Here is a 57,117-nt window from a genome sequence, read left to right as displayed (position 1 = left end):
CTGGTGGCCGGGTGGATCGCCGAGACCTTCGGCTTGCGCTGGCAGGCAATGCTCGGCGGCGTGGCATTCTTCAGCCACCAGATCGGCAGCTTCGCCGGTGCCTTTGGCGGCGGCCTGGTCTACGATGCGCTGGGCTCCTATACGCTGGCCTGGCAGGTTGGCGTGGCGCTGGGGCTGGCCGCGGGGCTGGCGCAGATCGCCTTCGCGGTCGCTGCCCGCCCGCGGCCGCCGCAGGTGGCGGCGACGTAGGGAGCAATATGCGCTGAGCGCGCCCGCGGCGATGCCGGGAACGGTTAGCATGACGCATGCGCAAGGGAGCGCTCTGGCGCATCCCCATCCAACGCAAGCAAGGAGGTAACATCATGGCTCTGACGCTGCACTACCATCCGCTGTCCTCGTTCTGTCACAAGGTGCTGATCGCGCTCTACGAGAACGGGGCGCCGTTCGCCACCCATCTCGTCGACCTGGGCGACGAGGATTCCCGCTCGGCATTCCTCGAGCTTTGGCCCATCGGCAAGATGCCGGTCCTGCGCGACGACGAGCGCGGCCAGACGATCCCCGAATCCACCATCATCATCGAGTACCTGGAGCAGCACTACCCGGGCGCGCATGCCCTCTTGCCTGGCACGCAGGACGAGCGCCGCGAAGTGCGCCTGCGCGACCGTATCTTCGACCTGTATGTGCATCTTCCGATGCAAAAGATCGTGGGCGACCGGCTGCGCACGGAAAGGGAACGCGACCCGCGCGGCGTCGCCGATGCGCAGGCCGCCCTGCTTGCCGCCTACGCCATGCTCGACCGCCACATGGCGGACAAGCGCTGGGCGGCGGGCGAGCGTTTCACCCTGGCCGACTGCGCTGCCGCGCCCGCGCTCTTCTATGCGGCCATTGCGGTGCCGATCCCGCAAACCCACACGCATCTCTCGGCCTACGCTGAGCGCTTGCTGAACCGCCCGTCGGTCGGGCGGGTCATTGCCGAAGCCCGGCCCTACTTTCACATGTTCCCGCTGCGCGAGGCGATCCCGGCGCGCTTTCTCCGCGACGAGCCCCCGCTCGCGTGAGCGGCGGCGCTTTGGCTATCCGGCAGGCCGCCCGCCAACGGCACTGCCGGCCACGTGCCGTCCACCCCACCAGGCCACGGGAAGCCGCGCTTTTGCTTTTCCTAAAGGCGGGATAAAGCCGGAATGGTCCTGCTGCTCCCCGCTTTGATCTCCCTCCCCGCTGCTTAAGATTCCCTCCGTCGGAACCAGCCGCGGATTGCGGCCCTGCCGACCCCTTTCAGCGCCCCCAAATCAGTCCTCGCCGCCCCACGCGCTTCCCCCGCGTGGGGTGTTTTTTTTGCGCGCGTGCCTGCCACCGTGGCAGGCACGCCAAGAGAACGGCGTCGCGAAAGGTCAGGATATCCGCCGCCGCTCAGCCCTGCGGCTGCCAGCACGCGGCTTCGGCCACAAGCGCATCGATCAACGCCGCCAGCGGCGCGCGCTTCAGCGCCGACTGCCGGACCAGCACCCCGATCTCGCGAAAGACCGGCTGCCCCGGCAAGGGGATCACCTCGACATTCGGCGTTGCCCCCAGCGGCACCAGTTCGGCGGGAATGATCGCGCAGCCCAGCCCCTCGCCAACCATCTGCAGGATGACCGCGGGCTCGTCCAGTTCCATGCTCTCATCCACCCACAGCCGGTGCCGCCGGAGATAGCGGTCCACCAGCTGGCCGCCCATGGAATGCCGGTTGTAGCGGATGAAGGGCAGTGCCGCCAACAGCGTCTTCAGCTCGCGCGGGGATCCGGAGGGCGCGATGCCGACAAAGCGCTCCCGCATCAGCGGCACCCATTTCAGCTCCTGGGGAATGCCAAGCCTGGGCTTGATCAGCACCGCCACGTCGAGTTCGCGGGCATCCACCTGGGTCAGCAACTGGGTGGACATGCCGGGAACGATATTGACGTGGGTCTTGGGAAAACCGGTGCGGAAACGCTTCATCGCCTTGGGCAGCAGGGTGGCCTGCACGGTCGAGACCGCGCCCAGATCCAGCGGCGCGGTATCGGAGGCGACGTGCGCGCGGCCCTTCATCGATGCATAGAGCTCGACGAAACGGACCGCCTCCGGCAGCAGCTTGCGGCCCTCTTCGCTCAGCGTGACCGATTTGCCCGCGCGATCGAACAAAGTGCATCCCAGGTCTTCCTCCAGCCGGCGTATCTGGGTGCTCACGGCGGACTGCGTCAGGGCAAGCCGCGCGCCGGCAGCGGAAAACGAAGCGGTCTCCGCTGCCACAAGGAAGGTACGGAAGTAGCGAATCAACTGTCGTCCATCGTCTATCGGTTCATCCAGCGGATCCTCTCATCGAATGGCTTATCGAAATATTCGATGCTTAGGGCAGAAATCATTCGTTTCATATTACGGCTTCTGCTGACTACAATCAATGCGCGCGCCACCAGGCGTCGATCTGCAATCCCGCCCCTCAAAAGAGCCGCCCCATGAACGCAACTCCGCTGTTTCACCTGGCATTCCCCGTTAACGACCTGAGCGAGGCCCGCCGCTTCTATGGCGAATTGCTGGGTTGCCCCGAAGGCCGCAGTTCCGAGGCCTGGATCGACTTCAACTTCTATGGCCATCAGGTGGTGGCCCACCTTGCGCCGGAAGAATGCGGCCATCGCGCGACCAGCGCCGTCGATGGCGACGAGGTGCCGGTGCGGCACTTCGGTGCCATCCTGCCGATGCAAGCGTGGGAAGCCCTGGCGGACAAGCTGCGCGCCGCCGGTACGAAATTCGTGATCGAGCCGCATGTGCGCTTCAAGGGACAGGTCGGCGAGCAGGCGACCATGTTCTTCCTCGACCCGTCGGGCAACGCCCTGGAATTCAAGGCATTTGGCGACCTCAGCCAGGTCTTCGCCAAGTAATCCCCCGCATGCACGAATACATGGAGATAGGCCCAGACATGACCGAATTCGTTATCCAGCCCGCCGCGCAAGCCAGTGTCGCCGTGGCTGGCAGCAGCGCCCGCTTTCCCATCCGCCGCGTGTTCTGCGTGGGCCGCAACTACGCCGCGCATGCCCGCGAGATGGGCAATGACCCGGACCGCGAAGCGCCGTTCTTCTTCACCAAGCCCGCGGATGCGGTCGTGGCCGCCGCAGCGACCGTGCCCTATCCGCCGCTGACGGAAAACCTCCACCACGAGATCGAACTGGTGGTGGCGATCGGCAAAGGTGGCGCCGACGTAACGCCGGCGCAGGCGCTGGACCTGGTCTGGGGCTACGGCGTGGGCGTGGACCTGACCCGGCGCGACCTGCAAGACACCGCCAAGAAGATGAGCCGGCCGTGGGACTGGTCCAAGAGCTTCGACGCCTCGGGCCCGTGCGGCCCGCTGCACCCGGTGACCAGCGTCGGGCATCCGGCCGAGGGCCGCATATGGCTCAAGGTCAACGGCGAGATCCGCCAGGAGGGCGACCTGAACGAGCTGATCTGGCCGGTGGCCGATGTCATTGCCTATATCTCGCAAAGCGTGACCCTCGCCCCCGGCGACCTGATCTTCACCGGCACGCCCGCCGGCGTCGGCGCGCTGCAACCCGGCGATGAAGTCACGGCAGGCGTCGAGGGCATCGGCGATATCGCCTTCCGGATCGGCAAGCGGTAACACGAACAGCGCGCAGCGCAGCCATCGCGGCGGCCTGATCGCCGCCCGGGCGTACCGGTCCCGTCCTGCCCCGATTCCGATCGGGGCAGGACGCCGGCCAGGGGACGTTTATCCTGGGATGCCCCGTCAATCGCACGGGCAATTGAAACGCGCCCTTCAAGAAGCGCTCCCGGCCGATACCGCCACTCGGCGATTCAGCAGCCGCTCAGGATCGGCCGGCGCTCGCCTCGTCCGTCTTGACGCAATGTATCCAAAGCCTATACCCTCCACGTTGTACGACAACATATAAGATACCCGTCCGCGGAAATCGGCGCCCCGCCGGGCAAGCCACGCACATTGCGCGTTTCGCAGCGTCGCGTAGAGTTGCCAGAAGGCGGGCCGATCCGGCCCCCCCGGCAGGCGCTCCCGGCGCCGCCGCCAGACGATGACCAGACAGGAGACAGTCGACATGCGCGAGAACCGGATTCGAAAAATGTGGGCAGCCGGGCAGGCCGTCGTCAACGGATGGCTGTCCATCCCCAGCGCATTCGCCGCCGAGACCATGGCTCACCAGGGCTGGGACTCCCTGACGGTGGACCTGCAGCACGGCGCGCTCGACTACCGGGACGCCCTCGCCCTGTTCACGGCCATCTCCACCACGGACACCGTGCCCGTGGCGCGGGTGCCCTGGAACGAGCCGGGCATCCTGATGAAGGTGCTCGATGCCGGCGCCTATGGCGTGATCTGCCCGATGATCAATACCCGCGAAGACGCGCAACGCTTTGTCGCCGCCACGCACTACCCGCCGCTGGGCTCGCGCAGCTTCGGGCCGATCCGCGGCTTGCTCTACGGCGGCGCCGACTATCCCGAGCGCGCCAATGACACGATCGTCACGTTCGCGATGATCGAGACCAGGCAGGGGCTCGACAACCTGGACGACATCCTCTCGGTGGAAGGGCTCGACGCGGTCTATATCGGCCCGTCGGACCTGTCGCTCTCGCTGGGTTGCCGGCCGACCTTCGACGACGTGGATCCCCCCGTTGCGGAGGCTATCGCCTATGTCGCAGCCCGCGCCAAGGCCCATGGCGTGGTCGCCGGCATCCACAACGGCGCGCCCGAAGCCGCGCTGCGGCGGATCGAGCAGGGTTTTCGCTTTGTCACGGTGGGCTCCGATGCCCGCCTGATGGCCGCGGGCGCCAAACAGGTGGTATCGCAGATGCGGGGCGGCCAGGTGCCGCCAGGGCGCGCGCCAGGCTACTGAGCCGGCCCGACGCGAATGAGGCGATCGGGAAGCCCATGTCCGCAAACAGGTTTGGCGGCGTTGGGGCGGTCTCGGCGATTGCGCATGAGAAAGCAGATTTTTCCCAAAGGCAGGCGAGTTCTTTAACGATATGCTTTTTGACTAGCCACCCTCACACCGAAACGGGCGGCCGACCACTCTTCAAGGAGCTTGCATTGCGTCCCATCGCCCGAGCCGGTCCCGAGTCTGCCAACCTCCGCGTCCGCGACACCCTGCCCGAATCCCTGCTCGTCCTCGGCCAGCTGAACGACCTCACGGCCGAACTCGCCGGCCTGGCCCACCCTGCCCGCGCCGATGCGCAACCTCGCATATCGGAGCTGATCCTGCAGATCGCGGCACTGGGTCATGACATCCACGAGCGCATCACCAACAGTTGCGCCGAACTGCAAAGCGTCAGCGCCGGGCTGGACAGCGTGCTGACGCTGGCGGAACAACAAAGCGAGAAGGCCGAGGAAGCTTACGGCCTGTACTGCCTGCTGCAGCTGCTGAAGCGGCAACTGGACGATGCCGTGGGCCCGGTGCAGCGAATGCTCTGAGCCTCCGGTCCTCAGGCCGTGGTGTTGACCAGCGCGCCGGACGTGCTGCCGCCCGAAGCCTGCAGCGCCTGCGCCAGCGCGGCGGTCGCGGTTTGCAGCGCCGCGGCCGTGCTGGCCACCTGGGCCTGCATGGCGGCCAGGGCGGAGGTTTTTGCATCGGCGCTCATATTGCTGGCTTGCAGCGACTGAAGCTGGCGCTGCTCTTCCGCCATTTGCTTCTGCAGCGTGGCAATCTGCTTCTGCAACGCCTTGACGGTGTCGGAAGCGGTACTGCTGCCACTGCTGCTCCCACTGCCGCCGCCAACGCCACCAGCCGCGCCGCCGCCCGTGGCCCCGCCGGTCGAGATCGGGGCTGAAGCCGTGCCGCCGGCCTGGGTGTCATTGGTCTCGGACTGCGACGCTTTACCGGTGGCGGCCGATCCGGAAAGCGTCACCTGCGGGGCGACTGCGCTGATGCTCGACATGTTCAGGTTATCCATTGAATGAGGGACAACCAGATCATCGGCCCGGTCCCGGAGAACTTTAGGGCATGCCTGAAAAACCGGTGCCGCGCGCTCAGCGATCGACGATCGTGCCCAGATTGACGCGCACGCGCTGGAGCAGGCCGATCAACTGCTCCCTCTCCTGCGCGCCAAGGCCGGCCAGGGCCTCCGCGGCAACCTCATCGCCGACCCGGCGTGCCTTGTCCAGCGCATTCTCCGCCTTGGGCGTCATCCGTACCACCCGTTCCCTGCGGTCTTCCGGGTTTGGCTGCCGCTCGATCCAGCCGCCCTCTTCCATCCGGTCGAGCAGGCGCCCCGCCGAGATCGGGGCGACCTCCAGCAGGTCCGCCAGACGGGCCTGGTTCACTTCGCCGTAGTGCGACAGATAGGCAAGCACGCGGCACTGCGCCCGCGTGAGATCGAGGGACGACTTCGCCAGGTCGTCGAAGCGCTTGCCGCAGAGCCGGCCAACGTCCGAGACCAGGAAGCCAAAGCGCTTTTCGAGTTTCGTTTCCATGCCGCGATTGTACAAAGATCCCCGCGCGGCCTGTCCGGCAGCGTGCATGGCATGGCTTGCCATGGCCAGGCAGCCCCGTATAATAAGCATGCTTATCATATACCAGGCTGTTTCATCCATGTCTTCCGTAGCGGTACCAGGGCGTGTAGCGACGTCGCTCAACCGGCCCATGATCACCATCTCGATCATGGCCGCGACCCTGATGCAGACGCTCGACAGTACGATTGCCAACGTGGCGCTACCGCACATGCAAGGCAGCCTGTCAGCCTCGCAGGACGAGATCACGTGGGTGCTGACCTCTTATATCGTCGCCGCAGCGATTGCCACGCCCCTGACCGGCTGGCTCTCGGACCGGCTCAGCGTCAAGCGCCTGCTGGCCATATCGATCGCGGGCTTTACCCTTGCCTCTGCGTTTTGCGGCCTCTCCGAGACACTGGTCCAGATCGTCGCCTCGCGTCTGCTTCAGGGTATTTTCGGCGCGTCGCTGGTGCCGCTGTCGCAATCGATCCTGCTCGATATCAATCCCCGCGATAAACAGGGGCAGGCGATGGCGGTATGGGGCATGGGGGTGATGGTTGGCCCGATCCTGGGGCCGACGCTGGGCGGGTGGCTGACCGACAGCTACAACTGGCGCTGGGTCTTCTTTATCAATGTGCCGATCGGGGCGCTTGCCTTGTTCGGCGTGCTGACCTTCCTGCCCAGCCGGGCGCCAAGGCATGAGGTAAAGTTCGATGCCTTCGGCTTTGTCACGCTCGGCCTGGCCATCGGGGCGTTCCAGGCCATGCTCGACCGGGGTGAACAGCTTGACTGGTTCGGCTCCCTGGAAATCCGCATCGAAGCCATCGTGGCGGCGCTCGCTTTCCTGTACTTCCTGGCGCACACGGCCACCGCCGGGCCAAGGTCGTTCTTCCGCTACGCGCTGCTGAAGGACCGGAACTTCGCCACCGGCGCCTGCTTTATCTTTGTGATCGGCGCGGTGATGTACGCGACCCGCGCACTGCTGCCGCCCATGCTGCAGAACCTGATGGGCTATCCCGTCGCCACTACCGGGCTGGTGACCGCGCCCAGCGGTGCGGGCACCATGCTGGCCATGCTGCTGGCCGGCCGGCTGCTGAAGCGGATCGACGCGCGTGTGCTGCTGCTCAGCGGCTTCCTGATCTCCGCCTTTGCGCTGTGGCAGATGATGCAGTACACCGTCGTGCTCTCGGTTTCCGATATCGTCTGGCCCGGGCTTATCCAGGGCTTTGGCCTGGGGCTGGTGTTCGTCCCGCTCAGCGCGCTGACGTTCTCCACGCTGGCGCCGGAGCTGCGCGCGGACGGCACCGCCACGTACAGCCTGATGCGCAATATCGGCAGCAGTATCGGCATTTCCGTTATCCAGACCTTGATGACGCGCAATACGCAGGTTGCGCACGCCGACCTGGCCGCCAATGTCAGCGTATTCAATCCGGCCATGCAGTCGCTGCTCGCCAGCGGCTCCCGCCTGCAACTGGCCCTGCTCAACCAGTCGATCAACCAGCAAGCCTCGATGATTGCCTACCTCAACGATTTCAAGGTCATGTTTGTCGCGACCCTGCTGGTCGTACCGCTGATCCTGCTGATCAAGCCCACGCGGCAGGTCAGCGACGACGCGGTCGCGCACGCGGCGATGGACTGATCCCGGGTCTGCCGCCTAGCTGGCGGCGCGGCCGGGGCGCTCCCGGCGGTCGAGGTACTCCGCAACGGTGCGCTGGAACACCGGGAGCTTGCCGGTGAAGAAGTGGTTCGCGCCCGGCACCACCACCACGGGCAGTTCCTGTGGCCGCGCCCAGTCGAACACGGCTTGCAGCGCCACATTGGCATCCTGCTCGCCATGCACCACGAGCGAACCAGCCGGCACCGCGGGCGTGTCATAGCTGCGCCCCCCGGGCACCGGCCCCGCCGGCATGCCGGCCAGGATCAGGCACGCGACCGGCTCGCCGTTCTCCTGCATGCGCTTCGCCACCCGTGTCTGCACATAAGCGCCAAACGAGAATCCCGCCAGCGCCACCGCCAGCGCCGGATGCATCTGCCTCAGGTGCCGGACAACGGCCAGCAGGTCATCGGTTTCCCCCTCGCCGGCATCGTGCCGGCCTTGCGTGCCGCCCACGCCCCGGAAATTCGGACGCACGGCGAGATAGCCGCGTGCCTGGAAGATCCTGGCAAGCGCCACCGGAATCTTGTGCACGGCGCTGCCCCCCAGCAGCGGGTGCGGGTGCGCGACGACGGCGATGCCCCTGAGGGGGCCCGCCGGGGTATCCGTCAGCGCTTCGATGCGGCCGGCGGGCCCATCGAACCAGGTCTGGCTGTCAGCGGAGGGGGACAAGGACATAAAGCGCAGGAATCAGGACGTACATGATGATCGGGCAACGGATCGGATTGTGGATGGAACACCTGTCAGCAACGCCGCGCCAGGCAGGCAGCGGTGGCGACTGCCGCATTGTAATGCCGCCGGCACGCCTGCGCGCGAGCCGGGCCGCCAGGCAACGTCACGCGAGGGCAAGTAGAATGCGTCTCGCCATCCAAGTTACAGGAGACAAATCCGATGCCGATCCCCTCTACCCTGACGTGCCTGTGCGGCCAGGTCCAATTGCGCATTGCCGGCGAGCCCGTGGCGAGAGCCAATTGCCATTGCCAGGCTTGCCGGGATTTCTATGGAACGCCGGTGTTCGCCGCCACGGCCTGGGAACCGGCGCACGTCGCAGTGGAACGCGGCGACGATCAACTGGCCACCTACCAGCATGCAACCCGCCAGCTCCAGCGCCATTTTTGCCGGCAGTGCGGCGAGACGCTGTTCGGCACCAATCGCCTGGGCATGTCCGTGGTTCCCAACAGCCTCTTCGCACGGGCATCCGATGGCGTACTGCCGGACGCCCTGCAGCCGGCCATGCATCTGTTCTACCGGCATCGCGTGGTGGACGTGGCCGACGCACTGCCCAAGTACCTCGACGGCTGGGACGGCCCCCTCCATAAGGCCGGCTTCTGAACGGCGGCCGGCGGCGGGGGCCGCCGGCGCATATCCGCTTCGCGTGCGCTCCAGCCCCCCCCCGATGTCATATCCGAAATCAGGTCGCGGTGTTGACACGCCACTGTGGGGCCAATATGATCGAGGCAATTTCAAACGCCCTCCCGGTCCGCCGGGAGGGCGTTTCTTTTTGGTTCTCCAATCCCAAAAAGGAACACGTTGAAATGAACCGGCATCTCCCCCCGATCCAGCACCCGGCCACAGGCCTGGGCTACGTGCAGCATGGCAGCGGGCCTGAATGCGTGCTTGTCATGCATGACTGGCTGGGCGACCACACCAGCTACGATTCCGTGCTGCCTTATCTCGACGGCAACGCATTCACCTACGTCTTTGTCGATCTGCGCGGGTACGGAAAATCCATGCAATTGACCGGCGCCTACACCATTCAGGAGGTCTCCGCGGACTGCCTCGAACTTGCAGACAGGCTCGGGTGGCAACGCTTTCATCTGATCGGCCATTCGATGACCGGCATGGCGGCGCAACGAATCGCTGCCGATGCGCCCTCCCGTATCAAGAGTGCGATCGCCGTCTGCCCGATCTCTGCCGCGGGCAATCCATTGAATGAAGAAGCGTTGGATTTCTTTGCCAGCACGGGTGAGAACGACGACGCATTCCGTCGGCTGGCCAAGTTTGTTACCGGTGGCCTTTCGGATCAATGGGCCGAAGCAAAACTGCGGCAAAACAGGAAAACGGTGGCTCCCGGATGCCGTCCCGGGTACCTCGACATGCTGACAAAGACCAACTTTGTGGAAGATGTTCGCGGGCTTGAAACACCGCTCCTGGTCCTCGCCGGTGAGAAGGATCCGGGGCTCGGCGAGGAAGCAATGAAGAGAACATTCCTTGCATGGCACCCGAATGCCAGATTGCTGGTGATCCCGAACTGTGGGCACTATCCGATGCAGGAGTGTCCGCCGTATTTCACCACGGTCATCGAGCGCTTCTTGCGCAGCAAGGCTGATTGAGCCGCGATGCAGCCGTGGGAAATCCCAGGGCTGCATCGTGCCCTGGATTGTGGCGCCGGCGTTGGCGAATAACTGCTCTGCTTCGTCCTGGACGTCCGGGTTGGGTCGGCACAGCCGTTGGCCATGCCCAACCCGGACGGCCGCTCCCCGGCCTTATCGGCCGCGCTCGGCCGATCTCCAACGCGCGCTCCCCTGCATTGTCATGGCGGCAACGCCCACGACAACGCACGCCAGGCCAGCCCATGCCGCGGCGCCAAGCGATTCGCCAAGGAACGCGATGCCGATCGCCACGCCGATCGGCACCCGCAGATAGGCCTGCGCCGTAGTGCCGACGGCCCCCAGCGCCTGCACCAGCCGGAAGTAAATGACAAAGGCCAGCGCGGTCGAAAGCACCGAGAGCGCCAGCAGCGCGGCAAGCGACGACATCGACGGATGCAGTGTCCAGGGCCGATCGACGGCGAGGCTCACGGGCACCAGCAATACCGCCCCGACGATCAGCGAGCCGGCCGCGGGCGCGGCCGGGGCCATGTCCCTGAACGAGCGGCCGTAGATGGCCGCGCCCGCATAGCAGATCGCAGCGGCGACGATGGCGAGCTGCGGCACCAGTTGATGCCCGAGGCCGCTCAGCGCGCTGGTGCCGACGATCAGGCAGATGCCGGCGAGCCCGGCGATCACGCCGAACAGCTTGCGCGCGCCGATGGGCTCGTGCCGGGTGAACAGCCACGTCCCCAGAACGGCCATGACCGGCGAGGCGGAGTTCAGGATCGTCGCCAGGCCGGCATCGACCGACTGCTCGGCCCAGGCGATCAGGGTGAACGGCACCACGCTGTTGAGCATGGCCTGCACCGCGAAGCGGCGCCAGACCGCCGCGCCGCGAGGCATCGGCATGCCCCTGGCAGCCATCCACGCCGCCAGCAGGGCGCCGGCGATCAGTGTTCTTGCCGCGATCAGCGTCACCGGTGGAATCGTGGCGACACCGAGGCGGATAAACGTGTAAGACGCGCCCCAAAGTGTGGACAGGGCAAGCAGCAACAGCAACTCCAGCGCAGGACGGCTTGCGTCTTTCGTGTCGTTGGCCGCGGTTGGCGGGGCGGGCATGGCGTTCTCTCCGTGGGGACTCGCCACCATTGTGAGCGAGCGGCACGGGGCAACGTTTCAACCTGAACCGAACAATGGAATACAGGGTCAGGATCGCGGGCCAACCCGCCCCATCTCATTTGGAAAATGCCTGCCCCTTGCCGGCTTACTTCGACCGGTTCGAATCGCCCCCCAGCGGATCCAGCGTAATCTGGACCTGCCGCAAGACGCCATCGCCATCGAAATAGCAATGAAACAGAGACGGCAGCATACCGTCCTGGCGGAAGCGATACGACCACACCTCACGCTTCATCAGGGCAAAGAACTGAACCGGTTCGCGCGGCTTGCCGAAGTGCTCTTCCACATCGCGCTTGGTCCAGCTATCGACCTTGGCCTGGTAGATTTCCGCATTGGTCAGCATTTGCCTGAAGCCCGACAGATTACCGCTGGCGTCGAAATCCGCCGCGTACACCTGGTAGCCCATCGGCTGCTTGGAATAGAGCCAGCGCGTGGCGCCGTCGGCCAGCTGATAGACGCCGGTTGGCTGGCCAAAGGTCGAACGCACGGTGCTTTGCGGGGCACCGATCAGTTTTTGCCCCTGCTCCACCGGCTGCAGGATGGCGCAAGCCGGCAGCATCGCCATGGCGGCGGCGCAAAGCAGCCAGCCGCCCACGTATTGCGAGATAGTTTTCATAGCCTTGGATACTTCACTGGTTTCTTGTCGTTACTGGTACCTGGCCACGGCCGTACGCCGCCCCGGCCCTAGAATATAGAGCATTGCCCGTTGCAGCGCCGGCCAGGCCACCGGATCACTCAGATCCAGCCGCCGGTACCGGCATCGACCAGCGTGGCAAGCGCGCCCTGGTAGTCGTAGCGTTCCACCTGTGCCTGCAAGCGTGCGAGATCGGCGGCAGTCATGGCGCGGCCAAGGCGTTCGCGGTGCCGGGCGAAGGTCTGGTTGGCCGCGCTGTCTCCCTCGTCCAGCTGGTGCCGCAGATTCTTCAGGACCTCGGCCAACGCCACATCGGCGCCGCCGGGACCGCCCGCAGGATCGGCGCCGGATGCGGCGGCGATATCCATCGGCAAGCGCAGCCGCAGCGCGTCAAGCAGTTGCGACAGGGCGGTACGCAAGGCGCCAAGCGCACAAGCGGCATCGGCGGGCCCGGATGCCGGGGCGAGCGACAGGCCGGCTTCCAGCGTAGCGGCGGCAGCGGATACCGCCATGGCGCCAAGATTGGCGGCCAGTCCCTTGAGGGAATGGGCGAGCAGATGGGCGCCCTCGCGGTCGCCCTGGGCCAGCCGCTCGCCGATCCGGTCCGGCATGTCGGCGTAGCCCACGACGAAGCGTTCGAGCAACTGGCGATAGATCTCCACGCGGCCGCTGACCCGGGCCAGGCCGCCGCTCACGTCCAGGTCCGGGCACATGGCCAGCGCTTCGATCCACTGCGGCCGGCCAGCCGGCTGCGGTACAGGCGCCCGCCCCCCGGGGATCGCCAGCCATTGGCGCAAGGTGGCGTAGAACGCCGGCGGACTGATCGGCTTGGCGATATGGTCGCTCATGCCCGCCGCCAGGCAGCGCTCGCGGTCTTCCGGCAGCACGTTGGCGGTCATGGCGATCACCGGCAGGTCCTTGAGCCGCTCGATGTCCCGGATGCGCGCGGTGGCTTCGAAGCCATCCATGACCGGCATCTGCACATCCATCAGGACCAGATCGTAGGATTGCGCCTGCAGCAGGGTCAGCGCAACCGCGCCATTCTCCGCCGTGTCCGGATGGATACCCGCCGCCTGCAGCAGATGGACCGCCACCTCGCGGTTGATATCGTTATCCTCCACCAGCAGCACCCGCGCCGGCGGCAACGGCGGCATGGCGTCCGGCAGCGCCGGGCGCAGCTCCGCCTCGTCCGGCGCGGCATTGTTGTCGGGGGCCAGGGTACGCACCGTGGCCTCCAGCAGGATGGAAGCGCTCACCGGCTTGATCAGCGTGGCATCGAAGCCGGATTGCTCGCCTTCGCGCAATACCTCCTCGCGGCCGTGGGCGGTGATCATCACCCGGCGCGGACGCGGGTGGCGCAACCGCATGGCATCGATATGGCGGGCGGTCTCGATGCCGTCCAGGCCGGGCATCCGCCAGTCGATGAAGACGGCCTGGTACGGATCGGCGGCATCGTCGGCCTGGGCGATCTTCGCCAGGGCGGCCCGCCCCGATGCCGCCGAATCCACGCGGAAACCGAAATTGGCCAGCATCGAGACGATGACCTGCCGCGCGTAATCGTGATCGTCCACGACCAGCAGGCGGCTGCCTGCGAGCTGCGCTGCAATCGGCGCGGCAACAGGCCGCTTCTTGCCTGGCAGCAGGTCGAGCTCGAACCAGAAGGTACTGCCCTCGCCCGCACTGCTTTCGACCCCCAGCGTGCCTCCCATCAACTCGACCAGGCGGCGGCAGATGGCCAGGCCAAGGCCGCTGCCACCGTAGCGGCGGGTGGTCGATGCATCGGCCTGCTCGAAACTCTGGAACAAGCGGGAGCGCGCTGCCGCGTCGATGCCGATGCCCGTGTCGCGTACCTCGAAACGCAGCCGTATGCGGGGCCGGGCGATGTCGTCGCCGCGGCGCTCGACACGGATGACGATCTCGCCGCGGTGGGTGAACTTCACCGCGTTATTGGCGAAGTTGATCAGGATCTGCCTGAGCCGGAGCGGATCGCCGCGCAGCGAGTCCGGCACGCCCGGAGCGACTTCGACGATCAACTCCAGCTGCTTGGCCGCCGCCCGCTCGGCCACCAGGTCGCTCACGGTCCGCAGCATCCTTTCCAGCGAGAAGTCGACGCGCTCGATGTCAAGCTTGCCGGCTTCGATCTTGGACAGGTCCAGGATGTCGTCGATAATCTCGAGAAGATGCTGCCCGGAGTGCTGGATCTTTTCCAGGTAGCCCCGCTGCTTGTCGTCCAGCCGCGTGCGCAAGGCCAGGTGCGCCATGCCGATCACGGCGTTCATCGGGGTACGGATCTCGTGGCTCATATTGGCCAGGAAGCTGGCCTTGGCCTGGGCGGCGCTCTCGGCGGCCTGCTTGGCCACCACCAGTTCGGCGTTGGCCCGGGCCAGCTCCCAGGTACGCTCGTCGACGCGTTTCTCCAGCGTCAGCGACAGCGCCTTGAGGCGGTGGCTGGCCTCGACCTGCTCCGTCATGTCGATGCCCACCGCGCCGACGGCAACCACGGCATCGGTGGACGGGTCGCGCACGGGGAAGCGCACCACGTGGAGATGGCGCTCGCCGTGGGCGGATTGCAAGGCATAGATGTGCTCCTCCGCCTTCCCGGTGGACATCACGCGCTCCTCCACATCCCAGCGCTCGCGGGTTCCGTCCGGCCTGTCGCTGAACTCCCATTCGGACTTGCCCAGCACGTCCTCCTCGCTCGCCCCCAGCAGCGCCCGCATGGCGGGGTTCATGGCAAGCACCATATGCTGGCGGTCCTTGAGGGACATCATCGCGGGCGAGTACTCGAGCATGGCGCGCAGCCTTTCCCGGCTTTCCGCCAGGCGGCGGCCCTCCCTGCGGAGAATCCAGCTGGCGGCGCCGATCAGCAGCACGATGACCGCGCTCAGCGCCACCACCACATTGCGGGTGAACAGGTAGGGAGAGAATGCCTCGCGCATATCCTGTTCCACGATCAGGCCCATGTCCATGCCGGCCAGCCACGTGCCCGCACCGGTGACCGGCTCGCCACGGTAGTCAGGATAGTCGTGAAGCACCGCGGAACGGTCGCGCAGGACCCGTTCGGCGATCAGTGTCAGGGGGGCATGCACGGTCTTGCCGCCGGCTGCCCGGTCATGCTGTGGCAGCCGTGCCTGGATATTGAACATGGACGACGCATGCGGCGCCAGCCTGTGCTGCGCGACCAGATCGGATTCGAACCGGCTGGGCGATACCAGCCGGCCCTGGCCGTCGATGGCGTAAAGCTCACCGGTACGCCCGAAGCGGCCGGCCCTGATGATCGCCAGCAGCATGGCACGGGGATCGATGCGCAGGCATAGCGCCCCGATGACATGCCCCGCATCCGACAAGCGCGAGCATACCGCCTGGAACGGCAGGTCCGCCGGCGCTCCCGACGCCCCGGAGGCCAGCTGCGGGGCCGGATAGGGGGGCGAGATGGCACTGCCGGCCTGCAATGCCCGGGTGGCCGCGCGGGCAGATTCGGGCAAGAGCTTGTGGCCGGTCCGGCTGGGCATTTCCGCCGCAATGATCTTCAGCTCCGGCGTGACGAGGGCAAAGCCAATGTAGCCGTTGCTGAGGTAAAGCGGCGTCACCCAGCGCTGGAACCTCGCCGCGGCCTCGCTATCCGGCGCCGGCTGGCCTTGCCCCGCAAGCAGCGGGCGCGCCAGTGCGACCGCCTCCTTCATGGCGGCGATCGTTTCGGCTCGTTGCAGTTGTTCTCCGCTCCACAGCTCGATCAGGCGCGTGGTGATCACCAGCGTCGATTCCACCCGCGTGCCCACGCTGGCGCGATCATTCTCGTACACCAGGTAAGTGACGCCAGCGGAAAGCAGGCAGACGACCGCCACCAGAAGCAGCCCGTAAGCATAGCGTGCGATGCCGGGCTGCGACCCCGACCGGCGCGGGACGCCCCGGGATCCGGCAACAGGCGAGGCAATCACCCTGCGTTAGCCGCGGCGTAGCCGTTGGTGGCGAGCAGTGCCGCCTCGCGCGCATAGTCCGCATCGGTATCGGCATAGCGCAGCGATATGGACTGGAACGCATCGGCAATCGCCAGGAAGGCATCGACCATGTCCGGATCGAAATGGCTGCCACTGCCTTGCTCGATCATGCGGACGGCCTGGGCGTGCGGGAACGGCGGCTTGTAGACCCGCCGGCTGATCAGCGCATCGTAGACATCGGCGATCGCCATCAGCCGCGCCGACACGGGAATCGCGTCTCCCGCCAGCCCTTCGGGGTAGCCGCTGCCATCCCATTTTTCCTGGTGATAGTGCGCGATCTCGCGCGCGAAGCGCAGGAAGGAATTAGGGGCGCCGCATTGCGCCTCGGCATGCGCAATGGCATCCCGCCCGAGCGTGGTGTGGGTCTTCATGACCTCGAACTCCTCGGGGGTCAGCTTGCCCGGCTTGAGCAGGATGCGATCCGGGATGCCCACCTTGCCGATATCGTGGAGCGGCGCCGACTTGAACAGCAGGTCGATGGTTGCGTCGTCGAGTATCCCGCTAAAGCGCGGGTGGTGCCGCAGCGACTGCGCCAGGCGGCGCACATAGTGCTGGGTGCGCCGGAGATGGTTGCCCGTTTCGTTGTCGCGCGTCTCCGCCAGGGAAGCCATGGCCATGATGGTGACGTCCTGGATCATGGAGATCTCGCGGGTACGCCGCTGCACCTCCTGCTCCAGGTAGGCGGACTTGTCCCGCAGGAAATCCCTGGCGTTCTTGAGCGTGAGATGGGTGGCGATCCTGGCATGCATCACCAGCGGACTGATCGGCTTCATGATGTAGTCCACCGCACCCACCTGGAATCCACGCGTCTCGTCGTGTTCGCCGGTACGGGAAGTCAGGAAGATGACGGGCACGTCCATGGTGACCGGATCCGACTTGAGCCGGCGGCACACCTCGTAGCCGTCGATGCCCGGCATCATCACGTCGAGCAGGATCAAGCCTGGCGGCGCGGCCGAGGCGATTCTCACGGCGTCGCCGCCGGAGGTCGCGACCTTCACCCGGTAGCGGTCCTGCAGCAACGCCGTCATCATCGCAAGATTCTCCGGAAGGTCATCCACTACCAGGATCGTAGGCTGGGCGTCGAGGTTTTCAGGGCGCATGAGAATAAGGGATAGGAATACGTTGCCTGAGCGGTGATCTCGGAGCAGAACACCTTGCCTCGGGGACTGCCATCGGGGGCGCTTCCCAACGGGAGCGCCCCCGCCAGCCACGCGGCAGCCGGCACGAGGCCGCCCCTTGCGCCCACGCCTTCTCATAACGGTCGTGCGGCCTGGCTATTTACCCCGCTTGGTGAGGGGTAAAGCTTCGACGCAAACTGCCGTTAACGCCGGACCAGGCAATTGGGCAACGCCGCAACGGATAATCATGACATTGCCGCATCCAGCACGGTCGCCGGGCTTGCGGACGGCGCGCAGCCGTGCGCAAGCGCCGCAGCCGCATCCAGGCAGGACATGGCCTGGCCGATGATGCGCATCTCCTGATCATGGCCGCGCGCGGCCTGGACCACCAGCCGGGCGCTCATGCACAGCCGCAAGGCGCTGACCGGGATGCCCGCCTGCTGACCGCAGTCCACCGGCTGGCCAAGCTGATACGGCGGGGCACCGGTACCGGGCTCCGGCGCCTGCAGCCGGCGATAGACGCCTGCCGTTTCGTCCCGGTTGAGCGGAACCCTGCCGCCATGCGGCGCGGACCGGTACAGCAGGAAGGGATGGATGGTCTGGATACCGTCCCAGCCCGACGGACTGTCCAGCGCGGCGCGGTCCAATACCGGCACGCTCAGGGCGGCAAGAGCGGGATCGCTGTCCAGCCGTTGCCGGACGGCATCGGCAAAGCGCCGCAATATGCCCCCGACCTGCTGCGCTGGCACCGCGCGCAACGCGCGCAGCTCATGGACCGCCGCCTGCCAGCGCAGCAGCAGGCCAAAATTCGCGAATGACCCCAGGGCCTGCGCGCAGGCCCAGTCCTGCGGCCACTCCTCGCGCGCGGAGTAGATCCGCAGCTCCGCGGGAACCCCGCGCTGGCGCAGCTTGCCGCCAACCGCCTCCGGCAGCAGCAAGGCGCCGGAAAACGATGGCCCCGTCAGGAATTTGGAGCCGGTCAGCGCCACCATGAAACCGCAGCGCAGGTAAGCCTGGATGGTGGCCGGCTCGATGCGGAACTGGCAGGCATCGACCAGCACCTGCACGGCCGACGGCCAGCGGCGCTGCAGCGCCATGACGCACGCGATGCCCGGTGCAATGCACCCGGTCTTGGAGACATCGATCAGCACCAGCAGCACATGGCGGCCCTCATGCACGGCCTGGCTGACCAGCGCGCCGATCTCCGCGTCGACCGCGTCCGCATCCCGCAGGCTGCCGTCGGCATTGCGGATCGGCACGTTGCGCGTATCGCTGGCGCAGGCATGGCCGAGGGACTCGCCGGGGATGGTGACGCGGCCCAGGGCGTTATACGTGCTGAAGTGCTGCCCGGCGAGCGCCGCGGGCACGCCGCTGCCGCTTTCGGCCTCGCCGGCCAGGATCACCAGCGGCCTGGCCGGCGCGCCATTGCCCGCTTCATCGCCAGTCACGCGCGCGGCCACCCGTGCGGCCAGCAGGTGCACGTCTGTGCCCGATGCCGAAAACACCAGGCCGGGATCCAGGGTATGGCCGAGGCCGCACAGCGCCAGGAACTCGCGGCGCAGCCGGTCCATCTCGCGGCGGTAAAGCGCCGGCGCGGACTGGTGCGCCAGGCCCGCGGCAAGCCGGTTGCGCAGTTCGTCCACCACCGCGAACGCCGCCGGCGAGATCCCCGAGGACGTGGAGGAGCCGAGCGGCACCAGGCTTGCGCAGGCAAGCGGCTCGCAGCCGTACTTGTTGCGGCCGGTGGCAGGGTCCAGCGCGATGCGGTGATCGCCGCCGCTGACCAGCAGGTCAGCCGTGGATGGCAGCGGCATCGGGAGCGTGCGGCAGGTCGGCATGGTCTCTCTGGCTGGCGTTGATCAGCATGGTCCTGAACGCAGCGAAGATCCTTTGCATCTGCGGCTGCTTGTAGGGAAAGAGATCGACGGGATCGATGTCGTGCACGACCATGGCCGTGTCCGCCTCGAATACCAGCAACGCGCCGTCCGGCGTCTCGGCGCAATCCAGGCCGACATAGTCCAGGTCCAGGCGCTGCTGGATCAGCGCGAGGGCGTCCTTGTGGCGCAGCGCGAAGGTGTGATCGAAGTCGCGCATGATCGCCGCCTCCTCGTCCCGCTTGGCCGCGCTCTCGGCCATGCCGGCATTGAGATAGTGGATCATCCAGTGCTCGGAGATGCCGACGTGGCACACGTACGCGCGCCCTTCGATCAGGACCAGGCGGTATTTGCGGAACAGGCCGTCCGCGTTCCGGTAGTCGATGAAACAGGACACATAGAAAGCCTGCTCGTCCGACTGCGCCAGGTAGCTGGCGAGCTCGGCAGCGTCATCGATTTTTTCCAGTCCCTTGCCGGCGTGGGAACCGAGCGGCCGGACAATGATCGGGAAACGCCCATCGCCCAGCACCGACGCGATCGTTGCCTGCCGGCTGGCGACGCCGGCCAGCACCTCGCGTTCCACCCGCAGGGTCGGCGGCATGCAGATGCCCGGCGCCGGCGCCAGTACCGACGCGGCCCTGTCGCGCGACAGCTGCCGCAGGCGATCCGGCAGGTTCAGCACCGGGCGCGGCCAGATGGCGGCAAGCGCGCGGAGCTGCTCCAGCACCGGCTGGGTACGGTCGGATTCGCCGACCGCGATAAAGAGCACATCATGCTCCGGCACGGCCTGCGGCAGCGGGTTTTCCGGGGTGACATAGAGCGCGTCGAGCGCCACGTCGGAGTTGCCCAGCAGGCACTCCAGCGGCGTGTTGGCCATCAGGTCGCCCGACACCATGATGGCCAGCACGCGCAGGCGGACCGCGCCATCGCGCAGGGTGGGCAGATGATAGAGCTGCCGCGCCCGCAATGCCTCGGCCTGCATGGTCATGGCCAGCGCATGATCGCCGATCAGTTGCAGGACCAGCGAGAGATCCATCAGCGCATTGGCGTCGTCCGGATGCGACTCCAGATGCTGGATCAGTTCCGCGCCGAGGGGACGCAGGTCTTCATTCTGGTGGGCTGCCCGCAGCAGGTGGCGCAGGCCGATCAGGGTGTCCGGGGCCGGGGTCATGGCCGCGGGATCGTGGATGGCATTCATAGTGGTAAGCCGCTGGCTTCAGGAACGGATGACGCAGCGCTCAGCGACCGGCCGAGAGCGAGGGTGGCGCCCAGCAGGGCATCGATATCCTGCGAGGTGCTGCGATGGTTGAACAGGGCTACCCGGATCGCGAAGCGGCCGTCGAGCACGGTCGACGACGGCGCGGCAACACCGGATTCCTGCACGGCGACGACGAGATCGCGGTTGACCTGTTCGATCGCATGCTGATCATGCAATCCGGCACCGATGAAGCGAAAGCAGACGATATTGAGCGAAACCGGCGCCAGCAGCTCCAGCTCCGGCTCGGCATCGATGCGCCGGGCAAGTTCGCTTGCCAGCGCGCAGGTCTGGGCGATCATGCCGCCCAGCCGCTCGGTACCGTAGACCTTGATCGTGAACCAGGTCTTCAGCGCGCGAAAGCCGCGCGAGAGGTCCGGCCCGAAATCGCAGGGCCAGGGCGAGCCGGCCGCCATGCCGCGCTCGCCGCGGCTCAGATAGGTGCCTTCGTGCGTGGCAAAGGTGCGCAGGTGCAATTGACGGTCCCGCACCAGGAAGAAGCCGGCGTCATAGGGGACCTGCAGCCATTTGTGGAAATCGAAGGCGATCGAATCCGCCTGTTCGATGCCGCCTAGCCGCCCGGCAAGCTGGGGACACAGCATGGCGAGCGCGCCGAAGGCGCCGTCGACATGAAAATGCAGTTGCTCCCGGCGGGCGATGTGCGCGATCCCGGCAAGGTCGTCGATGGCGCCCGTATCCACGGTGCCGGCGGTGCCGACCACAAGGAATGGCGAGCAGCCGGCAGCGCGATCGGCGGCAATGGCGGCGGCAAGGCGGGCCAGGTCCATGCACCCCTGGCCGTCGACCGGAATCGAGCGCAGATTGTCCTTGCCCAGGCCGGCAAGGTCCATGCCCTGCGCGATGCAGCCGTGCGCCCTGGCGGAGGTGTAGGCGGTCAGCCGGCGCGATGCCTGCGCCACGCCACTGGAACGCACCCCGCTGCCGAGCGCCCGGGTCCTGGCGACCAGCACGCCGGACAGGTTGGCCATGGAAGAGCCGGTCAGGAACAGGCCGCTGGCATCCTGCGGGAAGCCGAACAGCTCGATCACCCAGCGCAGTACCTGCCATTCCACTTCGACCGGGACATGGTCGCGGCCACCGAGATTGGCATTGAGCCCGGCCGCGAGCATTTCCGCCAGCATCCCGACCGGCGTGCCGCCGCCATGCACCCAGCCCATGAAACCGGGATGCGCATTGCCGACGGCGAACGGCAGGATGCTGTCCATGAAGGTCTCATGCACCCGGTCCAGTCCGCTGCCCTCGCGCGGCAAGGGCTCGCGGAAGCGCCCGCGCACCGCGTCGGGGATGGGCTGCCAGACCGGCCGTTCGCGAATATCCTGGAGATAATCCAGCATATCGTCGAGCATGCTGTGGCCCTGCGCCCTCAGTTCGCGCCAGTCGACAGGATCCAGACTGGCAGGGACCGGCTGCCGGCTGCCCTCGGTGGTTGGTGTTGACATGGCTGATGGATGGCTGTCCGGAAAACGCTGCATCCCCGGGCAGGCGCTTTTCGCGGCCTGGTCCACGGGGCATCGTGCCGGGGATCATAGCGCCGGGCCGCCGGCTCGTTTTGAGGAGGATGGCGGGTTTTCCGCCCTATTTCTCTGCCCGGCCTGCGGCACCATGCACGCCCCGGCCACCGCTTGGCCGGCAGCCGCCCTTCGCCACCGGGCCGCGCGGGCAGGAGGCCGGAAAACAACACTTCCGGCCCCGCATTACCACAAACCGATCGTTTGCGGGCGCCGCTGCCTGCGACGATAATTGTGTCGTCAAGCATCTCAAGCAACGCTCCCGCCTCTCCGCTCCTCGCTCTCCTTCATGCAGCCACACCAAGGCCTACCCCATCCCCAACGCGCCTGGGCCATCCTCACCGTGTTCTGCGGCCTCATCATGGCCGTGCTCGATGGCTCGATCGCCAACATTGCGCTGCCCTCGATTTCCCGCGAACTGGCGGCCGATCCGTCCAGCACCATCTGGGTGGCCAACGCCTACCAGCTCACGGTCACGGTCTGCCTGCTGCCACTGTCCTCGCTGGGCGACATCCTTGGGTACAAGCGCGTGTACCGCGCCGGCCTGGCGATCTTCCTGCTGGGCTCGCTGCTGTGCGCGCTATCGCCCAGCCTGCCGGTGCTGGTGGCCGCGCGCGTGCTGCAGGGCATGGGCGGCGCGGGGATCATGAGCGTGAATACAGCGCTGGTGCGCTTTATCTACCCGCCCACCAAGCTCGGCCGGGGCATCGGCCTGAATGCGCTGGTGGTGGGCATCACCATTGCCGTGGGGCCGTCCGTGGGCGCACTGATCCTGTCCATCGCCAGTTGGCCCTGGCTGTTCGCCGTCAACGTGCCGGTGGCGATCTTCGCGCTCGCGCTGTCGCGCAGCGCGCTGCCGCTGACGCCGCCCCAGCCGCATGGCTTCGACTACCGCAGCGCGCTGCTGTCGGCCGTGGTGTTCGCCCTGTTCATCCTGGGCGTGGACGGCGCGGGCCATGCCGCCTGGCGGCCCGCCGCCGCGGCCGGGCTGGCGGTGGCGGCCGGGCTGGGCTGGCGGCTGGTACGCATGCAGCGCGGCAAGGCCGCGCCGCTGGTGCCGGTGGACCTCTTCGCCAGCCGCGCCTTCACGCTGGCGGTGGGCACGTCGTTCTGCTCCTTCATGGCGCAGATGCTGTCCTTCGTGGCGCTGCCCTTCTATCTGGAATACCAGCTTGGCCGCTCGCTGCACGAGACCGGACTGCTGATCACGCCGTGGCCGCTCATGGTGGCCATCATGGCGCCGGTGTCCGGGCGCCTGTCCGACCGCTATCCGGCCAGCATCCTGGCCGGCATCGGCCTGGCCTGCCTCGGCACCGGACTGGTAGGGCTGGCGCTGCTGGGGCCCGACGCTTCCAGCTTTGCCGTGGTGTGGCGCATGGCCCTGTGCGGGCTGGGTTTCGGCTTGTTCCAGTCGCCCAACAACCGCGCCATGATCGGCGCGACCCCACCCGCCCGCAGCGGCGGCGCCAGTGGCGCGCAGGCCACCACGCGGCTGCTGGGCCAGACCACGGGCACGGCCATCGTGGCGCTGCTGTTCAGCATCGACCAGAGCGGCGCGGCGCGCATGGCGCTTTATGTGGCCGCGACGGTGGCAACAGTGGGCGCGCTGGTCAGCTTCAGCCGGCTGCGCAGCGGCAGCGGCCCGGCCACGCAGGGACGCCTGGAGGCGGAAGCGGACATGTGAGCAAAGGCAGCGGCAAGCGGGCAGAAAGCCCGAAGCGCCGAAGTGCCGAAGTGCCGGCCGAAGCCGCCAGGATGCGCCAGCGCCGATTGAGGTGCCCGGCGGTGCCTGCTCCCGCTCCCATCATGGAGAGAGGGAGCAAAGCAGCGCTGAATCAGCCTGTGCCGCTCACTCCGCCTTGGCCCCCGATTCCTTCACCACCTTCGCCCACTTGGCGATTTCCGCCCGCTGGTAGCTGGCCAGTTTCTCCGGCGTACCGAGGATAGGATCCAGCCCAAGGGTCTTGAGCCTGGCCTGGACGTCGGGCAACTGGTAGATCCGGTTGAGTTCGGCGTTCAGCCTGGTGATCACGTCCTTCGGCGTATTGGCAGGCGCAAAGATCGCAAACCAGGAATCGGCATCGAAGCCATGCAGCCCCTGCTCGGCAAGCGTGGGAATATCCGGAGCGGACGGAGAACGCCTGGCGCTGGTCACGCCGAGCGCCCGCAGCTTGCCCTCCTTGACCACCGGCAGCGCCGACGGCAGGTTGTCGAACATCATGGTGATATGGCCCCCGAGCAGATCGGGAATCGCCATGGCGCGGCCTTTGTATGGCACATGGGTGAGCTTCACTCCGGCCAGCGCATTGAACATCTCCCCCGCCACGTGCGGCGACGTGCCGATGCCAGGCGTGCCGAAGGTCAGGGCTCCCGGCCTGGCCTTGGCCAGCGCAATCAGCTCGGCGACATTCTTCGCCGGCACCGCGGGGTTGACCACCAGCACGTTGGGCGTGGATGCGACCAGGATTACCGGGGCGAAATCCTTGACCATGTCATACGGCATCTTGCTGTACAGCGAGCCGTTGATGGAGTGCGTGCCAACGGTGCCCAGCGCCAGCGTGTAGCCGTCCGGCGCGGCATGCGCCACGGCTTCCGCGCCGATGTTGCCGCCGGCGCCCGGCTTGTTGTCCACCACCACCGGCTGGCCCCATGACGGAGAAATCTTCTCCGAGAAGATCCGCGCCAGGATATCGGGCGCGCCGCCGCTGGGGAAGCCCACCACCATCCGGATCGGCTTGGAGGGATAATTATCGGCCTGGGCCGAAGGCACGGCGAATACGGCACAGGCGGCCAGCACGGCCGCTGCGAAAGGGTTGCTGCGCATGGTAAGTCTCCCGATGGTTCTTATTGATCCTGCATTGCCCGCGGCGCGGGCGTGACATGGCGCACGCCTGCCGGCCGCGTTGGTTCAGCTTGCTGTCATGCGGACTTCACGCCACGCTCACACCACCGTGCCGCCGAACTCCGCCATCACTTTATCGTGCAGGCGGCGCATTCCCTTTAGCCAGCGATCGTAATCCTGCCCCTTGCGCTGGTAATACTCGAGCACTTCCGGATGCGGCAGGATCAGGAAGCGTTCGTCCTTCACGCCTTCCAGCGTGACCTGCGCCACATGCTCGGGCGTGACCGAGCCTGCCTGCAGGAAACCCTTGCGTTCGCCGTCCTCCCCGAACAGCATGCGCGTCTGCACGCCCTGCGGGCAGATGCAGCTGACCTTGATGCCACGATCACCGTAGGTGATCGACAGCCACTCGGCAAAGCCGATGGCGGCGTGCTTGGTCACCGCATAAGGGGCCGAACCGATCTGCGAGAGCAGGCCGGCGGCCGATACGGTATTGACGAAGTAGCCATCGCCACGCGCAAGCATCTGCGGCAGCACCGCGCGCGCGGCGTGGATGTGGGCCATGACGTTGATCTCCCAGATGCGCTGCCACTCTTCGGCGCTGGCATCCAGGCCCTTGCGCAGGATGATGCCGGCGTTGGAGCAGAACACATCGATCTGGCCGAAGCGCTGCGTGGCTGCGTCGGCCAGGGCCTGCACCGCGGCCGCGTCGGCCACATCGACGCGCTGCGCGAACACCTTGCAATCCGGGCTGGCCTGCGCCAGCTCCGCGGCGACCTGCTGCGCGCCGGCCTCGTCCAGGTCGGCCACCGCCACCCCACGCGCGCCGCCGGCGGCAAACGCCAGCGCCAGCGCGCGCCCGATGCCGGTGGCCGCACCGGTCACCACCACGGTCTTGTTGCGAATCTCCATCTTTGTCTCCTTTGTTTGCTTTGTCTGTATTGCCTGCTGGATGTATGGCCCTTGGGCCGCGAGAATGCGATGAAAACAATGATGCGATGATGCGATGGGCAGGCGTCAGCGCACGGCTAGCCCTGCCCCTGCCATAGGCGCCCCTGCAGCAACTCGGCCAGTTCGCGAATGCGCGGGCCCAGGTTGCCGTCGAGGATTTCCGGCGTGAGCCGGGTGGCGGCGCCGCCGATGTTCATGGCCAGCACTTCCGCGCCGCCCTCGAGCACCACCGGCGCGGCCGCCCCGCTCACGGTGCGGTCCCACTCGGCGTGCGCCAGACAGAATCCGCGTTTGCCGTAATCGCGCAGCGCGCGCTCCAGCTTGATGCGCACCGCAGGCCAGCGGCTACCGTAATGACGCTCCAGGTCGGCCAGCGCGGCCGTGCGCCGTTCGGGCCCCAGCCCGGCCAGCCAGGCCCGCCCGATGGCCGAGGTGGCGGTTGGCAGGCGGGAGCCCGGCGCCAGCCGCATCACCAGCGCGCCGCGCGGCTGGCATACCTCGAGGTAGACCATCTCGTGGCGGTCCGCGGTGGCCAGCGCCACCGTGCAATCGGTGGCGAACGCCAGCGACTGCATCAGCGGCTGCGCCACCTCGCGGATGCCCGAACCGGCGAGGTAGCGCTGGCCGAGCACCATCGCACCCTGGCCAAGCCGGTACTTCTCGAGCGACGCGGAATAGATCAGGTAGCCCAGGCTGGTCAGCGTGTAGGTCAGCCGCGAAACGGTGGGACGCGGGATACCGGCGCGGCGCGCCAGCTCCGCATTGCCGAGGTAGTCGTCGTGCGGGCCGAAGGCGCGCAGAAGGTCCAGGCCGCGCGCCAGTGCGGTGACGAAGTTGCGGTCGTCGCGCTCGGCATCCCGCGCCGCGAGATCGCGCTCCGGATCGACCGCGCGCGCAGCGGCATTGGGCGGCGTGGAACCGGGCGAAAGCGGGATCGACGAAGTGCGCTTCATACGTGGCGGGAACGCTGGGCAACGGCTGGTGAAAAGCGTGCCCCTTGCCGCCATGTAAGACGGCAAACCGAGGCGCACTGGCTATTTCGCTGTGCGGAAGACAATTCCGTATTTCTTGACTGTGCCTCAGGCCCTATGCAACAGTCAATGAAAACGAACGATCGTGCTGGAACGTGCTCACGCAGCAATCGATGCGCGCAGCGCTTCACGGAACACGACGACACCCGCACCCCGTGGCCGCACCAAGCCGCCATTCCGCATCGCACAGGAGACCAAGCATGCATCACGCAATTCAAGCAGCCGCACCGCCTCGCGGCTGAACCTCGCCCCGCTTCATGCGCGGCCCCGCGTTACCGCGCGGCGCCGCAACCCCACGTATTCCGCAGCGCGGATTGCGTGCCATCGTTCGTGATCCGATTGAGCAGCAAGAGGTAAAGCCCGTGACATTGTTCCTTCAACAAGTCCTGAACGGCCTGACGCTGGGCGGTGTGTACAGCCTGGTGGCGCTGGGCCTGACACTGGTCTACGGCATCCTGCACGTACCCAACTTTGCGCATGGCGCCTTCTACATGGCGGGCGCCTATGTGTCGTACTACATGATGACGTCGCTCGGCATGAACTACTGGCTGGCGATGGGCGCTGCCGCCATCGCGGTGGCGGCGCTGTCGATGCTGGCCGACCGGCTGGTGTTCCATCCGCTGCGCAACGCGCCCGAGTTGCACGACATGATTGCCGCCATCGGCATCATGCTGTTCCTCGAAGCCGGCGCGCAGGCTCTGTGGGGCGCGGACTTCCATCGCATGCCCACGCCTTATGGCCAGATGGTGGAAGTGCTGGGCCTGACCGCGCCCGCGCAACGCCTGCTGATCATCGCCGCGGCCTTCGGCCTGATGGTGCTGCTGCATCTGTTCCTGACACGCACCGTGACCGGCTCCACCATCGTGGCGATGGCGCAGAACCGTGAAGGCGCGGCACTGGTGGGCATCGACGCCACACGCGTCACGCTGCTGGTGTTCGCCATCTCCGGCGCGCTCGCCGCGATTGCCGCCACGCTGTACGCGCCGATCAACCTGGTCTACCCGAGCATGGGCAACCTGGTCATCACCAAGGCCTTCGTCATCATCATCCTCGGCGGCATGGGCAGCATTCCCGGCGCCATCGTGGGCGGGCTGATCATCGGCATGGCCGAGAGCTTCGGCGGTTTCTACGTGTCGACCGACTACAAGGACATCATCGCCTTCGCGCTGCTGGTGGCCATCCTGTCGATCCGGCCTCAAGGCCTGTTTGCAAGCAAGGCCGCATAAGGAGCCCGCCATGACAAGCGCATTGAAAGGAAAGACCGGCTGGGCGCTGCTGCTGGCGCTGGCCATCGCGTTTCCGCTGATTACGCCCAACAGCTATTACCTGACGGTGATGACGCTGGCCTTCATCTACGCTCTCGCCACGCTGGGGCTGAACCTGATCACGGGCTACACCGGCCAGCTCAACCTCGCGCACGGCGGCTTCATGGCGATCGGCGCCTATACGCTGGGCATTCTCACGGTGGATCACCAGGTGCCTTTCTGGGCCGCGTTCGCATTGTCCGGCGTGGTGTGCATGGCGGTGGGCTACTTCGTCGGCGTGGTGTCGCTGCGCCTGAAGGGCCATTACTTCTCCATCTTCACGCTGTGCATCGGCTACATCATCTACCTGCTGATCGAGAAATGGGAAAGCCTGACACACGGCACGGTAGGCCTGATCGGCATCCCGGTGCCGGCCGCGGTGGGCCCCCTGGTGTTCGACAACGTGCAGGCGCAGTACTACCTGGTGCTGTTCTTCCTGGCGGTGGGCACCTTCCTGATGCACCGCATCGTCACCTCGCTGCTGGGCCGCAGCTTCATGGCCGTGCGCAACAGCGACGCGCTGGCCGAGGCGCTCGGCATCAACCTGATGCGCACCAAGGTGCTGTCCTTCGTGCTCTCGGTGGGCTATGCCGGCTTTGCCGGCGCGCTCTACGCGGGCCAGGTGCGCTTTCTCGGGCCTGATATCGCGCGCACCGACCTCACCTTCGACATGGTGATGGCGATGCTGGTGGGCGGCACCGGCACCTTGCTGGGGCCGCTGCTGGGCGCCGTGCTGGTGCCGTGGGTCACGCAGACGCTGCAGTTCCTGCAGGACTACCGCATGCTGGTGTTCGGCCCGGTGCTGGTGCTGCTGATCATCTTCGTGCCGGATGGCATCGTCGGCTCGTGGTCCAAACGCCAGGCCAGGCGCGCCGCGGCCGCACGGCGCGGCGGCAAGCACCGTGCGCAGCAGGCCGGCACGGCACCCGTGCCCGGCGACAACGCCAATGCCAACGCAGCAAATGCAGGGGCCGACCATGCTTGAGATTCGCAACCTGACCAAGAAATTCGGCGGGCTGACCGCCGTGCACGATGTTTCGATCACCTTCGAGACGGGCCATATCAACGCCATCATCGGGCCCAACGGCGCCGGCAAGACCACCTTCTTCAACCTGATCGCCGGCACCCATGCGCCCAGCTCGGGACAGATCCGGCTCAAGGGCCGGGACGTGGCCGGCCTGCGCGCCGACCAGATCGCCAGGCTCGGCGTGGCGCGCACCTTCCAGGCCACCCACCTGTTCGACCGCGCCACGGTGCTGGACAACCTGATCGTGGGACACCGGCTGCGCACGCACTCGGGCCTGGCGGACGTGATATTCAACACGCGCCGCCTGCGCGAGGAAGAGCGCCTGTGCCGCGCCAAGGCCGAGCAGGCGCTGGACTTCGTCGGCCTTGCCCACCTTGCGCATGAAGTGGCGGCGGACATCACGCAGGAGGAACGCAAGCGCGTGGCCTTTGCGCTGGCGCTGGCCACCGACGCGGAACTGCTGCTGCTCGACGAGCCCGCCGGCGGCGTCAACCCCGAGGAGACCGTGGGCCTGGCCGAACTGATCCGCAAGATGGTCCGCCACGGCAAGACGGTGTGCCTGATCGAACACAAGATGGACATGATCATGCGGCTGGCCGACAAGATCATGGTGCTCAACTACGGCGAGAAGATCGCCGAGGGTTCGCCGGCACAGATCCAGCGCGACCCGCAGGTCATCGAAGCCTACCTGGGAGCCGACCATGTTGCAGCTTGAGCGCGTTTCGCTTTCCTATGGCAGCTTCCGCGCGCTGGACAACATCACGCTGCATGCCGGTGCCGGCGAACTGGTCGTGCTGCTCGGCGCCAACGGTGCCGGCAAAAGCTCGATCTTCCTCGCCCTGAGCGGCATCCATCGCGCGAGCGGCGGCAGCATGCGCTTCGACGGCCGTGAACTCGCCGGCATGAAGCCCTCGCAGATCGTGCAAGCCGGTCTGGTGCATTGCCCGGAGGGCCGCAAGCTGTTTCCCGCCATGAGCGTGCAAAAGAACCTCACGCTGGGCGCCTATGTGCACCGCCGCGATGCGGCCGGCATCAAGCGCTCGCTGGAAGACGTCTTCGAGATGTTCCCGATCCTGCGCCAGAAGAAGGACGACCCCGCCGGCTCGCTGTCGGGCGGCCAGCAGCAGATGGTGGCGTTGGGCCGCGCGCTGATGGGCCGCCCGCGCACGCTGCTGCTCGACGAGCCCTCGCTCGGTCTGGCGCCGCTGGTGGTCAAGCAGATGTTCGAGGTGATCCAGCGCATCAACCGCGCCGGCACCACGGTACTGCTGGCCGAGCAGAACGCCTACGCCGCGCTGGGCATCGCCCACCGCGCCTATGTGATCGAAAGCGGCCGCATTGTCATGGAAGGCGACCGCGACACGCTGCTGAACGATGAAGGGATTCGCAAGGCGTATATCGGGGGCTAGGATGCGCCAGAACGGCCTGGAACGACGACGGTGCTTACTCCCTCTCCCGCAAGCAGGCAAGGGGCCAGAAGCCAGAACAGACAATCCGGACAAAACGCAGCACAAACACAACAGGAGACAGCCAAATGCAGACCAAGACGATCCGCCGCTTCTTCCCTCTGGCCGCCACCGCGGTGGCCGCGCTGATGGCGTCAGGCGCGGCTTTCGCGCAGGAAGTCGTCAAGCTGGGCTATACCGGCCCGCTATCGGGCGGCGCCGCGCTGTACGGCAAGAACGTGCTGTCCGGCATCCAGATGGCGGTGGACGAGATCAATGCCTCGGGCCTTGAGGTCAAGGGCAAGAAGGTCAAGCTGGAGGTTGCCGCGCTGGACGATAAATACGCGCCCGCCGAGGCGGCCATCAACGCGCGCCGCCTGGTGCAGCAATACAAGACGCCCGCGGTGTTCGTGCCGCACTCGGGCGGCATCTTCGCACTGCAGGCCTTCAACGAGCAGGAGAAATTCCTGGTGATGGCCTATTCCAGCGTGCCGCGCATCACCGACACCGGCAACAAGCTCACCATCCGCATTCCGCCGGCATACACCGGCTATATCGAGCCCTTCATCAAGGCGCAGATGAAGCGCTATGGCAAGAACGTGGCGCTGGCGCCGGCCGATCACGACTACGCCAAGGCCTGGGTGCAGGCCTTCGTGCCGGCCTGGGAAAGCGCGGGCGGCAAGGTGGTGGCCAATAACCCCATGTCCTATACCAAGGCCACCGATTTCTACAGTGGCGTCTCGCGCGTGCTGGCCGACAAACCCGACGTGATGTTCGTCGGTGGCCCGTCCGAGCCGACCGCGCTGGTGGTCAAGCAGGCGCGCGAGCTGGGCTTCAAGGGCGGCTTTATCGTGATGGACCAGGCCAAGCTCGACGAAATGGCCAAGGTCACCAATGGCCTGGCCATGCTGGAAGGCTCGATCGGCGTGATGCCGCTGGCCAACGACAGCCGCGCCGCCGCGCAGAACTACAACAGCAAATACAAGAAACTGCATGACGGCCGCGACGCCACTACCGAGATGTCGCTGAACTACACCATGGTCTACGCGCTGGCGGGCGCCATGAAGCTGGCGGGCACCACCTCCGACGTGGCCGCCATCCGGGCAAAGATGCCGGAAGCGGTGAAGACGCTGGCCAAGGACGCCAATCCCAACGAGATCGAGAGCATCGACGCCAAGGGCGGCACCAATGCCGACACCGTGGTGGGCTGGGTGCAAGGTGGCAAGATCACCCCGGTGCGCTTGTCTGAGCTGGCGAAGTAAGCGATCGAAGGCCGGCTCGGGGCGATTGGCCCCGAGTCCCTTCCGCCGCGCTGGCCGGCTGGCCGGCGCTCACGCCGGCGGCATCCCTACCCTTGCGCCAGCGCTTGCGGATGTTCGCGCGGAACCGGTTTTGCCGCCGCGTGCTGCTGCTGGCGCTGCAGATCTTCCTGGCGTCGTTGCTGTTCCTGTTGCTGGCGCTGACGTTCCTGCTGCTGGCGTTGCTGGTCCATCTGCTGGCGCTGTTGCTGTTGCTGCTCCTGCTGCTGGCGCTGCATGACTTGCTGCTGGCGCTGCTGCTCTTGCTGCTGGCGCTGCATTTCCTGCTGCTGGCGTTGCTGCTCTTGCTGCTGGCGTTGCATGGCTTGTTGCTGCCGCTGCTGGTCCTGCATCTGCCGCTCCTGCTGCTGACGCTGCATCTCCTGCTGGCGCAAAACCTGCTGCGCACGCTGCTGGTCCTGTGCCTGCCGTTGCTGCTGCTGGCGCTGCATTTCCTGCTGCTGTTGGATTGCCTGCTGCGCACGCTGCTGGTCCTGCGCCTGCCGTTGCTGCTGCTGGCGCTGCATCTCCTGCTGCTGTTGGACTGCCTGCTGCGCCCGTTGCTGGTCTCCCGCCTGCCGTTGCTGCTGCTGGCGCTGCATTTCCTGCTGCTGTTGGACTGCCTGCTGCGCCCGCTGCTGGTCCCCCGCCTGCCGTTGCTGCTGCTGGCGCTGCATTTCCTGCTGCGGTTGGATTGCCTGCTGCGCCCGCTGCTGGTCTCCCGCCTGCCGTTGCTGCTGCTGGCGCTGCATTTCCTGCTGCTGTTGGACTGCCTGCTGCGCACGCTGCTGGTCTCCCGCCTGCCGTTGCTGCTGCTGGCGCTGCATCTCCTGCTGCGGTTGGATTGCCTGCTGCGCCCGCTGCTGGTCTCCCGCCTGCCGTTCCTGCTGCTGCCGCTGCTGAAGCTGTTGGGCTTGCTGCGCCTGTTCCGGGCGTGTCGTCCAGCCACGATCGCGCTGATCGCCGCCCGGCGCGGGGGGCTGACCAACATGTCCGGGCCCGGCAAGGCCCTGCGGCACCGGCATGCGGGCCGTGCCGTCGGGCCGTTGCGGCCTCTGGGCCGCATTCCCCTGGACACCCTGGCCCCCCGGCCCGCCCGGCAGCGGACCGCCATTCCGGCCGTGCCCTTCCGGCGCAGCCTGGCTCAAGCGCACCGGCGGCGGCGCGGCGCCCGGTCTTCCAGCCGCGGCGTTGCCGCCATGCCATACCGGACCGGCGCCGGGGATGGTACCGCCGGAGCGGGCAAAACGCTGGGCCAGTTCGTCGCCAGCCGGACGGCCAGGCGCGCGCACGGCGATGGCGGGGCGCGCAAAGCCCTGCATCGCCGCCACTGGGGCCGGGCGCGTGGGTGCCGCGCCGATCAGGCTGGACCTGACCGGTGCCAGCGGCGGCGCGCCGTTGGCTTCGCCTTGGGGCAGGTTGCGCCAGGCCATATTGCGGGCACCGGGCGGCACACGCTGGCCCTGCACGAAGGCACGCGCGGGCATGCCGGTGATGGCGCCCGGCACATTCCGGTTGATATATACGTTGTCGACGCGATTATTGATCGTCACATTGTTGACCGTGACGTTATTGATGCGAGTGACATAGGCAGGGCTGGCGTGATAGACCGGGCGATATGCCTCGCGCGGGCCGAGCGGATACCAGGCGACGGCCGGGGCACTGCCAATGCTGATGGATGCATTCCAGCCGCCACCGCCGCCGCCGATGAAGCCGACCAGCGCCGGCGCATAGACCGGGCGGACCTCGATCGGGCCCGGCGTCCAGCCCCAGCGGTTGCCGAAGCGTGCCCAGCGGCCATAGTGGGACGGCGCGAAACCCCAGGGCTCGTCGTCGCACCAGCTCCATCCCCACGGCGCCACCCAGGCCCAATGGCCCACGCTGTACGGCGCCCAGTCCACTGCCACCACGCGGGGGAACCATACCGCGCCGTAGCCCGGGTCCTCCTGCCAGTCGCCATAGTCGTCCAGCGCGGCGTAGCCGGTCATTTCGCGCGGTACGTAGCGCGCCGCCCGCGATCCGTCCTCCCGCGCATCGCGTGCCATGGTCCAGCGGTCGAATGCATCGATAGGCGGGTTGGTGGCGCTGCCGGCTTCCGCCAGGTCGGTGCCGGCAAAGCGGATCTGATCGCCGCGCTGCATCACCAGCGATTGATTGTCGCCGTAGACTACGGCAGTGCCATGGTGCATGGTGACCACGGTGCTGCTGCCGTCGGGCGCCACGTCCAGGCGGTAATCGCCGGGTTCGCTCGGCACGAAGGCCAGGTTTGGCGTGTCGATCTCGACCGGCTGGTCGGGCGGCAGCGCCCGCAAGCGCAATTGCAGCGTGCCCTGGGTCAGCTTGACCTGGGTGGTACTGTCATCGAGATCGAGCACGGACACGGCGGTGGCACTGCCAAGCCGGATCGCCGTGGAGCCGGCATGCAATTCCGCCCGCCCGCCGTCGTCGACCCAGAGCCGGTCCCCGGTGGTGATCGGCCGGTTGAGCCCGGCCTGCCCCCAGTCGTCGGAGCCGGCCGGGGCGAAGCTCAGGTTGCCGGCGGCGTCAGTGACGGTGGCTATGCGGCCGGAGGGGTCGGCAACCTGTGCCAGCGCCGGCGAGGGCCATTCCCAGGTGATGAATACGAGGCAGCCAGCCAGGAGGACGGCGCGGGCACGGGGGCCAAGCCTGCAGTCAGGAAACATGTCGATACCCCTAGTCCTGGTTCTTGTACGAGACGGGCGCGCGGGCCAGATCCGGCCGGCCCTGTTGTCACCCTACTCCGTATAACGCCGGACCGCCGGCCACGCGCACCGGACTTTGTAAGCACATATGTCCCCGGCGCCGCCACACCGGGAGTGGCAAGCGCCCGAGTGCCGCCTCCCACAGCCCTGGGCCGGCGCCCGCCCCCTCGCCTGTATGGCGAGCGCCGACAAAGCTGGAAACAAATTGCAGGCGCGCGGAGAGCGGCCGCGGCGAAACCGGCCGTGGCAGGCGAACGGGCCGGGAACAGGGGGAATGGCCGGGCGGCGCGCCCCCGGCGATCAGCGGGCCGACTGCTGCAGGAATTCGGTGAATTTCTCAGGGGACATGGGCCTGCCGTACAGGTAGCCCTGCACTTCATGGCAACCGTTGTCGGCAAGAAAATCCCGCTGCTCGACGGTTTCCACGCCTTCGGCCACCACGCCGATACCCAGGCTGGCGCCCACATTCACCACGGCGCGCACGATGGCGGCGTCCACCGGACTCTGCGTGACATTGCGGATAAACGACTGGTCGATCTTGATGCGGTCGACCGGGAAGGACTTGAGGAAGCTGAGCGAGGCATAGCCGGTACCGAAGTCGTCGCAGGTCAGGGTCACGCCATCGCGGCGCAAGGTCTGCAACTGTCCGGAAAACTCATCGCCCTGCTGCAGGGCGATGGTCTCGGTGATTTCGAGTTCGAGCATCTCGGGCGCCAGCGCCAGTTCCCGCAGCACGTGCCTGACCTCGGTCAGCAGCCGGCTTTCGCTGAGCTGGGCGGCAAACAGGTTGATGGCCACGCGCGGCGCATCGGCAAAACCGAGCGACCACATGCGAGCCTGCGCGCAGGCGGTATGGAGCAGCCACACGCCCACGTCGGCAGCCACGCTGCTGGCCGCCAGCGCATCGATGAAACTGGCCGGCGTCAGCAGGCCCTGGGTGGGGTGCCGCCAGCGCATCAGCGCCTCGGCGCCCACCACGCGGCCGTCCCGCAGGTCGATCTGGGGCTGGTACAGCAGCTCGAACTGGCGCTGCGCATAGGCGTCGCGCAGCGCTTGCACCAACGACAGGCGGGTGGTCACGTCGGTGCGCATCTGCGGCTTGAAGAAACGGATGGTACGGCCGCCGTCGCGCTTGGCCCGGCCCAGCGCCAGGCTGGCGGAGGCGAGTACATCGGAAGCGTTGTCGCCGCCGGCCGGCATCACGCAGGCGCCCAGGCTGGACAACACGTGATGGCGCCGGTTGCCATATTCGTGGGGTTCCGATTGCAGGGACAGGATGGCCGCGCTGACGTGGCGCACCAGGGTGGGGTCGGAAATGGAGGGTAGCAGCACGGCGAATTCGTCGCCACCGACCCGTCCCAGAACCGCGTCGCGCGGAGAGGCATCGCGCAGGCGCCGGGCCACGCGGCGCAGGATCTCGTCGCCTTCGGCATGGCCATGCATATCATTGAATGCACGGAAATCGTCGATGCCGAGCAGCAATAGCGCGCAGCGCGGGACAGCCTCCGAGTGCAGGCGGTTTTCCAGCGTGTTCAAGAATGCCTGGCGCGATGCTACGCCGGTCAGCGGATCGAGGTCCGCGTTCGGCGAGGCGCCTGCCTTCGCCTCCGACCTGGCCACCATGCCTGCCCTATTTAAGATTGTCGACATCTATCCGGTCTGTCCATCTGGCAAGTGTGACTAAAACCAGGAAAAAATCAAGCGCCATCCGGCCATCATATTGCGAAATGTTGCAACACCGCAAATCCCTGTGTCCAAAGCCCCCCGCGCCGGGATGCCATTGAACTGGCACAAACGTTACAGTACCCTACGCCGCTATAATGCACCCCCGGTGCGCAGATCAGCCCACTAACCCGCGTCCGCATGCCGGCTCCAGCCCGTCCGGACGCTGCTTGCCACCCCTTCCTACAAGAAAAGCAATGGGAACACGCACCGTGACCAACTGGACCATCCGCACGCGCATCCTGGCAAGTTTCGCCGCTATCCTGGCGGTCATCTTGCTCACAGCCGTGGTCGCCTACGACCGCCAATCGGCCATCGAGACCCATGCCGCCGCCCTGCGCGACGACGCCCTGCCAGGACTCTACTACAGCACAGCCATGCGTGGCGCCTGGGGCGAATCCTATGTCCTGGCCTGGCAGAGTGTCACCGCGGCCAACGATGCGGAGCGCCGGCAATACGCCGAAAGCAATATGGCCCTGCGCAAGCGGCTGGACACCCTGGAGCAGAAATACGCCGACTCGATCAGGCGCCCCGAGGACCGTCAGCGCTTCGAGAAATACAAGGAGATCCGCCACGGCTACGACGAGGTCTCGGCGCCGCTGTTCGCATCGGGCGGCGCCGAGGCTGGCGCCATGGAGGCGCGGCTGCGCGGCCCGGTCCATGCCGTATGGAACGACGGCCGGGCCACGCTGCAAGCGCTATTGGACGATAACAACAAGGTCGCCGAGGATGGCGCCACCAGTATCAACAATGCGGTAGAGACGGCCAAGTTCAGCATCGAGATTTCGCTGGTTGCCGCGCTGCTGGAGGCGCTGGTTGCCGGCTACCTGCTGTTCCGCTCCATTACCGTGCCGATGCGCTCGATCGTCCAGCTGTTGTCGGGCATGCGCGGCGGGGATCTGCGCCAGCGCCTGGCGCTGAGCCGCAAGGATGAATTCCTCGAGATCGAGCAGGGCTTCAACCAGATGACCGGCGAACTCACCGGGCTGGTCGGCCAGGCCCAGCGCTCGGCCATCCAGGTCACCACCTCGGTCAACGAGATCGCGGCCACCGCGCGCCAGCAGCAAGCCACCGCCACGGAAACCGCTGCCACCACCACCGAGATCGGCGCGACCTCCCGCGAGATCTCAGCCACCTCGCGCGACCTGGTCCGCACCATGACCGAGGTGTCCAGCGCCGCCGAACAGACCGCCGGCCTGGCCGGCACGGGCCAGGTGAGCCTGTCGCGCATGGAATCGACCATGCACCACGTCATGGAAGCCGCCGGCTCCGTCAACGCCAAGCTGGCCACGCTCAACGAGAAGGCAGGCAATATCAACCAGGTCGTCACCACCATCGCCAAGGTGGCTGACCAGACCAACCTGCTCTCCCTGAATGCCGCCATCGAGGCCGAGAAGGCGGGCGAATACGGCCGCGGCTTCTCGGTCGTGGCCACCGAAATCCGGCGGCTGGCCGACCAGACCGCGGTCGCCACCTACGATATCGAGCAGATGGTGCGGGAGATCCAGTCCGCGGTGGCGGCTGGCGTGATGGGCATGGACAAGTTCTCCGAAGAGGTGCGGCGCGGCATGTCGGAGGTGACCCAGGTGGGCGACCAGCTTTCCCAGATCATCGGTCAGGTGCAGTCGCTGGCACCGCGGGTGCAGATGGTCAACGAGGGCATGCAGGCGCAGGCCGGCGGCGCCGAACAGATCAACCAGGCGCTGATGCAGTTGTCCGAGGCGGCCCAGCAGACCGTGGAATCCCTGCGCCAGTCCAGCCAGGCGATCGACGAGCTGACGCTGGTCGCCAACGACCTGCGCACCGGCGTGTCGCGCTTCAAGGTCTGAGCGCCCCGGGCGCCGGTCCTCCGCCATGAAGCTCTTCCTGCTGTTCCGTATCGGCCCTGACCACTACGCGCTGGATGCCGGCGAGATTGCCGAAGTCCTGCCCCTGACCACGCTCAAGCACCTGCCCGAGGCGCCGCACTGGGTCAGCGGCCTGCTGGCCCGCGGCGATGACGTGGTGCCGGTGATCGACGTCAACGCGCTGGCAACCGGTACGCCGGCCGCCAGCCGCACCAGCACCCGCACCGTATTGGTGCATTACCGCCGGCGTATGGAAGATCCGGCGAGCCTGCTCGGCTTGCGGCTGGAGTACGCCACCGAAACCCTGCGTTGCGAGCCCGGCGAGTTTGTCGACAGCGGCCTGGCCCCGGGGCCGGCCCGCTACCTGGGTCCCGTGCGCAACGGCGGCCAGGGCCTGGTGCAGTGGGTGAGGGTCAACGCCCTGCTGCCCGACGACGTGCATGCAATGCTGTTTCCCGGGCTGCCCCCCAATACGCCGGCGGCCGGGTCCGCCGCGCCAGGACCATGACCACCGCAACCCATATCGAGGCCCTGCTCAAGGAGCGCATCGGCCTGGCCGCCGAAACCGTGGGCAGCGGCATGATCGAGCGCGCGGTGCGCGAGCGGCTGGCCGCCGCCGCGGTGCCCGACCATCATGCCTACTGGAACCTGCTGCACTCGCGGCCGGACGAGCTGCAAGCGCTGATCGAAGCCGTGGTGGTACCCGAGACCTGGTTCTTCCGCCATCGCGAGGCGCTGCTGGCGCTTGGCCGCTTTGCCGCCATGCGGGTATTCGGCGGCGAACCCGGCAAGGATGGCGCCGGGCCATTGCGCATTCTCAGCGTGCCCTGCTCGACGGGCGAAGAGCCTTATTCGATCGTGATGGCGTTGCTGGACGCAGGCGTGCCGGAGCACCGCTTCCATATCGATGCCGTGGACGTCAGCGCGCGCGCGCTGGAGCGCGCCCGCATCGGGCAGTATGGCAGCAATTCGTTCCGCGGCGGCCCCCTGGACTTCCGCGACCGGTATTTCACCACCAGCGGCAGCGACTACGCCCTCAATGCCAGCGTGCGCGCCAAGGTGCGCCTGCTGCGCGGCAACCTGCTCGATCCGGCGCTGATGGCCAACGAGTCACCCTATCACTTTGTGTTCTGCCGCAACCTGTTGATCTATTTCGATCCGCCCACGCAACAGCGTGCGCTCAGGATGCTGGAACAGCTCAGCCGGCCGGACGCGACGTTGTTCGTCGGGCCGGCCGAAGCCAGCCTGCTGACCCGGCACGGCTTTGTGTCCGCGGGCGTACCGCTGGCTTTCGCCTTTACCCGGCGCGGCACGCGCCAGGCGGCCCGTCCCGCCCCCACCCTGCCGGCCTTCTCGCCTGCCGCGGCGAATACCGGCTGGCCTGCGTCGAATCCGGCGGCCCGGCCGCCGAAGCCGATGGCTTCGCGCGATGCAGCCCGCTTCGCCCGGCAGCCGGCGCCGCCGGGCGCGGCTTCGGCAAACCCGGCCGCGGTTGCCGGCAAGGCCACGAACAAGCATGCGGACCCGGCTGCCGACAAGACCGCGGCAGCCGCCCACGCGCTGGCCAAGGTCTCCCGGCTCGCCGATCGCGGCGAGCTTGCCGTCGCCGTGACTGCCTGCCTGGCACACCTGGATGCGCAAGGCTCGTCGGCTGCCGGCTACTGCCTGCTGGGCGTACTCTACGATGCCACCGGGTGCCCGGCCAACGCACGCGAGTCCTTCCGCCGCGCGCTTTACCTGGATCCTGCCCACCAGGAGGCGCTCTACCATATGGCCGCCATCCTGGAAGCGGAAGGCGACAGCGCCGCCGCCGCCCGCCTGAGAAGCCGCGCACAACGCAAGACTCCGACCCGCCATGGCTGAGCACGTCCCCTTTCCCCTGGCCGAGCCAGGCCCCCGTGCCGGCGCAACGGCTGTCGCCATTGACGATTGCTGGCGGCGCATCGGTGTGCTGGGCGACGGCAGTTGCCCACTGCTTGCCACGCACATCCATTGCCGCAATTGCCCGACCTATTCGCGCGCGGCACTGACACTGCTGGACAACCTGCCCACCGGCGAGGTCAGCCTGCCGGCGACGGATGCCTATCGGGCGGACGCCGCCGGGCGCGGACCGTCCCTGGCGTGCCTGGTATTCCGCATCGGCGACGAATGGCTGGCCCTGCCGGCCGCCGTGCTGGCCGAGGTCACCGCGCCCTGCCCTGTGCATTCCCTGCCGCACCGCCGCCATGCCGCGGTACTTGGCCTGGCCAGCGTGCGCGGCAACCTGCTGGTCTGTATCTCACTGGCGCGCCTGCTAGGACAGGATCCGGCCGCCGGCGCCACGGCCACCGCCGCCGGCAAGGCCGGCACCGGGCACGGCGCGCGCCTGCTCGTCCTGGGCCAGGGCCGCAACGCCATCGCACTGCCGGTCGACGAAGTCACGGGTGTCGAGCGGGTCGCCGAAAGCGCCCTGCAGCCATTGCCGACCACCTTGTCGCGTGCCTCCGCGCGCTACACCCGTGCCCTGTTGCAAAGCGGCGGACGCAGCGTCGGCCTGCTCGACCCCGCCCTGTTGCAGCAAGCCCTGACGCGGAGCCTGGCATGAACCCCGATCAGTTGCGCGACGCCTCGCTGCTGGAACTGTTCGCCCTGGAGGCGCAGTCGCAGGCGGAAGTGCTCAATGCCGGCTTGCTGGCGCTGGAGCGCGCCCCCGCCGCGGCCGGCGAACTGGAAGCCTGCATGCGCGCCGCCCATTCGCTCAAGGGCGCGGCCCGTATCGTCGGACTCGATGGCGGCGTGCGCGTGTCCCACGTGATGGAGGACTGCCTGGTGGCGGCCCAGCGCGGCGAGTTGCTGCTGCGCCCGGTGCATATCGACACCCTGCTGCATGGCACCGACCTGCTGCTGCGGCTGGGCTGCCCGCCCGGCGGCGACATCACCTGGGCCGACCAGGCGGGCAAGCCCGAAATCGATGCCTTCGTGGCCCGCATGGAGGCGCTGCTTGCCGGCGAAGAGGTCGAGGCATCCCCATGGGCCGTGGACGGTTCCCCGGCGGCGCCGCAGGCGATTCCGCAAGCCGATCCGCCTGCCGCCGCCACAAGCCCAAGCGGCGACAGCGCCGGCCCGCAGGCCGACATCATTCCCGACGCCGCCGCGCCTGCCGGCGGCAGGCCAGCCGAACCTGCCGGCAAGGCATCCGGCGACGTCCCCGGCCAGCCGGACAGCCAGGAGCGCATGCTGCGCGTCAGCGCCGATACGCTGGATCAGTTGCTGGCACTGTCCGGCGCGGCGATGGTGGAAACCCACTGGCTCAAGCCCTTTGGCAATGCGCTGCAGCAAACCCGCCGCATCCAGATGCGTGCCCTGCAGGCCCTCGACACGCTCCAGGTGGCGCTCGCCGGCGGCGCTGCCGATACCGCGGCGCAGGCCGCGCTGGCCGAATCGCAGCGTTTGCTGGCCGAGAGCCACCAGCAGTTATCGCAACGCGTGGCGGAGCTGGAACAGTACGATCACCGCACCGGCCGGCTCTCGCGCCAGCTCTATGACCGGGCGCTGGCCAGCCGCATGCGGCCCCTGGCCGACGGCCTGACCGGCTACTCGCGCATGGTGCGCGACCTGGGGCGCTCGCTGGGCAAGCAGGTGCACCTCGAACTGGTCGGGGAAAGCACCAAGGTCGACCGCGACATCCTCGAACAGCTCGAAGCCCCGCTGGCGCATCTGCTGCGCAACGCGGTGGACCATGGCATCGAGATGCCCGAGGCGCGCAGCCAGGCCGGCAAGCCCGCCGAAGGCCGCATCACGCTGAACGCGCGCCACAATGCCGGCCGGCTCATCATCGAGATCGCCGACGACGGCGCGGGCGTGGACCTCGACGCATTGCGCCGCGCCATCGTCAGCCGCAACCTGGCACCGGAAGAAACCGCGGCCAGGCTGTCGCAGGCCGAGCTGCTGGACTTCCTGCTGCTGCCCGGCTTCAGCCTGCGCGAGACCGTCAGCGAAGTGTCCGGACGCGGGGTCGGACTCGACGCCGTGCAGGACATGATCCGCCAGGTACGCGGCAGCATCCGGCTCTCGCAGGAAAACGGGCGCGGCATGCAGTTCCATCTCGAACTGCCGCTGACCTTGTCGGTCGTGCGCGCGCTGCTGGTGGAGGTGTCGGGCGAGGCCTACGCCTTCCCGCTGGCCTACGTGATGCGGGCCATCAACCTGGAGCGCAGCGATATCGAGCAACTGGAGAACCGCCAGCACTTCCGCTTCGGGGAACGCCAGGTGGGGCTGGTCAGCGCGGCCCAGGTGCTGCAGCAGGCCGAAACACGGCGCGACGAGGACACCGTGCCGGTGGTGGTGCTGGGCGACCACGAACGCACCTACGGCGTGGCCGTGGACCGCCTGCTGGGCGAGCGTATCCTGGTGGTACAGCCACTGGTGGCAAGCCTGGGCAAGATCAAGGACATTGCCGCGGGCAGCCTCACGGAGGATGGCACGCCGGTGCTGATCTTCGACGTGGAAGACATGATCCGCTCGGTGGAAAAGCTGCTGTCCGAAGGCAAGATCGACCGTATCCGCCGTGGCGGCGCCGAAGCCGCTCCGCTGCGCCGCAAGCGCGTGCTGGTGGTGGACGATTCGCTCACGGTGCGCGAACTGGAACGCAAGCTGCTGTCCAACCGCGGCTACGAGGTGGCGGTGGCGGTGGACGGCATGGACGCCTGGAACGTGCTGCGCGCCGAATCCTTCGACCTGGTCATCACCGATATCGATATGCCGCGCATGGACGGCATCGAACTGGTCAGCCGCATCAAGCGCGAAGCGCGCCTGCAGCAGATACCGGTGATGGTGGTGTCGTACAAGGATCGCGAGCAGGACCGGCAGCGTGGGCTGGAGGCCGGCGCGGACTATTACCTGGCCAAGGGAAGCTTCCAGGATGCCGCGCTGCTCGATGCGGTACAAGACCTGATAGGAGAAGCACGCGCATGAAGATCGGCATCGTCAACGATTCGCCGCTGGCCGTGACTGCCCTGCGCCGTGTCATCGGCCTCGACCCGGCGCTGGAGGTGGCATGGGTGGCCGAGGACGGCGAAAGCGCCGTGCGCATGGCCGCGGTGCGCACCCCCGACCTGATCCTGATGGACCTGCTGATGCCGGTGATGGATGGCGTCGAGGCCACTCGCCGCATCATGGCGGCTAGCCCCTGCGCCATCGTGGTGGTGACCATGGACCTCGGCCGCAACGCCACCCAGGTATTCGACGCCATGGGGCACGGCGCGGTCGACGCGGTCGACACGCCCTCGCTGGCCCAGCCGGACTCGCAACTGGCAAGCGGCCCGCTGCTGCGCAAGATCCGCAATATCGGCAGGCTGCTCGACGGCCGTGCCGCCCCCTCGCGCGCGGCGCCGCCGGTGGCGCGCAAGGCTGGCGCGGAGCGGCTGGTGGCGCTGGGCGCGTCGGCCGGCGGCCCCGCCGCGCTGGCCACCTTGCTCGGCGCACTGCCGGCCGGGTTCAGCCCTGCCGTGATCGCCGTGCAACACGTGGACGAGGCCTTCGCGGCTGGCATGGCCGAATGGCTCGATGCCCAGTGCGCGCTGCCGGTACGGCTCGCGCGCGAGGGCGAGGGCCCACAGCCGGGCACCGTGCTGCTGGCCGGCACCAACGACCACCTGCGCATGGTCAGTGCCGCGCGCATGATCTATACCGAGGAACCGAGCGACTACCTGTACCGGCCGTCGATCGATGTCTTCTTTGAAAGCGTCGCGCAGCACTGGCGCGGCGATGCGGTGGGCGTACTGCTCACCGGCATGGGCCGCGACGGCGCGCTGGGACTGAAAGCCATGCGCGAGCGCGGCTACCTGACCATTGCCCAGGACCAGGCCACCAGCGCCGTCTATGGGATGCCCAAGGCAGCCGCCGCCATCGGGGCCGCCCGCGAAATACTGCCATTGCAGCAGATCGCCGCCCGCATCGTACGGGCCTGCAACGCCATCAGCAACCAGGGGTAGGACAAAGGACCAAAGGCGCTAACAAAATGAAACCAGCAAGCCATCCCGGCCGTGCGCGCGGCTCCGCCGGTGCCCGCGCTACGCCTGGGGCATGCCGGACCACGCCAGGATGATCAGGATCATTTTGTTAGCGCCTCCAAGTCGGAGAGCAAGAGGAAAGCAATGCCCAACGCAACAGACTCAAAGACCATGCAACGCCCGGATGAGTACCTCGCCATGGTCCTGCTGGTCGACGACCAGGCCATGGTCGGCGAAGCCGTCCGGCGCGAACTGGAACCCGAGCACGATATCGATTTCCACTATTGCGCCAAACCCGACGAAGCCGTCGCCGTGGCCGAACGCACCCGCCCGACGGTGATCCTGCAGGACCTGGTGATGCCCGGCATCGACGGCCTGACGCTGGTGCGGCGATATCGCGCCAACCTCGCCACGCGCGACATTCCCATTATCGTGCTGTCGACCAAGGAAGAGCCGATCATGAAAAGCGCGGCCTTTGCCGCCGGTGCCAACGATTACCTGGTCAAGCTTCCCGACACCATCGAGCTGGTGGCGCGCATCCGTTATCACTCGCGTTCCTACCTCAACCTGCAGCAGCGCGACGAAGCCTACCGGGCCCTGCGCCAGAGCCAGCAGCAATTGCTGGAAACCAATCTGGAACTGCAGCGGCTGACCAATTCGGATGGCCTGACCGGGCTGTCCAACCGGCGCTATTTCGACGAATATCTCGGGGCCGAATGGCGTCGCGCCGGCCGCGAGCAGAGCCAGCTGGCGCTGCTGATGATCGACGTCGATTCATTCAAGGCCTACAACGACACCTACGGCCATGTGGCCGGCGACGAAGTGCTGCGCCGCGTGGCCGGCGTGATCCGCGAGAACTGCGCGCGCCCGGCCGACCTGCCGGCACGCTTCGGCGGCGAGGAATTCGCCATGATCCTCCCTTCCACCTCGCCCGGCGGCGCGCGGCTGCTGGCGGAAAAGGTGCGCCGCGCCATCGAGTCCTTGCAGGTACCGCACAGCGGCTCGCAGGCGGCACCCAACGTGACCGTCAGCATCGGCGGCACCGCCATCGTGCCGGCTGCCGACATGCCCTACAGCCGCCTGATCGAAATCGCCGATGCCGGCCTCTACCAGGCCAAGCGCAACGGCCGCAACCAGGTCGTCATGACCACCTGAGCACGGCGCGGCGGGCGCTGGCCCCAAGCTGGCGTCCCGCCAGGCCCCGTCCTGCTCGCGTTGCCGCGGTACCGGGTGTTCAATCGGAGCGGCCGGCGCGCTTTGCCTGGCCGGTGTGCTCGATATCGCTTTGCAGGATATCCAGGTGGGACAGGTACTTGTTCAGCTCCTCGCGCCCGCTATCCGTGATGCAATAGACCCGGCCGCTGCCCTCCACCAGCTCCGCCGTGATCGCGCGTGCAATCATCAGGCTGCGCAGGATGGGCCTGAGCGACCGGATATTCTTCTCGACGCCGCGCTCGCGCAGGCGGTCGACCAGCGTCAATACCGTCGCCGGGCTCGATTGGACAAACTTCAGGATATACAGCCGCGAAACGAAGCCGTCTAGTGTTGGAGTTTTCATGCAGCGCCTGTGACGCGCCTGCGCGGCGCGATAGAGCAGATCATCATGCGCAGCCCTGGCGCTGCGAACGCAGCCGGGCGTCTTCCCTGCCGGCGGCCTGGTCAAGACCAGGACCTGCCTAAAAAAACGGGGTGCACGAGTGCACCCCAGGCCTTGCGTTTTGTGCGCCGGCACGAGGCCGGCGCGGGTGGGGCTCGGTTACTACTCTTCCTGGAACGCTTCTTCGCGCTTCGCCTTGATCGACGGCAGTGCGACAACGGCGACCAGTGCGGCGGCAGCGATCAGCAGGCCCATCGACAGCGGACGGGTCACGAACACGCTGAACTCGCCACGCGACAGCAGCAGGGAACGGCGGAAGTTCTCCTCCATCATCGGTCCCAGCACGAAACCCAGCAGCAGCGGTGCGGGTTCGCACTTGAGCTTCAGGAACAGGTAGCCGATGATGCCGAAGCCAGCCGCCATGAAGACGTCGAAGGTCTGGTTGTTGACCGAGTACACGCCGATACCGCAGAACACCAGGATGGCCGGGTACAGGAAGCGGTAGGGCACGGTCAGCAGCTTGACCCAGATCCCGATCATCGGCAGGTTCAGGATGATCAGCATCAGGTTGCCGATCCACATCGAGGCGATCAGGCCCCAGAACAGCGCGGGGTTGCTGGTCATGACCTGCGGGCCCGGCTGGATGTTGTGGATGGTCATCGCGCCCACCATCAGCGCCATCACGGCGTTGGGCGGAATGCCCAGCGTCAGCAGCGGGATGAAGGAGGTCTGCGCGGCGGCGTTGTTGGCCGATTCCGGACCGGCCACGCCTTCGATGGCGCCCTTGCCGAACTCATGCGAGTACTTCGAGGTCTTCTTTTCCAGCGAGTAGGCTGCAAACGAAGCCAGCGCCGCGCCGCCACCCGGCAGGATGCCCAGGGCGGAGCCCAGCAGCGTGCCGCGCAGCACTGCGGGCGCCATGCGCTTGAAGTCTTCCTTGGTCGGCCACAGGTTGGTCACGCGGTCGGTAAAGGTCTCGCGATCTTCCTTCTGTTCGAGGTTCGCCACGATTTCAGCAAAGCCGAACATACCCATGGCCAGCGCGACGAAGTCGATACCGTCGGTCAGTTCGGGAATGTCGAAGGAGAAGCGCGCGGCGCCCGAGTTCACGTCGGTACCGATCAGGCCCAGCAGCAGGCCCAGCACGATCATCGCCACGGCCTTCGGGAGCGAACCGGAAGCCAGCACCACGGCACCGATCAGGCCCAGCACCATCAGCGAGAAGTATTCGGCAGGCCCGAACTTGAAGGCCAGTTCCGACAGCGGCGTGGCGAACGCGGCCAGGATCAGGGTGGCCACGCAGCCGGCGAAGAAGGAACCCAGGCCGGAAGTGGCCAGCGCCACCCCCGCCCGGCCCCGCCGCGCCATCTGGTAGCCATCGATGGTGGTGACCACCGATGACGATTCACCCGGCAGGTTGACCAGGATGGCGGTGGTGGAGCCGCCGTACTGCGCGCCGTAGTAAATACCGGCCAGCATGATCAGCGCCGCCACCGGCGGCAGCGTGTAGGTCACCGGCAGCAGCATGGCGATGGTGGCCAGAGGCCCCAGGCCCGGCAGCACGCCGATCAGGGTACCCAGCACGCAGCCCAGGAAGGCGTAGGCCAGGTTTTGCAACGACAGCGCCGTGGAGAATCCCAAGGCAAGATGGTCAATCAATTCCATATGGCCGACTCCTTAACCAGTAATGAAAGCAGGCCACACCGGCATCTGCAGGTTGATGCCGTACACGAAGGCGCCCATGCTGATGAGCACCAGCACGATGGCGTTCAGGATCGCGCCCTTCCAGCTGAACTCATGGCTGGCCATCGACGACACCATCACCAGCACGAACACCGACAACACCATGCCGAGCGGCTTGAGCAGCAGGCCGAACAGCACCACCGAACCCAGGATCCACAGCAGGGTCTTCAGGTCCCAGCGGGCGAGCTGGTCGGCTTCGCCCTTTTTCGAGACCGAGCCGATCAGCACGAATGCGCCGAGTATGGCCAGTACCAGTCCGAGCAGGAAGGGAAAATATCCGGGGCCCATCTTGGCGGCTGTTCCCATGGAATAGCCGCGAGCGACCCAGGAAAAGCTCAATCCGACCAGAATGAACATCAGGCCGGAGGCAAAGTCCTTTTGGCTGCGTATGCGCAAAACGATTCTCCTCAAAGTACATAAAAACTTGTGCGCCCCCGAGCGCAGGCTCTTGCGTGCGGAGACGGTTCGATCGGCAGGCGGACACGGGCTTGCCTGCAGGATGGGTGGAACATTAGAGAGGCGATCTTTCAGCTTGCTTTCATTTGTCTTGTTTTAGGGGTATTCACCGATATGCCTGGAAGTCCGGCCAAAAAAATACATATCACGTCATGATGTATTTAAAGGACCGACGAAAGGAAACTGAAGGGGAATTGAAGGGAAACAGAAGGGAAATGGAAAGGAAGGAGACAGCAAATGCAGGGCACGCGCACGGCCGGCGCGAATGCGTCAACTCGCGGCAGCCGGGTAGAGGCACCGGGAACGAGTAAGCCCGGGGGCAAAAAACCGCGACGGGAAGGCACGGATGGCGGCCATTCCCCCTATCGGCAGAAGTCAGAATGGCAGGCTGGCCTTTCGATTGCCTTTCAAGCGTTGCGCGGGGCATTCGAGACCGGCGCGCTCGCCACGCGGCGTTGGCGCCATGTGCCGTCTCCCGGCGCAGCCCGGCCGGCTGCCGGTGGCCCGTGCCGGACTCTGCGATAATCTCAGAGTACGAACATAATGCAAGAGTACTGATGTATGAACAAGGACGCTGGCGCCCACCCTGCAAGCCCTCCCTTCTCCACCGCCCCTGACCCGGCCGTTCCCCGTGCCGGCGAAGGCAAGCGCGGCGAAGCCGGCTACCTGGGCTACCTGCTGCGGCAAGCCGGCGCGGCCAACCGGCTGCGCATGGAGCGTGCGCTGGCAGACCTGTGCGTCACCTCCCCGCAATTCGTGGTACTGACCATGCTGGGAGCATATCCCGGCCTGTCCAATGCGGATCTTGCGCGGCTCGCGCTGCTGACGCCACAGACCGTGAGCGTCATCGTGGCCAACCTGGAAAAAGCGGGTTCAATCCGGCGCCAGCCCCACCCGGTACACGGCCGGATCCAGAACATCGTGCTGACACCGGCAGGCGCCACGCTACTGGCGGCATGCCGTGAGCGTGCGCGGGAAAACGAGCAGGGATTGCGCGCGGGACTCAGCGAACAGGAAGAGCAGGTGGTCCGGCGCTGGCTGGCCGGACTGGCGAGAGGGAATGACGCGGAACCGGCCGCATAACCGGCCGCATAACCGGCTGCATTGTCGGCCGCATACGCGCGGCGCCGCGGCCATCATCGCTTGACTGGCGCTCAGTCGGCGACCTGGTCCGATGCCCGCCGGGGGAGTTGCGCGGCCGGGACGGCCATGGCATCTCCGGCGCCGGCCGTCGCCAGGGCATCCTCGCACGGGGTGCCCATGCTGGTGTCGGGTGCCTGGGCAGCATACTCCGGCTCGGTCCCGGGGACCGGCTCGACTGGCAGGATATGGCTGGCGCGCCAGTTGCCGAAGCGGTAGTAAACCACCGCCAGCGTCACCGACACCACCGAGCCCACCGGGAAGCTCCACCAGATCGCATCGGCACCGATGCTGCGCGAGAGCATCGAGGCAAACGGCAGGCGCACCAGCCACATCGAGACAAAAAGGATCACCAGCGGCGCCATCACCGCGCCGGTGGCGCGCACCGTGCCGAACAGCACGATGGTGAAGCCGAACAGGATGAATGACCAGAGCACGATGGCATTGATCTGCTGGGCAATGCCGATGGCGATGCCGTCGGCGGGCAGGAACAGGCCCAGCGAATGGCGATTGAACAGGTAGATCAGGCCGACCAGCGCGCCCGTCATCAGCAGGTTGAACAGCAGTCCTGCCCGCGTAATGCGCGCCACGCGATCCCACAGGCCGGCCCCCACGTTCTGCGCCACCATCGACGATACGCTGGCGCCCACTGCCAGCGCCGGCATCTGCACATAGGTCCAGAGTTGCGAAGCCACGCCGTAGGCAGCCGTGGTCTGCGAACCATGGCGATTCACCAGCGACATCATGACGATGGCTGACGACGAGATCACCACCATCTGCAGGCCCATCGGCAAGCCCTTGGCGACCAGGGCGCGCAAGATGCCAAGGTCGGGCCACAGATAGGCGCGCTGGTGGCGGCGCAGCGCCAGGAAGTGGCGGCGGCGGTAGAGCAGGGCCAGCATCGCGGCAAGGCTCGTCAGTTGCGCGATCAGCGTGGACAGCGCCGAGCCGGCAATGCCGAGCTTCGGGAACGGGCCGATGCCGAAGATCAGCAACGGGTTGAGCACCACGTCCAGCCCCACCGACAACAGCATGAAATAGAACGGCGTGCGCGAATCCCCCGCGCCGCGCAACGTCATCATCACGAAGTTGTAGAAATACATGAAAGGCAGCGCCAGGAAGATGATGCGCAGGTAGCTGATGGCGAGCGGCCTGGCATCGGCCGGCGTATCCATTGCGGCAAGGATGTCCGGTGTGAACGCATAGCCCAGTGCCGCTGCCAGCACGGACAGCAGGACAAAGAACGTGGTGCTGGTCCCCACCACGCGGCGTGCCTCGGCCAGGTCGCGCGCGCCCACCGCCTGCCCGATCATGATGGTATTGGCCATGCTGATGCCGAACACCACGCCGAGCAGGAAGAACAGGATGATGTTGGCATTGGAAGTGGCCGTCAGGGCCGCCTCGCCCAGGAAGTGTCCCACCCACACGGAATTCACCGAGGCATTGAGCGACTGCAGGATATTGCTGCCAAGCACCGGCAGCGAAAACAGCAGCAAGGTGCGGCCGATCGGGCCGGTGGTCAACTGGGCTTTGGATTTCGTCGGCATGTTCGAGGATTGTCCCGCTTTCTTGTCGCACCGGAGCTGCATTGGCCCGGAAGCAAAGGAGCGATTGTCCCCTTTGCGCCACTATCTCACACCTCCGGGACAGGCTTTGTCGGGAAGCGTCTGTCAGACAGGAAGGCGATTGTAAGCAGTTGTCTGGTTCGCTGCACGCGCGCCGGACCTGCCGGGTCAACCGGTGGCGAAATGCGCGACACGAGCGGTCCCCGAATTCGCCGGAGATGCCTTTGCGGCGTGCCCGCGAAGGCAGCGATGGGGCCCTGTCCGGCGCGGCAGGCGTGATATCCCGATGTTCTGCTTCCGTCTTCCCGCCGATATCGCGGATACGCGAAACGGCTCGGTGTCAGCGCCTGGAAGCCTCCCGATACGCCGCGATGCGCGCCCTGAGTCCCGGCCGGGCCGCGGAACGCACCAGTTCGCTGAGCTGCGCCGCGCCCGCCGCGACTACCGCTGCCTGGCCGCCCAGCGTGGCCGCCTGGATGGCGGCCTGCGTGGGCGCATCGAGCCGGCGGGCGCGTTCGGCCAGCCCGGCGAGCGCGGCGGCGCGCTCCTCCGCCGGGATCATCCTGCTTGCCAGGCCCGCGGCAAGCGCGTCGTCGGCCCGCACCGCGCGTCCGGCGGCAATCCACTCGCGCGCCCGCGCCGTACCCACCAGCCGCGCCAGCCGCGCACTGCCCAGCACCAGCCCGAAGGCCGCGCCCGGAAACGCGAAGCTGCTGCCCTGCGCGATCCAGCGCTGCTCGCAGGCGGCCACCAGGTCGGCACCGGCTCCCATGGCCCGTCCCTGCACCAGCGCCACCGTGGCGAACGGCGCGTCGTGCACGCTTTGCAGCAGCAGTTCCACTCGCACGAAACGCGCCAGCAGCGAATCGTCGCTCTCGCTGTCGAGATCGCCCAGATCGAAGCCGGTGCAAAAGTGCTCGCCCGCGCCTTCGATGGCAAGCAGGCGCGTGCCGTCGAGATAGCAGGCATCCACCGCCGCCGCCAGCGCCGTCACCAGTTCGGCCGAGAGCGCATTGCCGCGCCCGGGCCGGTTCAGCGTCAGCCGGGTGACGTCGCCCTGCCTGTCGGCCAGCAGGATGCCTTGCGCCGCGGTCACGGTCACCGTGCCCCCCTCACGCAGCGGCCGGCGCCCAGAGATTGGGCACCAGCGCGTTGGAATAACCGGAAACGAAAGGCTTGGTGGCGCCGCTGGCGGCATCGTAGACATGGCGCTGGATGCGGCCGATATTGCCGCCATAGAGGTGCACGCTGACCGAAACACGGTCGTCGTATGCATTGCGCACACGATGCACGTCCCCCAGCGTGGGCGACACCGCGGCCACGTCGCCGGCGGACAGCAGAACCTCGTCGCCGTCGGCCACCAGTTGCCCGGCTTCGATGCGATAGCGCTGGTCCACCTCGGCGCCGCGCAGCACGCCGATCAGGCCCCACACGGTGTGGTCATGCACGGGCGTCTGCTGGCCCGGCCCCCACACGAAGCTCACCAGCGAGAAACGATCGAGCGGGTCGCCGTAGAGCAGGTGCTGCTGGTAATAGACGGGATGCGGCTGCGCCATCGCTTCGGGCAGCCAGTCGTCGTGCGCCACCAGTTCGCGCAGCGGGCCGGTAGCGCCGGCCAGCAGTGCGGCCTCGTTCGCGCCAGCCTGTCCCGCCCCGTCCACCAGCCGGCTGATGGTGGCCACGAACTCGCGCAGCCGTTCGATCTTGTTGCTCATGATGCATCCTTGGAAGAATCGTTGGCCGCGTCCGCCGCTGCGGCCAATGCATAGCGCGCGCGGACCGACTCGTTGTGCTCGCCCAGTGCCGGCGGATCGCGGCGGATCGGCAGGCCCTGGCCGTCCAGCCGCAGCGGCGAAGCAAAGGTGCGGGTGCGATGGCCGCCCGGCAAGGTCAGTGGCCTGACCCACTCCATATGCCCGACCTGCGGGTCATCCAGCGCGGCTGCGTAGTCGTTGATGCGCGCGTGCGGCACGCCGGCCGCGTTGAAGGCCGCGATCCAGTGATCCACGCCGGCGCCGGCGAAGCGCTCCTCCAGCAGTAGCTTGAGCGCGGCCTGGTTGGCGGCACGGTCGCGCGTGGTGGCAAAGCGGGCATCCGCCGCCAGCGCGGGCAGGTCCACCACGCGCACCACCTCCAGCCACAGCTTCTGGTTACCCGCCGCAATGGCGAAGTAACCGTCGGCGGCGCGAAAGGCCTGGTAGGGCGCGTTGCGCGGATGCGCGGAGCCCAGCTTGACCGGGTTCCTGCCGGTGCCGAAGTATTCGCTGGTCTGCAGGGCGGCGATGCCAAGCGTGCAGCCATACATCGGCACATCGATATGGGCCCCGCTGCCGCCGGCGCGCACACGCGCCAGCGCGCTGGCAATGGCGAACGCCGCATACAGCCCCGAAGCAAAATCGGCCAGCGGCACGCCACACTTGACCGGCGCGCCATCCGGCTCGCCGGTCACGCTCATCACGCCGGCGGCGGCCTGGATGGTCAAGTCGAAGCCGCCTTCTCCGGCGCGCGGTCCGCTCTGGCCATAAGCCGACACCGAGCAGTACAGCAATTGCGGTTTTTGCTCCCGGAAGCTGGTGTAGCCCAGGCCAAGCCGGTCCATCACGCCTGGGCGGTTGTTCTCCACCACCACATCGGCATCCAGGATCAGTTGCCGGGCCAGCGCGAGATCGCCGGCATCCTTGAGGTTGAGCGCCACGGATTGCTTGTTGCGGTTGAGCGAGGCGAAGTTCTCCGAGAACCCGCCCGACAGCGGCGGCCACTGGCGCAGGGTATCGCCGTCGGGCGGCTCCACCTTGATCACCTCGGCGCCCATGTCGGCCAGCAGCATGCCGCAGAAAGGCCCGGCAGCCACGGTACAGAACTCCACCACCCTGACCCCGTGCAGGGGCAGGTCCTTCTCGCTGACATCTTGCATGGAATGCCCTGTGGAACGTTGGCGGCCCGGCGGGCTCCCGCTACGCGTGGAAAACCTGGATCGCCCTGGGACCGCGATTTGAGGCATTATATTCACGTTCCAAAATAGGCTACAATCGTTCCACATTTGAGAACTAGTGGCTTGCGCGCCGCATGTGCCGCACTCCATCATGAACAACACCCTGATCAAAGGGCTTGGCGTCATCGAGTTGCTGGCCCACAGCGACCGGCCCCTGGGCCTGACCGAGATCGCCACCCACCTCGGCCTGGCCAAGAGCAACGTACACCGCCTGCTGCAGGCGCTGACCGATCTCAACTACGTGATCCGCGACGCCTCCGGCAGCGGCTATAGCGCGTCCATCAAGCTATGGGAGCTGGGCTCGGCGGTACTCTCGCGGCTGGACCTGCGCCGCCACGCCGAGGCCTGGATGGACAAGCTGATGCATGCCAGCGGCGAGAGCGTGCACCTGTCCGTGCTGGACCGCGGCGAGGTCGTCTACGTGCACAAGATCGACAGCCCCAACCCGGTGCGTGCCTACACCCAGATCGGCGGGCGCGCGCTGGCCCATTGCGTGGCCACCGGCAAGGCCATGCTGGCCTTCCAGCCGGACGCGGCGCTGCAACGCATGTCGGCCTCCCTGGTGCCATCCACGCCCAACAGCATCGTCACGCCCGAAGGCTTCCTGCAGGAAATGGAAAAGGTGCGCAAGCAAGGCTATGCGATCAACCGCGGCGAATGGCGCGAAACGGTCTACGGCATCGCCGCGCCGATCAGCGACGGCAACGGGCACGTGATTGCCGCCGTGGGGCTGTCGGGGCCGGCGGAGCGGTTCAAGCCGCAGAAGATCAAGCCCTTCGCGCAACTGGTGCTGAATTCCGCCACGGATATCTCCGACAGCCTCGGCGGCGGTGCGCGGCACAATGCGCTGGCGCTTGCCACGCGCAGCATGGTGGCGGTGCGGCGCTAGTCTTCCGGTCGCGTGGTGACGGCGAAGAGAAGACGCCGGACGCCCGTGCTTGAACTGATGACCTGGCGCGCGCCGGGACAGCGCACAGCCGCAGGTATCACATCGGCACGCGACCCGGGTCGAATACAAGGTAGTCATCCGGCTGGAAACGACGTGCCCTGGCCCAGTACTGCGTGCTGAAGCCGGGCCACAGGGTGGTGACTTTGCCGCTACGCTTGTCCTGGTACCAGCTCTTACAGCCGGTTACCCATACCGACTTGCGGAGCCGGCGCTGCAGTGCCTGGTTGTAGTGCGCTTGAACCTCGCGCTTCACCTCCACCACAGCAGCGCCTTTCCGGCGTGCGTGCTTCAGGGCGCCCACGATGTGGGCCACGTTTGCCTCTATGATGAAGACCATGGAGTTGTGTCCCAACCCGGTGTTCGGTCCGGTGAGCAGGAAGAGATTGGGAAAGCCGCTGACGCTGGCCCCGACATAAGCCTCGGCGCCGTCGCGCCAGGCCTCGTTCAGTTCCAGCCCCATGCGGCCGTGCAGGCTCAGCTTGCTGAGCGCTTCTGTCGCCTGGAAGCCGGTACCGAAAATGATGGCGTCAACGCGATGCATCCTGCCGTCCACCGATCGTACGCCCTCCGGGGTTACGTGATCGATTCCCGCCGTAACCAGCTCCGTATTGGAACGCTGCAAAGCCGGATACCAGTCATCCGAGATCAGGATCCGCTTGCATCCCATCACATAGTCAGGGGTAAGCCAGGCGCGAAGGACAGGGTCCTGGACTTGCGCGTGCAGGTGTTTGAGCGCGACTTTCGCCCCCCATTCCATGTACTTCGGATCGACCACGGTGCCTAGTGCAGACAGTTCGTTCAGCCAGTGGATGCGCCAGCGGTTCAGCCGCATGATGCCGGGCACCCATTGGTTAACGGATTTGCGCAACGCGGTGAAAGGCCGGTCGCCGCGCGGCACGATCCACGGTGGGGTCCGCTGGAATACGCTGAGACTTGCCACGCGCGGCGCAATCTCGGGCACGAACTGGATAGCGCTGGCGCCCGTGCCGATGACAGCCACGCGCTTGCCCCGCAAGTCGAAGGCGTGATTCCAGCGCGCCGAGTGAAAGCATTCTCCGCGGAACTCCTCAATGCCGGGCAACGCGGGCGTGACCGGCTCGCTCAGCCCGCCGGTGCCGAGGATCAGATAGCGTGAGCGCAGGCTGCCCTTGTCCGTGTCGGTCCGCCAGGTCTGGGTGCTGGCATCGAACGCTGCGCCTTTCACCAGCGTGTTGAAGCGAATCCGGTCTTCCAGACCATACTTCCTTGCGGCGTTGCGCAGGTAGGAGTAGATCTCGCCTTGCCCCGGATAGGTACGGGACCAGTCCGGATTGAGTTCGAAGGAGAATGAGTACAGGTGCGATGGGATGTCGCAGGCGGCGCCAGGATAGTGGTTGTCGCGCCAGGTGCCACCTACCGTCGCTGCGCGCTCCAGCAGCAGTACCGAATCGAATCCAGCCTCCCGCAGCTTGATGGCCATGCATTGGCCTGCGAAGCCGGTGCCGACGATGATCACCTCGGCATCGAGTTGCACGCCTGATTCTTCTCTCAACAGATTCACCACGCTTGTTCTCCAATAATGCGGTTCACGTCGGTGTGCTCAGCCGCGCTTCGCCATATCGGCCAGCACTTCCTGCGCCGCGCGCTGGCCGGCCCGGATAGCGCCTTCTATGTAGCAGTACCAGATGGATGAAGTCTCGGTGCCGGCCCAGAAGATCGGCGGCTCGTTCCGGCAGAGCGCGTCGCCGTATCCGGTCCAGGTGCCGGGGGACGCGTAGCCGCCATAGCAGCCGCGGCTCCACGGCTCGCGCGTCCAGTCCAGGTCCAGGTAATCGACTGGATTGCGCGCGGCATCGCCGAACCAGCGGCTCGCTTCGGCGATGAACTGGCTGCGCCGGGCCGGACTACCGCGCTCCGACCACTCCACCGCGGCGCGGCCGTCTATGAATCCGCATAGCAGGCCCGCGGATTGATCTGGCGGCGACACATCGAAGATGGGGGAGAACACACGGGTATCGCTAAGTACCAGGCCGTTCAGTCCGGCTTGGCGCCAGAATGGCCTGTCGTAGGCCAGATAGCATTTGATGACCGAGCCCATGTGCAACCGCTGCATGAGCCCATCGCGCCGCGCGTCCAGCGGCGGCTGATAGTCGATACGGCCGGCGATGGCTGGCGGCAAGGCCATGATGAGGGCGCGCGCCGAGTAGGATTCGAGTCCGCTCGTTGCGAGCACGGCGCCAGGAGTGCGTGTTATGGCGTGGACAGGGGTGCCGAGCTTGACGGCGCCGGGCGGCAGCGATGCCGCGAGGTGCTGCGCGATCTGGTGCACGCCGCCCTTGAAGAGCCATTTTTGCGCGCCCTCCGTCGCTGTCGTCAATGTGGCGAAGCCACCGCCGGACTTCACATAGAAGAGAAAATGCAGAAAGCTTACCTGGGTCACCTCGGCACACAGCAAGGCCCGACAACTGATCGCCATGTCGCTTTTCACCTCGGGCAGCGCGTCGACGCG

At 66.9% G+C, this 57,117-nt stretch carries 49 protein-coding genes (2 of these 49 cut by a window edge); 24 read left to right on the top strand and 25 right to left on the bottom strand.

From position 1 onward, the window contains the following. Both AC3FOF_RS10225 and AC3FOF_RS10220 read left to right on the top strand, forming a co-directional pair. Positions 1–249 carry the 3' end of an MFS transporter gene (locus AC3FOF_RS10225; RefSeq protein ID WP_488726582.1) on the top strand. It extends 921 nt beyond the left edge of the window, so 249 of the gene's 1,170 nt are visible here — the last part of the coding sequence; its start codon lies beyond the left edge, outside the window; it ends in the stop codon at positions 247–249. A 113-nt stretch (positions 250–362) separates the two neighbouring features. Further along, positions 363–1,058: a glutathione S-transferase family protein gene (locus AC3FOF_RS10220; RefSeq protein WP_276265538.1), complete on the top strand. Its 696-nt coding sequence runs from the start codon at positions 363–365 to the stop codon at positions 1,056–1,058. Between the two features lie 352 nt (positions 1,059–1,410). On the opposite strand, the gene AC3FOF_RS10215 is transcribed toward AC3FOF_RS10220, so the two are convergent. Further along, positions 1,411–2,292: a LysR family transcriptional regulator gene (locus tag AC3FOF_RS10215; RefSeq protein WP_488726522.1), complete on the bottom strand. Its 882-nt coding sequence runs from the start codon at positions 2,290–2,292 to the stop codon at positions 1,411–1,413. 176 nt (positions 2,293–2,468) lie between these two features. Here AC3FOF_RS10215 and AC3FOF_RS10210 point away from each other — a divergent pair, with 176 nt between their 5' ends. The 4 genes from AC3FOF_RS10210 to AC3FOF_RS10195 all read left to right on the top strand — a co-directional run bounded on the left by AC3FOF_RS10210 (position 2,469) and on the right by AC3FOF_RS10195 (position 5,440). After that, positions 2,469–2,891 carry a VOC family protein gene (locus AC3FOF_RS10210; RefSeq protein ID WP_017231272.1) on the top strand — a complete coding sequence of 141 codons (423 nt, stop codon included), beginning with the start codon at positions 2,469–2,471 and terminating at the stop codon, positions 2,889–2,891. A 38-nt stretch (positions 2,892–2,929) separates the two neighbouring features. Next, entirely contained in the window at positions 2,930–3,625 is a 696-nt protein-coding gene (locus AC3FOF_RS10205) for a fumarylacetoacetate hydrolase family protein (RefSeq protein WP_488726521.1), read from the top strand. A gap of 448 nt (positions 3,626–4,073) precedes the next feature. Beyond that, on the top strand, positions 4,074–4,865 hold the full coding sequence (locus AC3FOF_RS10200) for an HpcH/HpaI aldolase family protein (RefSeq protein WP_276264124.1): 792 nt from the start codon (positions 4,074–4,076) through the stop codon (positions 4,863–4,865). Positions 4,866–5,059: 194 nt separating this feature from the next. Beyond that, positions 5,060–5,440 carry a DUF1484 family protein gene (locus AC3FOF_RS10195; protein WP_017231275.1) on the top strand — a complete coding sequence of 127 codons (381 nt, stop codon included), beginning with the start codon at positions 5,060–5,062 and terminating at the stop codon, positions 5,438–5,440. A gap of 11 nt (positions 5,441–5,451) precedes the next feature. On the opposite strand, the gene AC3FOF_RS10190 is transcribed toward AC3FOF_RS10195, so the two are convergent. Next, entirely contained in the window at positions 5,452–5,904 is a 453-nt protein-coding gene (locus AC3FOF_RS10190) for a hypothetical protein (protein ID WP_017231276.1), read from the bottom strand. A 91-nt stretch (positions 5,905–5,995) separates the two neighbouring features. Further along, entirely contained in the window at positions 5,996–6,439 is a 444-nt protein-coding gene (locus tag AC3FOF_RS10185; RefSeq protein WP_035819140.1) for a MarR family winged helix-turn-helix transcriptional regulator, read from the bottom strand. A 118-nt stretch (positions 6,440–6,557) separates the two neighbouring features. On the opposite strand from AC3FOF_RS10185, the gene AC3FOF_RS10180 reads away from it, so the two are divergent. Next, the gene (locus tag AC3FOF_RS10180; RefSeq protein WP_035819128.1) at positions 6,558–8,096 is read left to right on the top strand and encodes a DHA2 family efflux MFS transporter permease subunit; all 1,539 of its coding nucleotides are present in this window, start codon (positions 6,558–6,560) and stop codon (positions 8,094–8,096) included. A gap of 15 nt (positions 8,097–8,111) precedes the next feature. On the opposite strand, the gene AC3FOF_RS10175 is transcribed toward AC3FOF_RS10180, so the two are convergent. Continuing rightward, positions 8,112–8,789, bottom strand: a complete 678-nt coding sequence (locus tag AC3FOF_RS10175) for an alpha/beta hydrolase (protein WP_488726520.1) — start codon at positions 8,787–8,789, stop codon at positions 8,112–8,114. Positions 8,790–9,002: 213 nt separating this feature from the next. On the opposite strand from AC3FOF_RS10175, the gene AC3FOF_RS10170 reads away from it, so the two are divergent. Continuing rightward, positions 9,003–9,443 (top strand): GFA family protein, encoded by a 441-nt coding sequence (locus AC3FOF_RS10170; RefSeq protein ID WP_017231280.1) that lies wholly within the window; start codon positions 9,003–9,005, stop codon positions 9,441–9,443. 116 nt (positions 9,444–9,559) lie between these two features. Beyond that, the gene (locus AC3FOF_RS10165; protein ID WP_488726519.1) at positions 9,560–10,444 is read left to right on the top strand and encodes an alpha/beta fold hydrolase; all 885 of its coding nucleotides are present in this window, start codon (positions 9,560–9,562) and stop codon (positions 10,442–10,444) included. A 153-nt stretch (positions 10,445–10,597) separates the two neighbouring features. On the opposite strand, the gene AC3FOF_RS10160 is transcribed toward AC3FOF_RS10165, so the two are convergent. The 7 genes from AC3FOF_RS10160 to AC3FOF_RS10130 all read right to left on the bottom strand — a co-directional run bounded on the left by AC3FOF_RS10160 (position 10,598) and on the right by AC3FOF_RS10130 (position 21,938). After that, positions 10,598–11,542: an EamA family transporter gene (locus AC3FOF_RS10160; protein ID WP_017231282.1), complete on the bottom strand. Its 945-nt coding sequence runs from the start codon at positions 11,540–11,542 to the stop codon at positions 10,598–10,600. A gap of 145 nt (positions 11,543–11,687) precedes the next feature. After that, on the bottom strand, positions 11,688–12,215 hold the full coding sequence (locus tag AC3FOF_RS10155; protein ID WP_017231283.1) for a hypothetical protein: 528 nt from the start codon (positions 12,213–12,215) through the stop codon (positions 11,688–11,690). A 119-nt stretch (positions 12,216–12,334) separates the two neighbouring features. Beyond that, entirely contained in the window at positions 12,335–16,078 is a 3,744-nt protein-coding gene (locus tag AC3FOF_RS10150; RefSeq protein ID WP_488726518.1) for a response regulator, read from the bottom strand. 89 nt (positions 16,079–16,167) lie between these two features. Further along, the gene (locus AC3FOF_RS10145) at positions 16,168–17,331 is read right to left on the bottom strand and encodes a response regulator (RefSeq protein ID WP_488726517.1); all 1,164 of its coding nucleotides are present in this window, start codon (positions 17,329–17,331) and stop codon (positions 16,168–16,170) included. Between the two features lie 263 nt (positions 17,332–17,594). Further along, entirely contained in the window at positions 17,595–19,187 is a 1,593-nt protein-coding gene (locus AC3FOF_RS10140) for a hypothetical protein (RefSeq protein ID WP_488726516.1), read from the bottom strand. Beyond that, positions 19,141–20,421, bottom strand: coding sequence for an ATP-grasp domain-containing protein (locus AC3FOF_RS10135; RefSeq protein ID WP_488726515.1), 1,281 nt, complete (start codon positions 20,419–20,421; stop codon positions 19,141–19,143). The genes AC3FOF_RS10140 and AC3FOF_RS10135 overlap by 47 nt, the downstream gene beginning before the upstream one ends. Next, positions 20,418–21,938: a pyridoxal phosphate-dependent decarboxylase family protein gene (locus AC3FOF_RS10130; protein WP_017227736.1), complete on the bottom strand. Its 1,521-nt coding sequence runs from the start codon at positions 21,936–21,938 to the stop codon at positions 20,418–20,420. The genes AC3FOF_RS10135 and AC3FOF_RS10130 overlap by 4 nt, the downstream gene beginning before the upstream one ends. A 358-nt stretch (positions 21,939–22,296) precedes the next feature. On the opposite strand from AC3FOF_RS10130, the gene AC3FOF_RS10125 reads away from it, so the two are divergent. Then, complete coding sequence (locus tag AC3FOF_RS10125; protein ID WP_488726514.1) at positions 22,297–23,691, top strand: MFS transporter; 1,395 nt, start codon at positions 22,297–22,299, stop codon at positions 23,689–23,691. 165 nt (positions 23,692–23,856) lie between these two features. On the opposite strand, the gene AC3FOF_RS10120 is transcribed toward AC3FOF_RS10125, so the two are convergent. The 3 genes from AC3FOF_RS10120 to AC3FOF_RS10110 all read right to left on the bottom strand — a co-directional run bounded on the left by AC3FOF_RS10120 (position 23,857) and on the right by AC3FOF_RS10110 (position 26,753). After that, entirely contained in the window at positions 23,857–24,831 is a 975-nt protein-coding gene (locus AC3FOF_RS10120) for a tripartite tricarboxylate transporter substrate binding protein (protein WP_017228112.1), read from the bottom strand. 117 nt (positions 24,832–24,948) lie between these two features. Beyond that, positions 24,949–25,761 carry an SDR family NAD(P)-dependent oxidoreductase gene (locus AC3FOF_RS10115; protein WP_276266450.1) on the bottom strand — a complete coding sequence of 271 codons (813 nt, stop codon included), beginning with the start codon at positions 25,759–25,761 and terminating at the stop codon, positions 24,949–24,951. Positions 25,762–25,877: 116 nt separating this feature from the next. Continuing rightward, positions 25,878–26,753: an IclR family transcriptional regulator gene (locus AC3FOF_RS10110; RefSeq protein ID WP_276266449.1), complete on the bottom strand. Its 876-nt coding sequence runs from the start codon at positions 26,751–26,753 to the stop codon at positions 25,878–25,880. A 440-nt stretch (positions 26,754–27,193) separates the two neighbouring features. On the opposite strand from AC3FOF_RS10110, the gene AC3FOF_RS10105 reads away from it, so the two are divergent. The 5 genes from AC3FOF_RS10105 (at position 27,194) to AC3FOF_RS10085 (ending at position 31,869) form a co-directional block, all read left to right on the top strand. Continuing rightward, positions 27,194–28,057, top strand: coding sequence for a branched-chain amino acid ABC transporter permease (locus tag AC3FOF_RS10105; RefSeq protein ID WP_276266448.1), 864 nt, complete (start codon positions 27,194–27,196; stop codon positions 28,055–28,057). 10 nt (positions 28,058–28,067) lie between these two features. Then, on the top strand, positions 28,068–29,120 hold the full coding sequence (locus tag AC3FOF_RS10100; RefSeq protein ID WP_017224309.1) for a branched-chain amino acid ABC transporter permease: 1,053 nt from the start codon (positions 28,068–28,070) through the stop codon (positions 29,118–29,120). Next, a complete protein-coding gene (locus AC3FOF_RS10095; protein ID WP_035805805.1) occupies positions 29,113–29,877 on the top strand; it encodes an ABC transporter ATP-binding protein in 765 nt (254 codons plus the stop codon). The genes AC3FOF_RS10100 and AC3FOF_RS10095 overlap by 8 nt, the downstream gene beginning before the upstream one ends. Then, complete coding sequence (locus AC3FOF_RS10090; protein WP_017224311.1) at positions 29,864–30,571, top strand: ABC transporter ATP-binding protein; 708 nt, start codon at positions 29,864–29,866, stop codon at positions 30,569–30,571. The genes AC3FOF_RS10095 and AC3FOF_RS10090 overlap by 14 nt, the downstream gene beginning before the upstream one ends. Positions 30,572–30,696: 125 nt before the next feature. Next, positions 30,697–31,869: an ABC transporter substrate-binding protein gene (locus AC3FOF_RS10085; protein WP_017224312.1), complete on the top strand. Its 1,173-nt coding sequence runs from the start codon at positions 30,697–30,699 to the stop codon at positions 31,867–31,869. Positions 31,870–31,955: 86 nt separating this feature from the next. On the opposite strand, the gene AC3FOF_RS10080 is transcribed toward AC3FOF_RS10085, so the two are convergent. Both AC3FOF_RS10080 and AC3FOF_RS10075 read right to left on the bottom strand, forming a co-directional pair. After that, entirely contained in the window at positions 31,956–34,589 is a 2,634-nt protein-coding gene (locus AC3FOF_RS10080; RefSeq protein WP_488726513.1) for a DUF6600 domain-containing protein, read from the bottom strand. Positions 34,590–34,928: 339 nt separating this feature from the next. Next, positions 34,929–36,251, bottom strand: a complete 1,323-nt coding sequence (locus AC3FOF_RS10075) for a putative bifunctional diguanylate cyclase/phosphodiesterase (RefSeq protein WP_017226069.1) — start codon at positions 36,249–36,251, stop codon at positions 34,929–34,931. A gap of 296 nt (positions 36,252–36,547) precedes the next feature. Here AC3FOF_RS10075 and AC3FOF_RS10070 point away from each other — a divergent pair, with 296 nt between their 5' ends. The 7 genes from AC3FOF_RS10070 (at position 36,548) to AC3FOF_RS10040 (ending at position 45,342) form a co-directional block, all read left to right on the top strand. Next, positions 36,548–38,179, top strand: coding sequence for a HAMP domain-containing methyl-accepting chemotaxis protein (locus AC3FOF_RS10070; protein WP_017226068.1), 1,632 nt, complete (start codon positions 36,548–36,550; stop codon positions 38,177–38,179). A gap of 25 nt (positions 38,180–38,204) precedes the next feature. After that, a complete protein-coding gene (locus tag AC3FOF_RS10065) occupies positions 38,205–38,705 on the top strand; it encodes a chemotaxis protein CheW (protein WP_017226067.1) in 501 nt (166 codons plus the stop codon). Then, on the top strand, positions 38,702–40,060 hold the full coding sequence (locus AC3FOF_RS10060) for a CheR family methyltransferase (protein WP_488726512.1): 1,359 nt from the start codon (positions 38,702–38,704) through the stop codon (positions 40,058–40,060). Before AC3FOF_RS10065 ends, AC3FOF_RS10060 begins: the two co-directional genes overlap by 4 nt. Beyond that, complete coding sequence (locus AC3FOF_RS10055) at positions 40,053–40,781, top strand: chemotaxis protein CheW (protein ID WP_276267669.1); 729 nt, start codon at positions 40,053–40,055, stop codon at positions 40,779–40,781. Before AC3FOF_RS10060 ends, AC3FOF_RS10055 begins: the two co-directional genes overlap by 8 nt. Next, complete coding sequence (locus tag AC3FOF_RS10050) at positions 40,778–43,150, top strand: hybrid sensor histidine kinase/response regulator (RefSeq protein ID WP_488726511.1); 2,373 nt, start codon at positions 40,778–40,780, stop codon at positions 43,148–43,150. The genes AC3FOF_RS10055 and AC3FOF_RS10050 overlap by 4 nt, the downstream gene beginning before the upstream one ends. Continuing rightward, a complete protein-coding gene (locus AC3FOF_RS10045) occupies positions 43,147–44,169 on the top strand; it encodes a chemotaxis response regulator protein-glutamate methylesterase (protein WP_276267670.1) in 1,023 nt (340 codons plus the stop codon). Before AC3FOF_RS10050 ends, AC3FOF_RS10045 begins: the two co-directional genes overlap by 4 nt. A 162-nt stretch (positions 44,170–44,331) precedes the next feature. Then, entirely contained in the window at positions 44,332–45,342 is a 1,011-nt protein-coding gene (locus AC3FOF_RS10040) for a response regulator (protein WP_051078357.1), read from the top strand. 79 nt (positions 45,343–45,421) lie between these two features. Here AC3FOF_RS10040 and AC3FOF_RS10035 read toward each other — a convergent pair whose 3' ends face one another. The 3 genes from AC3FOF_RS10035 to AC3FOF_RS10025 all read right to left on the bottom strand — a co-directional run bounded on the left by AC3FOF_RS10035 (position 45,422) and on the right by AC3FOF_RS10025 (position 47,923). Beyond that, a complete protein-coding gene (locus tag AC3FOF_RS10035) occupies positions 45,422–45,745 on the bottom strand; it encodes a transcriptional regulator (protein ID WP_488726510.1) in 324 nt (107 codons plus the stop codon). 201 nt (positions 45,746–45,946) lie between these two features. Next, a complete protein-coding gene (locus AC3FOF_RS10030; RefSeq protein WP_017224000.1) occupies positions 45,947–47,449 on the bottom strand; it encodes a tripartite tricarboxylate transporter permease in 1,503 nt (500 codons plus the stop codon). A 12-nt stretch (positions 47,450–47,461) separates the two neighbouring features. Beyond that, the gene (locus AC3FOF_RS10025) at positions 47,462–47,923 is read right to left on the bottom strand and encodes a tripartite tricarboxylate transporter TctB family protein (RefSeq protein WP_017224001.1); all 462 of its coding nucleotides are present in this window, start codon (positions 47,921–47,923) and stop codon (positions 47,462–47,464) included. A 621-nt stretch (positions 47,924–48,544) separates the two neighbouring features. On the opposite strand from AC3FOF_RS10025, the gene AC3FOF_RS10020 reads away from it, so the two are divergent. Further along, entirely contained in the window at positions 48,545–49,066 is a 522-nt protein-coding gene (locus AC3FOF_RS10020; protein WP_488726509.1) for a MarR family winged helix-turn-helix transcriptional regulator, read from the top strand. 71 nt (positions 49,067–49,137) lie between these two features. Here the strand turns inward: AC3FOF_RS10020 and AC3FOF_RS10015 are convergent, their stop codons facing one another. The 4 genes from AC3FOF_RS10015 to AC3FOF_RS10000 form a co-directional block, all read right to left on the bottom strand. Beyond that, entirely contained in the window at positions 49,138–50,670 is a 1,533-nt protein-coding gene (locus tag AC3FOF_RS10015) for an MATE family efflux transporter (RefSeq protein WP_488726508.1), read from the bottom strand. 358 nt (positions 50,671–51,028) lie between these two features. Continuing rightward, the gene (locus AC3FOF_RS10010) at positions 51,029–51,790 is read right to left on the bottom strand and encodes an enoyl-CoA hydratase/isomerase family protein (protein WP_276265971.1); all 762 of its coding nucleotides are present in this window, start codon (positions 51,788–51,790) and stop codon (positions 51,029–51,031) included. A gap of 10 nt (positions 51,791–51,800) precedes the next feature. Beyond that, positions 51,801–52,403, bottom strand: coding sequence for a cysteine dioxygenase family protein (locus AC3FOF_RS10005; RefSeq protein ID WP_488726507.1), 603 nt, complete (start codon positions 52,401–52,403; stop codon positions 51,801–51,803). Next, positions 52,400–53,602 (bottom strand): CaiB/BaiF CoA transferase family protein, encoded by a 1,203-nt coding sequence (locus AC3FOF_RS10000; protein WP_488726506.1) that lies wholly within the window; start codon positions 53,600–53,602, stop codon positions 52,400–52,402. The genes AC3FOF_RS10005 and AC3FOF_RS10000 overlap by 4 nt, the downstream gene beginning before the upstream one ends. 169 nt (positions 53,603–53,771) lie before the next feature. Here AC3FOF_RS10000 and AC3FOF_RS09995 point away from each other — a divergent pair, with 169 nt between their 5' ends. Continuing rightward, positions 53,772–54,569 carry an IclR family transcriptional regulator gene (locus AC3FOF_RS09995; protein ID WP_488726505.1) on the top strand — a complete coding sequence of 266 codons (798 nt, stop codon included), beginning with the start codon at positions 53,772–53,774 and terminating at the stop codon, positions 54,567–54,569. A gap of 97 nt (positions 54,570–54,666) precedes the next feature. Here the strand turns inward: AC3FOF_RS09995 and AC3FOF_RS09990 are convergent, their stop codons facing one another. Continuing rightward, a complete protein-coding gene (locus AC3FOF_RS09990) occupies positions 54,667–56,124 on the bottom strand; it encodes a flavin-containing monooxygenase (RefSeq protein ID WP_488726504.1) in 1,458 nt (485 codons plus the stop codon). Positions 56,125–56,208: 84 nt separating this feature from the next. Beyond that, positions 56,209–57,117: the 3' portion of a flavin monoamine oxidase family protein gene (locus AC3FOF_RS09985; RefSeq protein WP_488726503.1), read on the bottom strand. It continues 531 nt past the right edge of the window; 909 of the gene's 1,440 nt are visible here — the last part of the coding sequence; its start codon lies beyond the right edge, outside the window — the gene reads right to left on this strand; the stop codon is at positions 56,209–56,211.

The sequence above is a fragment of the Cupriavidus sp. 96C5-1 genome, assembly GCF_057798855.1.
Note: the sequence above shows the minus strand (reverse complement) of the source record. Positions and strands in the feature narration are given on the sequence as shown.

Coding starts and splice junctions, on each gene's coding strand:
- AC3FOF_RS10220 (WP_276265538.1), top strand. CDS start 363: ATGGCTCTGACGCTGCACTACCATCCGCTGTCCTCGTTCTGTCACAAG.
- AC3FOF_RS10210 (WP_017231272.1), top strand. CDS start 2,469: ATGAACGCAACTCCGCTGTTTCACCTGGCATTCCCCGTTAACGACCTG.
- AC3FOF_RS10205 (WP_488726521.1), top strand. CDS start 2,930: ATGACCGAATTCGTTATCCAGCCCGCCGCGCAAGCCAGTGTCGCCGTG.
- AC3FOF_RS10200 (WP_276264124.1), top strand. CDS start 4,074: ATGCGCGAGAACCGGATTCGAAAAATGTGGGCAGCCGGGCAGGCCGTC.
- AC3FOF_RS10190 (WP_017231276.1), bottom strand. CDS start 5,904: ATGTCGAGCATCAGCGCAGTCGCCCCGCAGGTGACGCTTTCCGGATCG.
- AC3FOF_RS10185 (WP_035819140.1), bottom strand. CDS start 6,439: ATGGAAACGAAACTCGAAAAGCGCTTTGGCTTCCTGGTCTCGGACGTT.
- AC3FOF_RS10180 (WP_035819128.1), top strand. CDS start 6,558: ATGTCTTCCGTAGCGGTACCAGGGCGTGTAGCGACGTCGCTCAACCGG.
- AC3FOF_RS10175 (WP_488726520.1), bottom strand. CDS start 8,789: ATGTCCTTGTCCCCCTCCGCTGACAGCCAGACCTGGTTCGATGGGCCC.
- AC3FOF_RS10170 (WP_017231280.1), top strand. CDS start 9,003: ATGCCGATCCCCTCTACCCTGACGTGCCTGTGCGGCCAGGTCCAATTG.
- AC3FOF_RS10165 (WP_488726519.1), top strand. CDS start 9,560: ATGATCGAGGCAATTTCAAACGCCCTCCCGGTCCGCCGGGAGGGCGTT.
- AC3FOF_RS10160 (WP_017231282.1), bottom strand. CDS start 11,542: ATGCCCGCCCCGCCAACCGCGGCCAACGACACGAAAGACGCAAGCCGT.
- AC3FOF_RS10155 (WP_017231283.1), bottom strand. CDS start 12,215: ATGAAAACTATCTCGCAATACGTGGGCGGCTGGCTGCTTTGCGCCGCC.
- AC3FOF_RS10145 (WP_488726517.1), bottom strand. CDS start 17,331: ATGCGCCCTGAAAACCTCGACGCCCAGCCTACGATCCTGGTAGTGGAT.
- AC3FOF_RS10140 (WP_488726516.1), bottom strand. CDS start 19,187: ATGCCGACCTGCCGCACGCTCCCGATGCCGCTGCCATCCACGGCTGAC.
- AC3FOF_RS10135 (WP_488726515.1), bottom strand. CDS start 20,421: ATGAATGCCATCCACGATCCCGCGGCCATGACCCCGGCCCCGGACACC.
- AC3FOF_RS10130 (WP_017227736.1), bottom strand. CDS start 21,938: ATGTCAACACCAACCACCGAGGGCAGCCGGCAGCCGGTCCCTGCCAGT.
- AC3FOF_RS10125 (WP_488726514.1), top strand. CDS start 22,297: ATGCAGCCACACCAAGGCCTACCCCATCCCCAACGCGCCTGGGCCATC.
- AC3FOF_RS10120 (WP_017228112.1), bottom strand. CDS start 24,831: ATGCGCAGCAACCCTTTCGCAGCGGCCGTGCTGGCCGCCTGTGCCGTA.
- AC3FOF_RS10115 (WP_276266450.1), bottom strand. CDS start 25,761: ATGGAGATTCGCAACAAGACCGTGGTGGTGACCGGTGCGGCCACCGGC.
- AC3FOF_RS10110 (WP_276266449.1), bottom strand. CDS start 26,753: ATGAAGCGCACTTCGTCGATCCCGCTTTCGCCCGGTTCCACGCCGCCC.
- AC3FOF_RS10100 (WP_017224309.1), top strand. CDS start 28,068: ATGACAAGCGCATTGAAAGGAAAGACCGGCTGGGCGCTGCTGCTGGCG.
- AC3FOF_RS10095 (WP_035805805.1), top strand. CDS start 29,113: ATGCTTGAGATTCGCAACCTGACCAAGAAATTCGGCGGGCTGACCGCC.
- AC3FOF_RS10090 (WP_017224311.1), top strand. CDS start 29,864: ATGTTGCAGCTTGAGCGCGTTTCGCTTTCCTATGGCAGCTTCCGCGCG.
- AC3FOF_RS10085 (WP_017224312.1), top strand. CDS start 30,697: ATGCAGACCAAGACGATCCGCCGCTTCTTCCCTCTGGCCGCCACCGCG.
- AC3FOF_RS10080 (WP_488726513.1), bottom strand. CDS start 34,589: ATGTTTCCTGACTGCAGGCTTGGCCCCCGTGCCCGCGCCGTCCTCCTG.
- AC3FOF_RS10075 (WP_017226069.1), bottom strand. CDS start 36,251: ATGGTGGCCAGGTCGGAGGCGAAGGCAGGCGCCTCGCCGAACGCGGAC.
- AC3FOF_RS10070 (WP_017226068.1), top strand. CDS start 36,548: ATGGGAACACGCACCGTGACCAACTGGACCATCCGCACGCGCATCCTG.
- AC3FOF_RS10065 (WP_017226067.1), top strand. CDS start 38,205: ATGAAGCTCTTCCTGCTGTTCCGTATCGGCCCTGACCACTACGCGCTG.
- AC3FOF_RS10060 (WP_488726512.1), top strand. CDS start 38,702: ATGACCACCGCAACCCATATCGAGGCCCTGCTCAAGGAGCGCATCGGC.
- AC3FOF_RS10055 (WP_276267669.1), top strand. CDS start 40,053: ATGGCTGAGCACGTCCCCTTTCCCCTGGCCGAGCCAGGCCCCCGTGCC.
- AC3FOF_RS10050 (WP_488726511.1), top strand. CDS start 40,778: ATGAACCCCGATCAGTTGCGCGACGCCTCGCTGCTGGAACTGTTCGCC.
- AC3FOF_RS10045 (WP_276267670.1), top strand. CDS start 43,147: ATGAAGATCGGCATCGTCAACGATTCGCCGCTGGCCGTGACTGCCCTG.
- AC3FOF_RS10040 (WP_051078357.1), top strand. CDS start 44,332: ATGCCCAACGCAACAGACTCAAAGACCATGCAACGCCCGGATGAGTAC.
- AC3FOF_RS10035 (WP_488726510.1), bottom strand. CDS start 45,745: ATGAAAACTCCAACACTAGACGGCTTCGTTTCGCGGCTGTATATCCTG.
- AC3FOF_RS10030 (WP_017224000.1), bottom strand. CDS start 47,449: ATGGAATTGATTGACCATCTTGCCTTGGGATTCTCCACGGCGCTGTCG.
- AC3FOF_RS10020 (WP_488726509.1), top strand. CDS start 48,545: ATGAACAAGGACGCTGGCGCCCACCCTGCAAGCCCTCCCTTCTCCACC.
- AC3FOF_RS10015 (WP_488726508.1), bottom strand. CDS start 50,670: ATGCCGACGAAATCCAAAGCCCAGTTGACCACCGGCCCGATCGGCCGC.
- AC3FOF_RS10005 (WP_488726507.1), bottom strand. CDS start 52,403: ATGAGCAACAAGATCGAACGGCTGCGCGAGTTCGTGGCCACCATCAGC.
- AC3FOF_RS10000 (WP_488726506.1), bottom strand. CDS start 53,602: ATGCAAGATGTCAGCGAGAAGGACCTGCCCCTGCACGGGGTCAGGGTG.
- AC3FOF_RS09995 (WP_488726505.1), top strand. CDS start 53,772: ATGAACAACACCCTGATCAAAGGGCTTGGCGTCATCGAGTTGCTGGCC.